Source organism: Flavobacterium hibernum, from assembly GCF_000832125.1.
Lineage (GTDB): Bacteria > Bacteroidota > Bacteroidia > Flavobacteriales > Flavobacteriaceae > Flavobacterium > Flavobacterium hibernum.
The window spans coordinates 1-57,671 of sequence record NZ_JPRK01000005.1 but is presented as its reverse complement, the minus strand read 5'-3'; the positions used below and the strand labels follow the sequence as shown (position 1 = coordinate 57,671).

The 57,671-nt window shown below is 34.2% G+C and carries 48 protein-coding genes, 2 tRNA genes, 1 pseudogene and 1 riboswitch (1 of these 52 running past the window's edge); of the genes and pseudogenes, 29 read left to right on the top strand and 22 right to left on the bottom strand.

Annotated features, from left to right (window positions below; all coding sequences use genetic code 11):
* From thiH to IW18_RS04580, 10 genes and pseudogenes are all read right to left on the bottom strand, one after another.
* Positions 1-771, bottom strand: the 5' portion of a protein-coding gene (gene thiH / locus IW18_RS04625; RefSeq protein ID WP_041516412.1) for a 2-iminoacetate synthase ThiH. The gene continues 342 nt to the left of window position 1, outside the view; 771 of the gene's 1,113 nt are visible here — the first part of the coding sequence; the start codon lies at positions 769-771; its stop codon lies off the left edge, out of view.
* Positions 772-865: 94 nt separating this feature from the next.
* Positions 866-1,242, bottom strand: a pseudogene (locus IW18_RS04620) (GxxExxY protein).
* 131 nt (positions 1,243-1,373) lie between these two features.
* Positions 1,374-2,150, bottom strand: coding sequence for a thiazole synthase (locus IW18_RS04615; RefSeq protein ID WP_041516411.1), 777 nt, complete (start codon positions 2,148-2,150; stop codon positions 1,374-1,376).
* Positions 2,131-2,769 carry a thiamine phosphate synthase gene (locus IW18_RS04610; protein ID WP_041516410.1) on the bottom strand — a complete coding sequence of 213 codons (639 nt, stop codon included), beginning with the start codon at positions 2,767-2,769 and terminating at the stop codon, positions 2,131-2,133. The genes IW18_RS04615 and IW18_RS04610 overlap by 20 nt, the downstream gene beginning before the upstream one ends.
* Complete coding sequence (locus IW18_RS04605) at positions 2,759-3,514, bottom strand: hydroxymethylpyrimidine/phosphomethylpyrimidine kinase (protein WP_041516409.1); 756 nt, start codon at positions 3,512-3,514, stop codon at positions 2,759-2,761. The genes IW18_RS04610 and IW18_RS04605 overlap by 11 nt, the downstream gene beginning before the upstream one ends.
* A complete protein-coding gene (locus IW18_RS04600) occupies positions 3,481-4,083 on the bottom strand; it encodes a thiamine phosphate synthase (RefSeq protein WP_041516408.1) in 603 nt (200 codons plus the stop codon). The genes IW18_RS04605 and IW18_RS04600 overlap by 34 nt, the downstream gene beginning before the upstream one ends.
* Before the next feature lie 74 nt (positions 4,084-4,157).
* A complete protein-coding gene (gene thiC, locus IW18_RS04595; protein WP_041516407.1) occupies positions 4,158-5,981 on the bottom strand; it encodes a phosphomethylpyrimidine synthase ThiC in 1,824 nt (607 codons plus the stop codon).
* A 120-nt stretch (positions 5,982-6,101) separates the two neighbouring features.
* Entirely contained in the window at positions 6,102-6,308 is a 207-nt protein-coding gene (gene thiS, locus IW18_RS04590) for a sulfur carrier protein ThiS (protein ID WP_041516406.1), read from the bottom strand.
* Between the two features lie 65 nt (positions 6,309-6,373).
* A riboswitch (TPP riboswitch) is annotated at positions 6,374-6,471 on the bottom strand.
* Between the two features lie 99 nt (positions 6,472-6,570).
* A complete protein-coding gene (locus tag IW18_RS04585; RefSeq protein ID WP_041516405.1) occupies positions 6,571-7,140 on the bottom strand; it encodes a DNA-3-methyladenine glycosylase I in 570 nt (189 codons plus the stop codon).
* A gap of 14 nt (positions 7,141-7,154) precedes the next feature.
* Positions 7,155-7,820, bottom strand: a complete 666-nt coding sequence (locus IW18_RS04580; RefSeq protein ID WP_041516404.1) for a queuosine precursor transporter — start codon at positions 7,818-7,820, stop codon at positions 7,155-7,157.
* Positions 7,821-8,013: 193 nt separating this feature from the next.
* Between IW18_RS04580 and IW18_RS04575 the strand changes: the two genes are divergently transcribed.
* A complete protein-coding gene (locus IW18_RS04575; RefSeq protein WP_240475531.1) occupies positions 8,014-10,119 on the top strand; it encodes a M3 family metallopeptidase in 2,106 nt (701 codons plus the stop codon).
* Positions 10,120-10,330: 211 nt separating this feature from the next.
* Here the strand turns inward: IW18_RS04575 and tsf are convergent, their stop codons facing one another.
* From tsf to IW18_RS04545, 6 genes are all read right to left on the bottom strand, one after another.
* A complete protein-coding gene (gene tsf, locus IW18_RS04570) occupies positions 10,331-11,293 on the bottom strand; it encodes a translation elongation factor Ts (RefSeq protein ID WP_041516402.1) in 963 nt (320 codons plus the stop codon).
* A gap of 136 nt (positions 11,294-11,429) precedes the next feature.
* Complete coding sequence (rpsB, locus tag IW18_RS04565) at positions 11,430-12,215, bottom strand: 30S ribosomal protein S2 (protein WP_041516401.1); 786 nt, start codon at positions 12,213-12,215, stop codon at positions 11,430-11,432.
* A 176-nt stretch (positions 12,216-12,391) separates the two neighbouring features.
* On the bottom strand, positions 12,392-12,778 hold the full coding sequence (rpsI, locus tag IW18_RS04560) for a 30S ribosomal protein S9 (protein ID WP_041516400.1): 387 nt from the start codon (positions 12,776-12,778) through the stop codon (positions 12,392-12,394).
* A complete protein-coding gene (rplM, locus tag IW18_RS04555; protein WP_041516399.1) occupies positions 12,778-13,233 on the bottom strand; it encodes a 50S ribosomal protein L13 in 456 nt (151 codons plus the stop codon). Before rplM ends, rpsI begins: the two co-directional genes overlap by 1 nt.
* Before the next feature lie 192 nt (positions 13,234-13,425).
* Positions 13,426-14,238 (bottom strand): ferritin-like domain-containing protein, encoded by an 813-nt coding sequence (locus IW18_RS04550; RefSeq protein WP_041516398.1) that lies wholly within the window; start codon positions 14,236-14,238, stop codon positions 13,426-13,428.
* Between the two features lie 26 nt (positions 14,239-14,264).
* Positions 14,265-15,011, bottom strand: coding sequence for a ferritin-like domain-containing protein (locus IW18_RS04545; protein ID WP_041516397.1), 747 nt, complete (start codon positions 15,009-15,011; stop codon positions 14,265-14,267).
* Positions 15,012-15,206: 195 nt separating this feature from the next.
* Here IW18_RS04545 and IW18_RS04540 point away from each other — a divergent pair, with 195 nt between their 5' ends.
* A complete protein-coding gene (locus IW18_RS04540; RefSeq protein WP_041516396.1) occupies positions 15,207-16,232 on the top strand; it encodes a LacI family DNA-binding transcriptional regulator in 1,026 nt (341 codons plus the stop codon).
* Between the two features lie 40 nt (positions 16,233-16,272).
* Here the strand turns inward: IW18_RS04540 and IW18_RS04535 are convergent, their stop codons facing one another.
* Together IW18_RS04535 and polA are read right to left on the bottom strand one after the other, a co-directional pair.
* A complete protein-coding gene (locus IW18_RS04535; protein WP_041516395.1) occupies positions 16,273-16,662 on the bottom strand; it encodes a hypothetical protein in 390 nt (129 codons plus the stop codon).
* A 15-nt stretch (positions 16,663-16,677) separates the two neighbouring features.
* Positions 16,678-19,524, bottom strand: a complete 2,847-nt coding sequence (gene polA, locus IW18_RS04530; protein WP_041516394.1) for a DNA polymerase I — start codon at positions 19,522-19,524, stop codon at positions 16,678-16,680.
* A 384-nt stretch (positions 19,525-19,908) separates the two neighbouring features.
* Between polA and IW18_RS04525 the strand changes: the two genes are divergently transcribed.
* From IW18_RS04525 to IW18_RS04490, 8 genes are all read left to right on the top strand, one after another.
* On the top strand, positions 19,909-20,127 hold the full coding sequence (locus IW18_RS04525) for a hypothetical protein (protein WP_041516393.1): 219 nt from the start codon (positions 19,909-19,911) through the stop codon (positions 20,125-20,127).
* A gap of 55 nt (positions 20,128-20,182) precedes the next feature.
* Entirely contained in the window at positions 20,183-20,365 is a 183-nt protein-coding gene (locus tag IW18_RS04520; RefSeq protein ID WP_041516392.1) for a hypothetical protein, read from the top strand.
* Between the two features lie 51 nt (positions 20,366-20,416).
* The gene (locus tag IW18_RS04515) at positions 20,417-20,608 is read left to right on the top strand and encodes a hypothetical protein (RefSeq protein WP_041516391.1); all 192 of its coding nucleotides are present in this window, start codon (positions 20,417-20,419) and stop codon (positions 20,606-20,608) included.
* 187 nt (positions 20,609-20,795) lie between these two features.
* Complete coding sequence (locus tag IW18_RS04510) at positions 20,796-21,470, top strand: response regulator transcription factor (RefSeq protein ID WP_041516390.1); 675 nt, start codon at positions 20,796-20,798, stop codon at positions 21,468-21,470.
* A gap of 10 nt (positions 21,471-21,480) precedes the next feature.
* The gene (locus tag IW18_RS04505; protein WP_240475530.1) at positions 21,481-22,818 is read left to right on the top strand and encodes a sensor histidine kinase; all 1,338 of its coding nucleotides are present in this window, start codon (positions 21,481-21,483) and stop codon (positions 22,816-22,818) included.
* Positions 22,819-22,923: 105 nt separating this feature from the next.
* The gene (locus IW18_RS04500; protein ID WP_041516388.1) at positions 22,924-23,109 is read left to right on the top strand and encodes a hypothetical protein; all 186 of its coding nucleotides are present in this window, start codon (positions 22,924-22,926) and stop codon (positions 23,107-23,109) included.
* A 176-nt stretch (positions 23,110-23,285) separates the two neighbouring features.
* Entirely contained in the window at positions 23,286-24,521 is a 1,236-nt protein-coding gene (locus tag IW18_RS04495; RefSeq protein ID WP_041516387.1) for a metallophosphoesterase, read from the top strand.
* Positions 24,522-24,593: 72 nt separating this feature from the next.
* Entirely contained in the window at positions 24,594-24,899 is a 306-nt protein-coding gene (locus IW18_RS04490) for a thioredoxin family protein (RefSeq protein ID WP_041516386.1), read from the top strand.
* A 23-nt stretch (positions 24,900-24,922) separates the two neighbouring features.
* Here the strand turns inward: IW18_RS04490 and IW18_RS04485 are convergent, their stop codons facing one another.
* Positions 24,923-25,558, bottom strand: coding sequence for a polysaccharide deacetylase family protein (locus IW18_RS04485; RefSeq protein WP_041516385.1), 636 nt, complete (start codon positions 25,556-25,558; stop codon positions 24,923-24,925).
* A 95-nt stretch (positions 25,559-25,653) separates the two neighbouring features.
* Complete coding sequence (locus IW18_RS04480) at positions 25,654-28,935, bottom strand: protein O-mannosyl-transferase family (protein WP_041516384.1); 3,282 nt, start codon at positions 28,933-28,935, stop codon at positions 25,654-25,656.
* Positions 28,936-29,180: 245 nt separating this feature from the next.
* Between IW18_RS04480 and IW18_RS04475 the strand changes: the two genes are divergently transcribed.
* The 3 genes from IW18_RS04475 to IW18_RS23170 all read left to right on the top strand — a co-directional run bounded on the left by IW18_RS04475 (position 29,181) and on the right by IW18_RS23170 (position 29,881).
* Positions 29,181-29,251, top strand: a tRNA-Gln gene (locus IW18_RS04475).
* 100 nt (positions 29,252-29,351) lie between these two features.
* Positions 29,352-29,422, top strand: a tRNA-Gln gene (locus tag IW18_RS04470).
* Positions 29,423-29,704: 282 nt separating this feature from the next.
* Entirely contained in the window at positions 29,705-29,881 is a 177-nt protein-coding gene (locus IW18_RS23170) for a hypothetical protein (protein ID WP_160113215.1), read from the top strand.
* Positions 29,882-29,979: 98 nt separating this feature from the next.
* On the opposite strand, the gene IW18_RS04465 is transcribed toward IW18_RS23170, so the two are convergent.
* Positions 29,980-30,804, bottom strand: a complete 825-nt coding sequence (locus tag IW18_RS04465; protein WP_041516383.1) for a universal stress protein — start codon at positions 30,802-30,804, stop codon at positions 29,980-29,982.
* A gap of 175 nt (positions 30,805-30,979) precedes the next feature.
* Between IW18_RS04465 and rimP the strand changes: the two genes are divergently transcribed.
* The 4 genes from rimP to IW18_RS04445 are packed head-to-tail and all read left to right on the top strand — an operon-like array spanning position 30,980 to position 36,849.
* The gene (gene rimP / locus IW18_RS04460) at positions 30,980-31,444 is read left to right on the top strand and encodes a ribosome assembly cofactor RimP (protein ID WP_041516784.1); all 465 of its coding nucleotides are present in this window, start codon (positions 30,980-30,982) and stop codon (positions 31,442-31,444) included.
* A 13-nt stretch (positions 31,445-31,457) separates the two neighbouring features.
* Positions 31,458-32,705, top strand: a complete 1,248-nt coding sequence (gene nusA / locus IW18_RS04455) for a transcription termination factor NusA (RefSeq protein ID WP_041516381.1) — start codon at positions 31,458-31,460, stop codon at positions 32,703-32,705.
* Between the two features lie 48 nt (positions 32,706-32,753).
* Positions 32,754-35,681 carry a translation initiation factor IF-2 gene (gene infB / locus IW18_RS04450; RefSeq protein WP_041516379.1) on the top strand — a complete coding sequence of 976 codons (2,928 nt, stop codon included), beginning with the start codon at positions 32,754-32,756 and terminating at the stop codon, positions 35,679-35,681.
* 28 nt (positions 35,682-35,709) lie between these two features.
* On the top strand, positions 35,710-36,849 hold the full coding sequence (locus tag IW18_RS04445; protein ID WP_123902502.1) for a hypothetical protein: 1,140 nt from the start codon (positions 35,710-35,712) through the stop codon (positions 36,847-36,849).
* Positions 36,850-36,918: 69 nt separating this feature from the next.
* On the opposite strand, the gene IW18_RS04440 is transcribed toward IW18_RS04445, so the two are convergent.
* Positions 36,919-37,308, bottom strand: coding sequence for an SPOR domain-containing protein (locus IW18_RS04440; RefSeq protein ID WP_041516377.1), 390 nt, complete (start codon positions 37,306-37,308; stop codon positions 36,919-36,921).
* A gap of 219 nt (positions 37,309-37,527) precedes the next feature.
* On the opposite strand from IW18_RS04440, the gene IW18_RS04435 reads away from it, so the two are divergent.
* From IW18_RS04435 to IW18_RS23400, 12 genes are all read left to right on the top strand, one after another.
* Positions 37,528-38,859, top strand: a complete 1,332-nt coding sequence (locus IW18_RS04435; RefSeq protein WP_041516376.1) for a c-type cytochrome — start codon at positions 37,528-37,530, stop codon at positions 38,857-38,859.
* 32 nt (positions 38,860-38,891) lie between these two features.
* Entirely contained in the window at positions 38,892-41,957 is a 3,066-nt protein-coding gene (locus tag IW18_RS04430; RefSeq protein ID WP_041516375.1) for a TAT-variant-translocated molybdopterin oxidoreductase, read from the top strand.
* 34 nt (positions 41,958-41,991) lie between these two features.
* Entirely contained in the window at positions 41,992-43,392 is a 1,401-nt protein-coding gene (gene nrfD, locus IW18_RS04425; RefSeq protein WP_041516374.1) for an NrfD/PsrC family molybdoenzyme membrane anchor subunit, read from the top strand.
* Positions 43,385-43,909, top strand: coding sequence for a DUF3341 domain-containing protein (locus IW18_RS04420; RefSeq protein ID WP_041516373.1), 525 nt, complete (start codon positions 43,385-43,387; stop codon positions 43,907-43,909). Before nrfD ends, IW18_RS04420 begins: the two co-directional genes overlap by 8 nt.
* Positions 43,910-43,917: 8 nt before the next feature.
* Positions 43,918-44,463: a c-type cytochrome gene (locus IW18_RS04415; protein ID WP_041516372.1), complete on the top strand. Its 546-nt coding sequence runs from the start codon at positions 43,918-43,920 to the stop codon at positions 44,461-44,463.
* A 27-nt stretch (positions 44,464-44,490) separates the two neighbouring features.
* Positions 44,491-45,885 carry a cation-translocating P-type ATPase gene (locus IW18_RS04410; protein ID WP_041516371.1) on the top strand — a complete coding sequence of 465 codons (1,395 nt, stop codon included), beginning with the start codon at positions 44,491-44,493 and terminating at the stop codon, positions 45,883-45,885.
* Positions 45,886-45,904: 19 nt separating this feature from the next.
* Complete coding sequence (locus IW18_RS04405) at positions 45,905-47,089, top strand: cytochrome c oxidase subunit II (protein WP_041516370.1); 1,185 nt, start codon at positions 45,905-45,907, stop codon at positions 47,087-47,089.
* A 31-nt stretch (positions 47,090-47,120) separates the two neighbouring features.
* On the top strand, positions 47,121-48,923 hold the full coding sequence (locus tag IW18_RS04400; protein WP_041516369.1) for a cytochrome c oxidase subunit I: 1,803 nt from the start codon (positions 47,121-47,123) through the stop codon (positions 48,921-48,923).
* A gap of 176 nt (positions 48,924-49,099) precedes the next feature.
* Positions 49,100-50,122 (top strand): Holliday junction branch migration DNA helicase RuvB, encoded by a 1,023-nt coding sequence (gene ruvB / locus IW18_RS04395; RefSeq protein ID WP_041516368.1) that lies wholly within the window; start codon positions 49,100-49,102, stop codon positions 50,120-50,122.
* 11 nt (positions 50,123-50,133) lie between these two features.
* Positions 50,134-51,480, top strand: coding sequence for a cytochrome P450 (locus IW18_RS04390; RefSeq protein WP_041516367.1), 1,347 nt, complete (start codon positions 50,134-50,136; stop codon positions 51,478-51,480).
* On the top strand, positions 51,477-52,403 hold the full coding sequence (gene queG / locus IW18_RS04385) for a tRNA epoxyqueuosine(34) reductase QueG (protein WP_041516366.1): 927 nt from the start codon (positions 51,477-51,479) through the stop codon (positions 52,401-52,403). The genes IW18_RS04390 and queG overlap by 4 nt, the downstream gene beginning before the upstream one ends.
* Positions 52,404-53,118: 715 nt before the next feature.
* Positions 53,119-57,671: beta strand repeat-containing protein (locus tag IW18_RS23400; protein WP_052480082.1), on the top strand; the 4,553-nt coding region annotated here is incomplete at its 3' end.

The following is a 57,671-nucleotide window of genomic DNA, read 5'->3' as shown; positions in this document are numbered from 1 at the left end:
TGAAACGGAGTATTTTGTTTGCCAATATTTTTTTTGAAGATAATCTAAATGCAAAGCATTAAAGAAACTATCGGTTCGCCAATCTTCTAAACCCAATAAAACACCTAAACCTATTTTGTGAATTCCAGCAGTTCCAATTCTATCTGGAGTTTCAAGTCTAAAATCAAAATTTGATTTTTTGCCTTTCGTGTGATACTTTTTGTAAACTTCCTGATGATACGTTTCCTGATATACCAAAACAGAATATACTCCGGCTTCATGCAAACGCTCGTATTCTTCTGTAGAAAGTGGCTGAACTTCGACTGAAATAATTGAAAACTGTTCTCGTATTAAAGTAATTGCATTTAGAAAATAATTAATATTTACGGTATAATTTGCTTCACCTGTAACCAATAAAACATGGTCGAATCCTGTGTTTTTTAGCGCTTCAACTTCGAGTTTAATCTCAGCATCAGAAAGTGTTTTTCGTTTGATTTTATTGTCTAAACTAAAACCACAATAAGTACAAATGTTTTGACATTCGTTACTTAAGTAAAGTGGAGCATACATTTGAATAGTTTTACCAAAACGCTTTTTCGTTATTTCATGGCATTGTTGTGCCATTTGCTCCAAATAATCTTGAGCAGCAGGCGAAATCAAAACTAAAAAATCGTCGAGATTTCGTTTGGTTTTAGCCAAGGAATATTCTACATCTTGTGATGTTGTTTGGTATATTTTAGATTGAATAGTATCCCAATCATAGTTCTCAAAAATAGATTTGAATGTTTTCATTTTATTTTTTGTTTCACGCAGATTTTACGGATTTAAGCAGATAAAAAGTGATTTATTTTTTAATTTACCTGAATTTTATATCTGTCGATGTTTTTTATATTTTATTAGCTATTCTTTTGATATCATTTAGAATGTTTAAAGTGTTGAAATTTACCAGTAATCCTAGTTTCTTATTTGTTAATCTTAGATAAGTAGTAAGTTGCTTATGATGTATTGGCGTTAAATTTTCAACTGATTTTAATTCTATAATTACTTTATCTTCAACTAACAAATCAATTCTAAAGGCGGGATCTAATGTTATTTCCTCATAAGGAATTGTTACTTCAACTTGTTTCTGAACTTTTAGATCTAATTTTACTAATTCATAAAATAGGCACTTTCATAGATAGACTCAAATAATCCAGGTCCCAAATTATTATATACTTTAAAAATTGCTCCTCGTACTACATATGATATTTCATTTTCTGTCATTTTTCTTTAATTTAAGCTTGATGCAAAATTAAAGAATTTTCTTTCTTTTTATCCTTTTGGATTTTATACGTTTAAAATAATTAATCTGTTTTAAATCAGCTTAAATCCCCGATAATCTGCGTGAAATAACTTTAGTCATATAAAAATGAAGTCAAAGGACTAGAAGCCACAGCATAATTTTGTTGATTAGCAATTCTAGCCTCAAATGCTTTTCTTCCTGCGATTACAGCTTCTCTAAAAGCCTCTGCCATTAATTTTGGATTTCCAGCAACTGCAATTGCTGTGTTAACTAAAATAGCATCGGCACCAATTTCCATTGCTTTAGCAGCATCAGATGGAGCACCAATTCCGGCATCGACAATTACCGGAACCTTACTTTGTTCGATAATAATTTCTAGAAAATCTATTGTTTTTAGGCCTTTATTACTGCCAATGGGTGAGCCTAATGGCATAACCGCGGTTGTTCCGGCATTTTCCAGATGTTTGCACAAAACAGGATCTGCATGAATATAAGGCAAAACAAAAAAGCCAAGTTTAGCTAATTCCTCTGTAGCTTTTAAAGTCTCAACAGGATCGGGCATTAAATATTTTGGATCTGGATGAATCTCTAGTTTTATCCAATTTGTCTCCAATGCTTCGCGAGCCAATTGAGCCGCAAAAATAGCTTCTTTGGCGTTTCTTGCTCCCGATGTATTGGGCAATAAATTGATATTTGGATGTTTTAAATGCGATAAAATAGCATCTGTTTCTGTTTCAAGATCGATGCGTTTTAAAGCAACAGTCACTAATTCGCTTTCAGAAGCCAGAATCGCTTCTTCCATTTCTTGGTTCGAACCAAATTTTCCGGTTCCTAAAAACAAACGCGATTTAAAGCTTTTGTCGCCGATATTAAACAATGACGTTTGCATATAATTTTTCGTTTAATTGTTGAATTAATTTTTCTTTTTCCTCGCTTTTTGTGACCATTCCAGAAATGGCAATTCCGTGAATTCCAGTTTCCATTAAAGGGCTTATATCTTTTAGAGTAATTCCGCCAATGGCATAAACCGGAATCTGAATATTGTGTTTTTTTAGCTCTTCAATGATTCTAAAATATCCTGATAAACCCAAAATAGGACTTAATTTTTCTTTTGTTTCAGTAAATCTAAAAGGTCCTAAACCAATGTAATCACAGCCATTTTTTGCATGATTTTTAATATCTTCAAAAGTATTGGCTGTACCGCCAATGATTTTTGTATTGCCCAAAATGGCTCTTGCCTGATCAATTTTCATATCTGTAAGCCCAAGATGCACTCCATCGGCAGCAATTTGTTGGGCGAGATATAAATTGTCGTTTACAATAAAATTGGCCAAATATTCTTCGCATAAAAACTTTACGGCTTCGGCCAAAGCAAACGTGTTTTTTGCGGTTTGGTTTTTAAAACGCATTTGTATCCAATCACATCCAGCGTCTAATGCCTGATGAATATTATACAATTGCTCCTCGATTGTTTTTCCTTGCGAAATGTATTGTAGTTTATTGTACATAATGATATCCGATTAATGTTGAAGTTGAACTCAGGTATTTTTCTATGTAGGTTTTTCCATTTTTGCAAGCTTCTTGCAAAGTCTGTTTTAATGCGAGATTTGAGGCTATTGCGGCTGATAAAACACACCCGGAGCCGTGTTTTTCGGAACATTTTTTTTGAGCAGGAAGCATTTCAATAATCTCATTTTTAAGGAATAATCGATCAATGCCAATTTCAGATTTGCTATGTCCTCCTTTCAATAAAATATTGGTTGGAAGTTCTTTTTCGAGCCAAAGTTTATTCAAAAGAAAACCAGGAAACAAAACGTTTATCTCATTTTGATTTGGTGTAATTAAATCTGTTTTTGCTAGTATTTGGTTCAAGTCTACATCGTCTTCAAGTTTCATGAATTCATGTTCTGTAGTCGATTTTAAAACAGGATCCCAAACAATTTTTGTTGTTGGTGACAATAGTTTTATAGTCGAAAGAATTCCGTTCAAGTAATGTAAAGAGGGAACAACACCAATTTTTACGACGCTGATTTCATAGCTCAGAAATAAAGTTTCAATTGAACGCGTAACAAAGCTCAGATCTGTCCACTGAATTTCATGAAACTTATTTTCAGTTTGTATGGTATTGGCAGTTATAATTGCAAATCCCGTAACTTTATGTTGTTCGAATGTTTTAACATCAGCTAAAACACCCGCGCCGGCAGAAGGATCAAAACCTGCTACTGAAAGTACGAACGGACGATTTTCTGACATAATTTGAATTGTTTTATTGGGTTTTCATTCTTCCAAATACTTCCTAAAAGCGCAACATCATCAAAACCATTTTGAATTGTTTTGTCTAGATTTTCAGGAGAAATTCCGCCTAAAGCGATAACTTTTGTTTTAATGTTTGTTCGAGATTTTAAAGCTTCAAATAGATCTGTTTTTGGACTATAATCATCTTTGGAAATGCTTTTATAAACAGGACTCAGGAATGCGTAATCAAAATCATTTTCTAAAGCATTAAAATCTTCAATAGCATGCGTTGATGTTGATTTATGCCTGCAAGATTTTGAAAATCTTACAGGATTATCAAATTGAGATTTTCTTTCCTTTTCAGAAAAATGAATTCGATTAATTCCAAAATCTTCGGCTAATTCATGATGACTGTGCAAAACCAAATTAGATCGATATTCCGGTTTTATTTGATGAATAAATTGCGCCATTTCCATCTCTGAAAAATCTGGTTTCCGAATATGAAGCATCGATAATCCTTCTTCAAATAAAGAATGAATTATTCTGATTTCATCTGCGATAGTAAAAGGATTAGAGATTACGATCATAGTGGAAAAATGTTTTTTGTGAAATGTAAAATGTAAAAGTGAACTGCATTTCACATTTTACAGAAAACTTCTCACTAGATATAGATTTCTTTCCCTTGCTCAATAAACTCTTCTGATTTCTCCTGCATTCCTTTTTCTGCGGCAGCAACATCTCTAATTTCCTGAGATATTTTCATTGAACAGAATTTTGGTCCACACATCGAACAGAAATGAGCTACTTTTGCGCCATCTGCAGGAAGTGTTTCATCATGAAATTCTCTTGCTGTATCTGGATCTAATGATAAATTGAATTGATCTTCCCAACGGAATTCAAAACGGGCTTTACTTAATGCATTATCTCGATATTGCGCGCCTGGATGTCCTTTGGCTAAATCTGCGGCATGAGCAGAAATTTTATAAGTTATCACACCATCTTTCACATCTTTTTTGTTTGGTAAGCCAAGATGTTCTTTTGGAGTTACATAACACAGCATTGCACAACCGTACCAGCCAATCATTGCTGCACCAATGGCAGATGTAATATGATCGTAACCTGGGGCAATATCTGTAGTTAATGGGCCAAGTGTATAAAATGGAGCTTCGTTGCAATGTTCTAATTGCTTGTCCATATTTTCTTTAATCATATGCATTGGTACGTGACCTGGACCTTCAATAAAAACCTGAACATCATGTTTCCACGCGATTTTTGTCAACTCGCCTAAAGTTTCTAGTTCTGCAAATTGAGCCGCATCATTAGCATCGGCAATAGAGCCGGGACGCAAACCATCGCCTAGGGAAAAAGCAACATCATATTGTTTCATGATTTCGCATATTTCCTCAAAATGGGTGTACAAAAAGTTCTCTTTATGATGAAATAAACACCATTTTGCCATAATAGATCCACCACGCGAAACAATTCCGGTAACACGATCAGCGGTTAAATGAATGTAGCGCAATAAAACTCCGGCGTGAATAGTGAAATAGGAAACGCCTTGTTCTGCCTGTTCGATTAAAGTATCGCGAAAAACTTCCCAAGTTAGATCTTCGGCAATTCCTTTTACTTTTTCTAAAGCCTGATAAATAGGAACGGTACCAATTGGAACCGGAGAATTTCTAATAATCCATTCTCTGGTTTCGTGAATGTTTTTTCCTGTAGATAAATCCATAATCGTGTCTGCTCCCCAACGACAAGCCCAAACGGCTTTTTCAACTTCTTCTTCGATGCTCGAAGTCACGGCACTGTTACCAATGTTGGCATTTATTTTCACTAGAAAATTACGTCCCACAATCATAGGTTCACTTTCGGGATGGTTGATGTTGTTTGGGATAATGGCTCTTCCGCAAGCCACTTCGCTACGAACAAATTCGGGAGTTATCTTGCTTTTTGGAGTGTTGGCGCCAAAGCTATGTCCGTCGTGTTGGCATCGCATTGCTTTGGTTTGCTCATTTAGAAGCTCAATACGCTGATTTTCGCGAATCGCTATATATTCCATTTCCGGAGTAATAATTCCTTGTTTTGCGTAATATAATTGCGTTACGTTAGCACCTTTTTTAGCTCGTTTTGGTTGATGTAAATATTCAAAACGAAGATGGTTTAGACTTTCATCTTTTAATCGGGTTTGTCCGTAATCAGATGTAATTTCGTCTAGAATTTCAACGTCTTTTCGGTTTAAAATCCAGCTTTCGCGTAAGCGAGGTAATCCTTTTCGAATGTCTATTTCTACGTTTGGATCTGTGTAAGCTCCAGAAGTATCATAAATTGTTACGGCTGGATTTTTTTCGATTCCGCCGTTTGAAAGTTTTGTGTCGCTAAGAACAACTTCTCTCATTGCAACTTTTATAGGATGAATTTCTCCGTTTACATATACTTTTTTAGAATTCGGAAATGGGGTTCTGGAAATTTGTTCTTCTGTAGTCATAGATTGTGAGTTGTATATTGTAAAATGTTAGATGTAATTGTAAATTGTAGAGGTGCACAGCAGTGCGTCTACATCCAGTATTTTATTGGAATTTGAAATTTATTTTTTGGAATTTAAATTTCACCCACCTTGTGTAGCAGAAATAATTAGAATTTCGTCGGTTTCGTGTACGAAATGTTGGTTCCAATTAGATTTAGGAACAACGGTATTATTAATAGCAACGGCAATTCCGTTTTGTTTGTTGGGAATTTCGAGATCAAGCAATGATTGAACGCTTAGCGATTCAACATTGAATTTTTTGATTTGTTGGTTGATTTTTAGTTCCATTCCTTTTGAATTTAGTATATAGTTATACTTTAGGAATGGCTACAATTGCACATAAAAATGCGCGCAGAAGTCATCTTACTTTTCCCTACGCTAGTATGAACTAGATCAGGTTCAGAGGGTAAAATCTCAGCCTACTTATTAGTAGACACCCCTAAAGTGTGAAGCAAATATAGATAATTTTTGTTTAAAAGTTTCAAGTTTCAGGTTTCAAGTTTTTGAAAAGCTGAAAATTGCGACTAAAAACCCGTGAACGAAGAGTGGTTTACTTCGTTTTTGTCCAACAATCTTCAATGTGATCATTGACCATTCCGGTGGCTTGCATGTGTGCATAAATCACGGTTGAACCGACAAACTTAAAACCTCTTTTTTTTAAATCTTTGCTGATCTCATCTGAAAGTGGAGTAGTGGCAGGAACGTCTTTTAACGTTTTTGGATTATTATTGATAGGTTTTCCGTTGGTGAATTTCCAGATATAATTAGAAAAACTTCCAAATTCTTCCTGTACTTTCATAAATGCCTGCGCGTTTGTAACTGCAGAACGTACCTTTAGTTTGTTGCGGACAATTCCGGTATCTTGTAGTAATCCTTCTATTTTATCTTCGGAATAATTGGCTATTTTTTTATAGTCAAAATGGTCAAATGCGTTTCTGAAATTCTCTCTTTTGTTTAAAATCGTAATCCAACTTAATCCAGCCTGAAAGGTTTCTAAAATCAAAAATTCGAATAAAGTAGGGTCGTCATAAACGGGAACGCCCCATTCTTCGTCATGGTATTTTTTGTATAAATCACTTGCTGAACACCAGCCACATCTTACTAAATTTTCGTCTTTCATGATTGTAAATTACCTTAATCTTCTTTGTGAGAATGATCCCCTTTTAAATAGTTCTTTATCCAATGGTGTCCGGCGTAGATTAATGGAGTAAGTAAAACGGCAACCGTTAGTTTAAAAATATATCCTGTTAAAGCTGACGAAATAAAAGTATCAAAGTTTATTTTTCCGGGTAGCCAAAAAGCGATTCCAAGAACAATAAAAGAATCAAATAATTGCGAAATTACGGTTGAACCTGTTGTTCTTAACCATATTTTTCGTTCTCCCGTTCTTCTTTTAAAAAACCAAAATATCCAAACATCGATTAATTGAGAAACCATAAAAGCAATTAAACTACCTATAATTATCCACATACTTTGTCCAAAAACAGCGCTGAATTGCTCATCATTTACAGGACTAATTCCTTTGGCAGCTGGAATTACAATTGCCATAAATAGTATTAAAAAGGCATAAGCGATTAGGCAGGCAGTTATAAAAGACAATTTTTTCACACCTTTTTCTCCAAAATACTCATTTATCAAATCTGTGGTTAAAAAAACAACTGGCCAAGGCAAAATTCCAATACTCATTACAAATGGTCCCACTTGAATTAATTTTCCTCCAATAAGTTCAGCCACAACAGCATTTGTGATAAAGATGCCGGCTAGAATTACAAAAACAATTTCTTTTCTGGTTTTAAACATGTTATTTGGTAAATGATGTTCCAAATTTAAACTATTTCTCTATAAGTTGGATTGGATTAATTTTAAATTAAAGTGTTGTTTTAATGGAATCTGAAAGTTAAAAATTTCTTTTGATTGGCGATTTTTAGTTACATTTGGAACAATAACCTGTTTTATTTTATATTAAATCAATTTAATGATAATGAAAAAATTAATGACAATTTTTCTCATGGGAACAACTTTATTTGCGGCTAACGCACAAACTAATTCTGATAATCCGTTGCTTAAAAAATGGACTGGCCCTTACGGCGGAGTTCCAGCTTTTAATGAGTATAAGGTTTCGGATTTTAAACCTGCTATTCAATTTGCGATTCAGGAAAAACTAAGTGAAATTGATGCTATTACCAGTAATCCTAAACCAGCAACTTTTGATAATACCATTGCAGCTTTAGAACGTTCTGGAAAAGCAATTTCGAGAATTTATGCTGTTTACGGAATTTATGGTTCTACATTAAGTACTCCGGAATTTGATAATGTTGAAACAGAAATGTCTCCAAAGCTTTCTGAATTTAATGACAAAATTTATCAAAACAAAAAGCTATTTACAAGAATAGAAGCTTTATATAATTCAAAAGAAAAGAAAAAATTAACGAGTGAACAACAACGTTTAGTTTGGTTGTATTATACAGATTTTGTTCGTGAAGGAGCCAAATTAAATGATAAGGATAAAGAAAAAGTTGCGAAAATTAATCAAGAATTAGCGAGTCTTTTTACAAAGTTCAGTCAAAATTTATTGGCAGAAGAGCACAATCAATATGTTGCATTGAAAACAGAAAGCGATTTTGATGGTTTGCCTACCGAGGTAAAAAATGCCGCTATTGCCGAAGCTAAAGATAGAAAACTTGATGTTATGGGCTGTATTGCAAATACACGTTCGTCTATTGAACCGTTTTTGACTTTTTCAACTCGTAGAGATTTAAGAGAAAAGGCTTTTGATATTTTTGTAAAGCGTGGTGATAATGGCAATGCAAATGATAATAATGCAACGCTTGTTTCTATTTTGCAGTTAAGAACTAAAAAAGCTAAATTATTAGGATTTCCTACTTTTGCTGATTGGAGTTTGTCTAATAAAATGGCAAAAGATCCTAAAAAGACCTTAGATTTAATGATGTCAGTTTGGGAGCCAGCGGTAGAAAAAGTACATCAGGATGTTGCTGAAATGCAGAAAATTGTGGATGCTGAGGGTGGTAAATTTAAAATTAAACCTTGGGATTATCGTTACTATGCAGAAAAAGTTAGAAAAGCAAAATATGATTTAGATCAAAATGAGGTTAAACCTTATTTACAATTAGAAAACCTGCGTGAAGGTATGTTTTGGGTTGCTGGCGAATTATTTAATTTAAGTTTCAAACAAATTACAAATGTTCCTGTTTATCATCCGGATGTACGTGTTTGGGAAGTTAGTAACAAGTTAACTGGTAAAGTTGTTGGATTGTGGTATTTTGATCCATATGCACGTGCAGGAAAACGTTCTGGAGCTTGGATGAATGCTTACCGCGATCAGCAAAGAATGGATGGTGAGGTTTTAACCATTGTGTCTAATAACTGTAACTTTATTAAAGGTAGTGCAAACGAGCCTGTTTTAATTTCTTGGGAAGATGCTACAACTTTATTTCATGAATTTGGACATGCGCTGCACGGATTATGCTCTAATGTAACTTATCCAACTTTATCTGGAACAAATGTCGCAAGAGATTATGTTGAGTTTCCTTCGCAATTATTAGAGCACTGGCTGGCTACTCCTGAGGTTTTGAATAAATTTGCTTTGCATTATAAAACCAATCAGCCTTTACCACAATCGTTAGTAGATAGAATTGAAAAGGCTGCTAATTTCAATGAGGGTTTCGCAACAGTGGAAACAATTTCAAGTTCTTTGATTGATATGAAACTTCATTTGACTACTACAACTATTGATCCTCATAAATTTGAAAAAGAAACATTAGACGCGCTTCATATGCCGTCAGAAATTGTAATGCGTCATAGAATTCCACAATTCGGGCATATTTTTTCTGATGATGGATATGCAGCCGGATATTATAGTTATTTGTGGGCCGATGTAATTAATGCAGATGCTTGGGAAGCTTTTACAGAAGGAAAAGGTCCATATGATAAAGAAGTAGCAAAACGTCTTTATGATAATGTTTTTAGTGTAGGAAACACTATTGATCAGGAAAAAGCCTATGAAAACTTTAGAGGTAGAGCCCCTAAATCTGATGCTTTAATGCGTGCTAGAAATTTCCCGATTAAGGATAAAAAATAATAGATTAAATTTTTAAGGAAGTCCCTGTATAATTATTATGCAGGGATTTTTTTGTTTAAAATGAAGATGTTTTGTTTTTTTTATCCACAGATTTTAATGGCTAATTTGCTAGATTTAATATAAACTTTGACAAAGCTATTTTAAGAGCTAGTAAAACAAAAAAAGCCCGAATAAATTAATATTCGGGCTTTTTAAATATTGAAATAATATATTAACCTAAAGAAACTCTTTTGAAACCTGTGATTTCAACGTTGAATCCTTTAACGTAATCGCCAACTTTTTTACTATCGTCTTTGATGAAGTTTTGATCTAATAAAGCTTTCTCTTGATCTAAAGTAGTATTATCAGAGATGAAACGTTGAATTTTTCCAGGAATAATTTTATCCCAAATTTGTTCTGGTTTACCTTCAGCTTTTAATTCAGCTTTAGCATCTTCTTCAGCTTGTTTTAAAACTTCTTCAGTTAATTGAGAGAAAGAAATATATTTAGGAACATTTTTTAAAGTTTTTCCTAAACGTTTAGCTTCTTCATTGTCTTTTTCGATTACAGCAATACGAGCAGCAAGTTCAGATTCAACGAAAGCAGGATCAAAATCTTTGTAAGATAATGTATCAGCTCCCATAGAAGCAACTTGCATAGAAACATCTTTAGTTAAAACGTCAGCGTTAGGAACTGCAGCAGAAATTGCAGTTAATGCAGCAATTTTGTTAACGTGAACATAAGATCCAACGAAAGCACCTTCTAAAATTTCAAAACCACCGATTTCGATTTTTTCTCCGATAACTCCAGTTTGCTCAATTAATTTTTCAGCAACAGTAATTCCATTGAAATCTGAAGCTAAGAATTCTTCTTTAGAAGAGAAGTTAATAGCTCTTTCTACTAATTCTTTAGCCAAAGTTACGAAAGCTTCATTTTTACCTACGAAATCTGTTTCGCAGTTTAAAGTGATAATAGCTCCTCTAGTATTGTCAGCATTGATAAAAGAAACAGCAGCTCCTTCAGAAGACTCACGGTCAGAACGGTTAGCAGCAACTTTTTGTCCTTTTTCTCTTAGGACTTGAATAGCTTTATCGAAATCTCCATCAGCCTCAACTAAAGCTTTTTTACAGTCCATCATTCCGGCACCTGTAGATTGTCTTAATTTATTTACGTCTGCAGCAGTAATTGTTGCCATAATATTTTGAATTTTAATGTTAAAAGTAAAAATTCCATCTTTTAAATTCTAAATTCCAATTTTATTAAATTATCAACATAACGTTTTTAATTTGTGTTTGGATTTTAGAATTTAAAATTTGGAATTTAAATTTGATTTATTCTTCAGTTGCAGGAGCAGCTTCAGCAGCCGGTGCAGCTTCAACAGCAGGAGCCGCAGCTTCTTCTGTGAAAACTTCAGTTTCTTTTTCAGAACCTCTGTCAGAAAGACCGTCGATTACAGCAGCAGTAACTAAAGATAAAATTTTGTCAATTGATTTAGAAGCATCATCATTTGCAGGAATAACGTAATCAACCTCTCTTGGGTCAGAATTCGTATCAACCATTGCGAAAACTGGAATGTTTAATTTTTGTGCTTCTTTTATTGCGATATGTTCAGCTTTGATATCTACTACGAACAATGCAGCTGGTAGTCTAGACATGTCAGCGATTGAACCTAAGTTTTTCTCTAATTTAGCACGTAGACGATCAACTTGCAAACGCTCTTTTTTAGATAACGTCATGAAAGTACCATCTTTCTTCATTTTGTCAATAGAAGACATTTTTTTAACTGCCTTTCTAATAGTTACAAAGTTAGTTAGCATTCCACCAGGCCATCTTTCAGTGATGTAAGGCATGTTTGCAGCTTTTGCTTTTTCAGCAACGATGTCTTTTGCTTGTTTTTTGGTAGCTACGAATAAAATTTTTCTACCTGATGCAGCGATTTTTTTCAAAGCTTCGTTAGCTTCTTCAATTTTTGCTGCAGTTTTATATAGATTGATAATGTGAATACCATTACGCTCCATATAAATGTAAGGGGCCATATTTGGATCCCATTTTCTAGTCATGTGTCCAAAGTGAACACCTGCTTCTAGTAAGTCTTTAACTTCTATTTTGTTTGCCATTTTTGTACTAGTTTACGTTCTGTTGATTAGCAATGCATAAATGGCGGTTTCCCAGGCTTTATACATTTAGATGCTAAACTATTTCCTACCTCGATAGGAGAGCAACAACAACTGTGTTTTTTAATTTCAATAAATAATTGATAGTGTCTTGCACCATTTGTACAAGACAGGTAATATTAACGTTTAGAGAATTGGAATCTCTTACGAGCTTTCTTCTGACCGAATTTCTTACGTTCAACCATTCTTGGATCTCTTGTTAATAAACCTTCTGGTTTTAAGATAGCTCTGTTTTCAGCATTTACTTCACACATAACGCGTGCTAATGCCATTCTTACAGCTTCTGCTTGACCAGTTGAACCACCTCCGTAAACGTTTACTTTTACATCAAAGTTACTAGCATTTTCTGTCATAGATAATGGTTGTAAAACTTTGTATTGTAAAGTTGCAGTTGGAAAGTAAGTTGCGAATTCTTTTTTGTTTACAGTGATTTTTCCTGTTCCTTCAGAAACATATACACGTGCAACAGCGGTTTTTCTTCTACCGATTTTGTGAATAACTCCCATTACTTAAGATCGTTTAGGTTAACAGTTCTAGGTTTTTGAGCTCCTTGTTTGTGCTCAGATCCTACAACAACATTTAGATTTCTAAAAAGTTCAGCTCCTAATTTGTTTTTAGGTAACATTCCTTTTACAGCTTTTTCTACTAGTAATGCAGGGTTTTTAGATTGCAATACTTTAGCAGTTAAAGTTCTTTGTCCTCCTGGGTAACCTGTATGACGCATGTAAATTTTGTCATTCATTTTTGTACCTGTAAGGTTAATTTTTTCTGAGTTGATAACAATTACGTTATCTCCACAATCAACGTGCGGTGTGTAACTAGGCTTGTACTTACCTCTTAAGATCATTGCAACCTTTGAAGCAAGACGTCCTAAGTTATGACCTTCAGCGTCAACAACAATCCACTCTTTAGTTACAGTGGCTTTGCTAGCTGAAACTGTTTTGTAGCTTAATGCGTCCATAATATTATTTTAATTAAACATTCCATCCCCAATAAAGGGGATGCAAAAGTACAATTAATTATTTTAAAACCAAATAGCTGAAAAGAATATTTTATCTGCTGAAAATCAGCGTGTCAGTTTTATATTTAAAACAATAAAAAAAAACCACCTTCACAATAACGCGAAGGTGGTTCAAAATTTGGGATTATTTTGTTAAACAATGAATAAATTTGCAATGTCTACAACTTGTTGTGTGGTAAGCGGCTCATCGTAAGCCTCTGATCCTGCTGCGGCTCCAAATGCGGCTGCAGTATTAAACCCTGCTTGCACAGTAACTCCTTCGCCTGCATATACGGCTTGTGTTGCGGCTGGCATTCCAGCGCCTCTTTCGTCATTAGAAATCCATCCTTTTAATTTTCGTAAGCGTCGAACTTCAGATGCATGACGGGCTTCTACAGAGTGAATTTGTAATGCTGCGGTCAATAAATCAGGTGTAGTAATTAAATTTCCAGCCTGACCTTTATATGCTCTTACGCCTGTGTCTTCAAAAGCTTGTGCCAATGCCAAAAAGGTTGGATAATCGTGAAATGGATCGAAAGCTCCTCCAACAGTAAAATCAAAAGTTGGTTTAGGTACAAAGTTAGCACTCATTGTGCCTCCTAATCCTGCTATCAAAAATTTAACATGACTTGACTCGTGTGCTGCAATTTGTTGAAAAACTTTTAAATCCCGGCCTCCGTTTTCTGATGCTGGAATTACTCCAGAATCTAAAGCCATTGCATAAAATTCGTTTTCAAGATATTCTAATGTTAGCGCAAATTGCAAAGCGCCAATTGGTGTTGCGGGTGTTGCGGTGATATCTTTTGCAAATGCTTTATTGGCCATAGCTGATAATCCGAATGGGATTGATGCATATGCCAATGTTTTTCCTATGTTTCCAAACTGATTAAAACTGTCTCTTCTAGAACCAGTGCTTCTCATTAAGCTGTCATCAGTAAATGTTTCTATAAATTTTAAAATATTCATAATTTCTAAGTTTTAGCTAGTTAAGATTAAGGTAAGTATTTGGCAGTAAATTTTGTAGTAATAAATCCTCCGGCAATTGGTAAAATTTTGGATGGATCTTTTGCAACATCTAAACCAGTTGATACGCTAACAACATCATCGCCAGCAAAATCTTTAGAATTAGGATTGATTAAACTTCTAATAGCTGATGCGTGTCTTGCTTCGACTGAAACAATTTTTCCAGCTAGTAGTAAATAGTCGGCACTTTTAATTAGTTTTCCAGCTCCATTATAAGCAGCAACACCTGTGTCTTCAAGTGCTTTTGCTGTAGCTAAAACTTCGTTACGACTGTTAAAATTCATAGCGCCATAATTGAATGCTAAGGAGGGAAGCAGTTGAGTGCTTGGGTCAGGAAGTGCTCCGGTTAAAGCAGCTTTAAAAAAATCTCTGTGAATTACTTCATGGTGATATAAATCAGTTAATACCTGACGTTCAATATCGTTAAAAGTTGAATTGAAACTTGTAGCATTTACAACTTTGGTATAAAAATCAGCTTCTAGTTGTTCTAGAGCATAAGCGTACGTTAATACACCAAAGTCTCCAGATCCTAAATCAAATACTCCATTTTTTATTCCGGGCAGGGTATTGTCCTGCATGTCATTGTCATCATTATTGTCGCTGCAGCCAGCCAAAACCAAACCTGCACTAACTAGTGTTAAGCCGCTGAGCTTAAGAAAGCTCCTTCTGTTATTCAATGAAGGGTCAACTTCATGAATTTTAACTTCGTTTTTCATAATCAAGGTCTTTTAAAAGGTTAATAACATGTATTAAGGTATTAACGAAATTTTATGACATGCGGTTTTAGAAAAAGGATGTTTTTTGAATTTATTTTAAAAAAGGCTTTAGAATTTTAAATAGGAATGTGCGTTTTTTGTTTTATTATCGGTAATTCTACTATATTTGTATTAATTACACAAAATTATTTTTAAATGAAAGCTAAAGCAACTCTAAAACAAATTGCGAAAGAACTTGGTGTTTCTGTATCTACGGTGTCTAAGGCGTTAAATGATAGCCCGGAAATTAGTGAGCAAACGAAGGTGAAGATTAAGGAGTATGCCAAACTCAAAAATTATAAGCCGAATGTTATTGGTCTGAATTTGAAGAATCGTAAAACCAAAACAATTGGTGTAATTATACCTAATATATTGAACTCCTTTTTTGCTAAGGTTTTTAGTGGTATCGAAAAAGTAGCCGATAAAAAAGGATATAATGTAATTACGTGCATTTCGAATGAATCTTTAGAAAAAGAAATTCATACGCTGGAAATGTTGAGCAACGGAACAATCGATGGATTTATTCTTTCGGTTTCTGAGGAAGCTCAGAAATTACAAGATTATAGTCATTTCTCTGCTATTATTAACGATGGTACACCAATCGTTATGTTTGATCGTATTGCAGATGAAGTAGAATGTGACAAAGTTGTAGTAGATGATTTTGATTCGGCTTTAAACTCGACTCAGCATTTAATCAATTTAGGATGTAAAAATATTGCCTTAATTTCTTCGGTAGATAATTTAAGTGTTGGAAAATTGAGAGCTGATGGATATTTGAAAGCTTTAGCAGATAATAATATTCCGGTAAACGAAAAGATCATTCTTCGTACCGATTCTGAAGAAGACATGAAAGCTAAAATTGATGCCATTTTTGACAATAAAATTGATGCCATTTTTGCTTTAGACGAAAATGATTCGGTTGCGGCTTTAAGAGTAAGTTTGAAAAAAGGATACAAAGTTCCTGAAGATATTTCGATAATAGGTTTTGCTGACGGAATTTTGGCTTCAAGACGTTTGTCGCCAAGTTTAACAACGGTAAGTCAACACGGAATTGAAATTGGAGAAGTTGCTGCCAGACAATTAATAAAACGTCTGGAAGAATCGGAAGAAGAAACTTCGGATTATGAAACGATCGTCATTAAAACGAAGTTGAAAGAACGAGAATCGACAAGAAAGAAATAAGTATAAAAAAAACCATCAGTTGAAACTGATGGTTTTTTTATTAATTTTCCTGAATAAACTTAATTAGATAAACAAAAAGAATAATAATAATAAGAGTGATTCTAAAGGTTTTCTGTTGCTTTGCTTTTAGAATGTACCCATCTTTTTTTAATTCCCAAGTAAATAATAATTCAAATAAAGTTCCTTTTGGTTTTAAAATAAAATCTGAAATCTGATAACTTTTATTTACCTTTCTTAATATTTCCTCTTCTTCTTTTTCATTAGCTAATTTAATTGCATTTTCTATTTCCGAAGTATCAACATTTCTATTTGATAATTCATATTTGGCTAGATAAAGCGCATCTCGGTTCCATTTCTTTGGAGAGCCAACAATATTTAAAAGTTCTTGAGTTGTTCTGCTTTTTATAGGAGGTTTAAAATTATCTATCATTCTATCAAAAATTTATTAATGCGCTTCCAGCCAATCTTTACCCATACCCAATTCAACATCTAGAGGAACGCTCATTATAAAAGCATTTTCCATTTCGTGTTTGATCATAGGTTGAATTTTTTCTAATTCGTCTTTGTGTACATCAAACACAAGCTCATCATGAACCTGAAGCAACATTTTAGATTTCCAGTTTTCTTCTTTTAGCTTTTTATGAATGTTGATCATCGCGATTTTAATCACATCGGCAGCACTTCCTTGAATTGGTGCATTTACAGCATTTCGTTCGGCAGCACTTCTAACAACGGCATTTGCTGAGTTAATGTCTTTTAAATAACGACGACGACCTAATATAGTTTGTACGTATCCTTTTTCGCGTGCAAATTCTATTTGCTCCTGAATATATGATTTTAATCTTGGGTAAGTTTTATAATAAGCTTCGATCAACGCAGCACTTTCGCTACGTGATAACGAAGTTTGATTGCTTAATCCGAACGCAGAAACACCGTATATAATTCCGAAGTTTACCGTTTTGGCATTGCTTCTTTGTTCACGCGAAACTTCTTCCAAAGGAACGTCAAAAACTTTGGCTGCGGTTGCTTTATGGATATCTTCTCCGTTTTTGAAAGCCGCAATCATATTTTCTTCTCCGCTTAAAGCGGCAATAATTCTTAATTCAATTTGCGAGTAATCGGCAGAAATTAAAGTATGGTTTTCGTCGCGCGCAACAAAAGCTTTACGAATCTGACGACCTCTTTCGGTACGAATTGGGATATTCTGCAAGTTCGGGTTGTTAGAACTTAAACGACCTGTTGCAGCAACAGTTTGCATATAATCAGTATGAACGCGTTGTGTTTTTTTGTCTACTTGTTCCGGTAAAGCTAAGATGTAAGTAGATTGTAATTTTACCATTTGACGCCAATCCAGAATTTGTTTTACAATTGGGTTGTCATTGGCCAAATAAGTCAAAACTTCTTCGCCAGTCGCATATTGACCTGTTTTGGTTTTCTTTTGTTTTGCTCCGCCAATTTTCATTTTATCAAATAAAACATCTCCCAATTGTTTTGGAGAAGCTAGATTGAATTTCTCACCAGCGGTTTCATAAATTTGCTGTTCTAAAGATTTAATTTCAACATCCATTTCTTTAGACATTGCATTCAGGAATTCAACATCCAAACGAATACCTTCTGTTTCCATAGCGGCTAAAACGCTCACTAACGGAATTTCGATTTCGTCGAATAACTTTTTAGTTTCTGTTTTGTCTAATTCTGTTGTAAAAATTTCTTTTAGTTGTAAAGTAATATCGGCATCTTCGGCAGCATATTCTTTAATTTCTTCAAGCGCAACTTCGCGCATCGAAATTTGATTTTTTCCCTTTTTACCAATCAATTCGTCAATTGGTTTTGGAGCATATTTTAAATATGTTTCAGATAAAATATCCATATTATGACGCATATCCGGATTTATCAAATAATGCGCAATCATGGTGTCAAAAAGTTTTCCTTTTACAGTAATACCATAATTAGAAAGTATTTTTAAATCGTATTTTAAATTCTGACCTATTTTTTCGATGTTTTCATTCTCAAAAAACGGTCTAAATTTCTCTATTAAAACATGAGCTTCTTCTTGGCTTTCCGGAAACGGAACGTAAAATGCTTTTCCTTTTTCATAAGAGAATGCAATCCCTACTAATTCGGCATGCAAAGCATCTAAACCAGTAGTTTCGGTATCAAAACATACAGAAGTTTGGTTTTGTAAATTTTGTAAAAGCAATTTTATTCCTAAATCTCCTTGAATAGCCTGGTAGGAGTGAGGTGTGTTTTCTAAAGTATTATAGAAAGAAGTTCTTGGTGTTTCTGAATCTTCTTCTGTAGAACCACCTCCAAAAAGATCAAATTGATCTTCGTTTTTGGCTTGTGGTTTTTTGTATAATTTCGCGTCAGAAGCTTGCTGTTCGCTTGTTGCTTCACTTGTGTTTCCTGCTTTAAACAGATTGTCAAACTGCTCAGCCATTCTTCTGAATTCTAATTCATTAAAAATAGCATCGGTTTTCTCGATATCAGGACGTGTTAATTCGTAATCGCTTTCATTAAAGTTAACAGGACAATCTAATAATATTGTTGCTAATGTTTTAGAAAGTAATCCTTTCTCTTTGTTAGCTTCAATATTCTCTTTCATTTTTCCTTTTAGCTTATCGGTATTAGCCAAAAGATTTTCCATAGTTCCAAATTCTTTCAAAAGTTTTTTGGCAGTTACTTCTCCAACACCTGGAAGTCCAGGAATATTATCGGCAGCATCGCCCATCATTCCAAGAAAATCGATTACTTGTTCAGGTCTTTCAATTTCAAATTTTGCCAGAACTTCAGGAACTCCCCAAATTTCAATTCCGTTCCCCATACGAGCGGGTTTATACATGAAGATGTTTTCTGAAACCAATTGGGCGAAATCCTTATCAGGAGTTACCATAAAAACTTTGTAGTTTTCTTTTTCGGCCTGTTTTGCAATAGTTCCAATTAAATCATCGGCTTCAAAGCCTGACACTTCAATAATAGGAATGTGCATGGCTTTTAAAAGTTCTTGTATATAAGGTACAGCAATTTTTATTGCATCTGGCGTTACATCACGATTTGCTTTATATTCTGGGAATATTTCGTTACGCATTTGGCTTCCGCCTTTATCAAATGCTACTGCTAAATGATCTGGTTTTTCTCGTTTAATAACATCTAAAAGCGAATTCATGAATCCCATGATTGCCGATGTATCCATTCCTTTTGAGTTAATTCGAGGGTTTTTTATAAAGGCATAATATCCACGAAAAATTAATGCATAAGCATCGAGAAGAAAAAGACGTTTTTGAGTTGACATAAAAAAAATATTAGTCTGTAAAAATAAACAATTGGGTACTCAAAAATTAGACTAATAAGATTTTTTTTCCACCATATAAGTTATATAAGTACATTTTAGTAGAGGCACATCGTTGAGTTGCTAAATCAAGAAGTGTACGCAGGTATTAAAACGTGTTTATGTGACTTCATATAATAAAGAATGTTATTGATTTTTGTAAAGACGCGTTTAAGCGATTCTAATTGTTTAAATGAACTTATATAGCTTATATGATGCAAAAAAAAGGCAAAAAGTTAATGTCTAGTTAAAATATTTAGGTTAGGGGATTTCTTCATTTTGTCTTCATATTACAGGGGTAAATTTGATCTATAAAATAAAAGGTATTAATATTAAAACATAGAAATCATGAGAAATTTATTGATGTTGCTAGTAGCAGTTTTAGGAACAAGTGCCATGGTAAGTGCATTTCCTGCAAAAGGAGTTAAACAAGCTCAGGCTAAAGAGGTAAAAGCAACTCCTGCAAAAGAAGTTAAGGATACAAAACATCCAGAAAAATCTGACAAAAAAGCAAAATCAGAAAAAACTGTAGCTCCAAAAACAGAAGCTCCAAAAGCTAAAAAATAGAACAATACAGTATTAAAAAAATATAAAAAACAAAATTAATTTAAATTTTAAAGTTATGAAAAATCTAGTAATGTTATTAGTAGCAGTTTTAGGAACAAGTGCAATGGTAAGTGCTCAAACAACTCCAGCTCAGGCAACTCCTGCAAAAGAGGTTAAAGCAACTAAACATCATAAAAACAAAGCTGATAAAAAAATGAAGTCAGAAGCTCCAAAAGCAGAAACTCCAAAAGCAAAATAAGAAAAAGGTTATTATAAAGTAAAAAGTTAGATCATTTAAAAATTAGAAATCATGAGAAATTTATTTATAGTATTAGCAGCGGTTTTAGGAACAAGCGCAATGGTAAGTGCTCAAACAACTCCAGCTCAGGCAGCACCTGCAAAAGAAGTTAAAGCAACTAAACACCATAAAAACAAAGCTGACAAAAAAACAAAATCAGAAAAAAGTGAAGCTCCAAAAGCAGAAACAACTAAAATGAAATAAGAATTGTTTTTGTTTTGCTTTCGAAGAATTGTAAAGGAAGTAAAACTGAAGTAATGGTTATGGAGAATGCGGTTGAAGAAAGCTGGTAAAGAAATTTATCAGCTTTTTTTGTTTCGTTAATTTTTTAATAATAAGCAACAAGATTTTTTATAATTGTTTAAATTTAGTTGCGCTTAAACATTGTGTTATGAATATTTTGATTGTTGAAGATAATAAGGAACTTGCTGTAGAAGTTTATGATTTTTTGTGTAATACGGGATATGTTTGCAAAATTGCCCATAATTGCAGCGACGCTTTGGAGGAGGTGAGTAGTAATGATTATGATGCGATGTTGCTTGATCTTGGTTTGCCTGACGGAGATGGTTTTGAGGTTTTGAAAACGGTTCGAAAAACCAAATCAAAAATGGCGGTTATTGTATTAACGGCACGTGGTGAATTAGACGATAGAATAAACGGACTGCATCTGGGTGCCGATGATTATTTGACAAAACCTTTTGCTTTAACAGAACTTAGTGCACGATTGTTTGCTGTTATACGCAGAATTCATGGTTTTACTTTGAATAATTTGAGTATACACGGATTTTTGCTACAACTTCAGGATTATAAAGTTAGTTATAGTGAAACTCCTATTAGTTTGACTAAAAAAGAATTTGATATCTTTCAATATTTGGTTTTGAATAAAAATCGAGTAATTACCAGATTACAATTGACGGAACATATTTGGGGAGATATTCTGGAGGTTAATTCAGATTCTAATTTTATAGATGTTCACGTTCGAAATCTTCGAAAAAAACTGGACAAACATACTGCTATCGATTGGTTCGAAACGGTGAGAAATGTTGGTTATCGTATAAATGAATAAATAGATTATTGTGAAGATAAAACATCAGCTGGCTATTTTTAATGCATTGACACGTTTGTTAGTCATTGTGGTTTTATGGTTAATGCTTCCAATATTGGTCGAAAATGTTGTTTATCGCCACATTAATAATGGATTGCTAGAGAAGAAACAAAAATTTATTGATCATTTAGACCGAAATGAAATTAATGATTTTATCGAAAATTCAGATGATTCGACTGAAACCTATTCGCAATTTTCGACCTTACATAGCGAGTTTTTAGTGCTTTCTAAATCACCCGTAAAATCCAATCAAAAGAAAGCTGTTTTTACAAACGAATATCGAATTATTGAAGGTGAAGAGAATGAATATAGAATTCTTCAATATCATTTTGTGTTCGATAATCAGGGTTATCAGTTAGAAATAGGAAGTAGTCTTGAAGAAGTAAAAGATCTTGTTTTTATTATTAAGTTCTTTATTTTAATTGTTTTTGTCGTTATATTATTCATTACTTTTTTGGCAGATACTTTTTATATAGAGTATTTACTCAAGCCTTTTTACAAAATTATCGATACCAAAATAAGGCGAGTCAACGAACCTGAGGCTTTTGATCATACACCCATAAAAGCAAGATCAAGAGATTTTAGAGAGCTAGATTCTGTTTTAAATCAAATGATGGATCGTATCTCGGAGCTTTTCAAAAAAGAAAAACAATTTATTTCTAATGTTTCTCATGAGTTGCTTACGCCTATTGCTTTGCTTAAAAATAAGTTCGAGAATTTACTTCAAAATGATTCTTTAGATGATAATGCTTTCGATAAAATTGCAGGATCTCTGAGAACATTAGATATGCTCAAGAAAATCATCAATAATTTATTGTTGATTTCAAGAATCGAAAATAATCAGTACGAGGCAAATGAAAGTGTAAATTTTCATGAGCTTATTACAGATCTGGTGGAAGATTTACAAGATCGAATTGAAGATCGTGAGATTCAGCTTTTCAACAAAATGGAACATGATTATGTTTTTACAGGAAATAAAACTTTAATTCATATTCTGATTTACAATTTGGTAACGAACGCCATAAAATACAATAAACCTAACGGACATATTATAATTGAAGATGGTTTTTTAGACGATCGTTATTTTATTTCTATTACAGATTCTGGAATTGGAATGAATGCTTCTCAGATCGAAAGTATATTTAATCGCTTTGCACGAATAAGTTCAGAGCAAGATGGTCAGGGTTTAGGTCTTGCTATTGCTGATAGTATTGCTTCATTTCATCATATCGAAATTAAGGTGACTTCCCAAATGAATGAGGGAACAATATTTACGCTTTTATTCCCGGAAGCCATAAAACATAATTAAAAGTTAATTTTTCAGGACTAGGCTAATCTTCATTTGATCTTCATTTAGTGAATATATCTTTGAGGTATAATAAATGAAAATAATAATAATCATAAATCTACAATCATGAAAAAATTAGTAATGTTAGCAGTGGCTATTTTAGGAACAACTGCAATGGTAAGCGCTCAAACAACTCCAGCTCAAACAACTCCAGTAAAAGAAGCTAAAGCTCCTAAAAAAGACAAAAAAGCGGATAAAAAAGCTAAAAAAGCAGAAGCAGCTAAACCTGAGGCAGCAAAAGCTCAAAAATAAAACGACATAGTTTACACCTGTAAACATTGTTGTGGATTAAAAGGTTTTAAAAAATTTGGTAGAGAAAAAGCTGGTAGAGAAATCTATCAGCTTTTTGTTCTTATTTGAGTTAAATTTTTGGTAATAAAAAGAAATAAAATTTTCATTCTTTGTTACTTTGCTTAAAACTATAACTAATGATCATTCGTTTTGTAATTCTATGTGCTCTTTTCTTATTTATTGAGTTCTATTCTTATCAAGCCTTTCGTACCTTAATTAAATTAAGATGGGTTTTGGTTAGCTATCAGGTTATAAGTTTGCTTATCTTGATTTTTATAATCTATTCTTTCTCGCAAGTAGATCGTTCTGTTGGACAAACGAAACAGTTTATGTTTACAACAGGATTAATGCTGCTGGTTTATGTTCCTAAAATTGTAATGACTCTTGTTTTATTTGGAGAAGATATTTTTAGAGTTGGAGCCAGTATCTTAAATTATTTTATTTATAATGCTCCTCGCAAAGAAATGATGCCAGAAAGACGAAAGTTTGTGAGTCAGATTGCTTTAGGTTTGGCGGCAGTTCCTTTTTTGTCATTGATTTACGGAATATTTGAAGGGAAGTATAATTTTAAAGTGATTAAACAAACTGTATTCTTCCCGGATTTACCTGATGCTTTTGACGGTTTTAAAATAACTCAAATTTCAGATGTTCATAGTGGGAGTTTTGACAATCCTGAGAAAATAAATTATGCGATCGATTTGATTAATGAGCAAGAGGCAGATTTGATTTTGTTTACAGGAGATATTGTAAATACACATGCTAAAGAAATGCATCCGTGGTTGGATACTTTTAATAGAATTAAGGAGTATAAATACGGAAAGTTCGCGGTTTTAGGAAACCATGATTATGGCGAATATGTTACTTGGCCTTCTGAAAAAGAGAAAGATGAGAACTTTGTGGCAATTAAAAATCTTTATGGTCAAATAGGGTTTGATCTTATGTTGAACGAACATACCTACATTCAAAAAGGCGATGATAAAATTGCATTAATTGGAGTGGAGAATTGGGGACAGAATTTTAAAAAAGCAGGAGATTTAAATAAAGCCTCTCAAAACGTGCATCAGGACGATTTTAAAGTATTAATGAGTCATGATCCAAGTCATTGGGAATATGAGATAAAAAATCATCCTAAAAACTTTCATTTAACATTATCAGGGCATACGCATGGTATGCAATTTGGAATTGAAATTCCAGGATATTTTAAATGGAGTTTAGCACAATATATTTACAAGCAATGGGCGGGACTATATGAGAATGTAGGGCGATATGTTTATGTTAACCGCGGATTTGGTTTTCATGCGTACCCAGGTAGAGTTGGTATTATGCCCGAAATAACAGTCATTGAACTAAAAAAAGGCAACAGTGTGGCTTAATTCGTTAAAAATGCTACATTTGTATATAATTATCTCTTTTTAAAAGATTAAAAGAATTAAATTTTTGGTTTTATGTCAAAATTTGGAGAACTTATAAATGCTCAAGTTCCAGTGTTAATTGATTTTTACACCGATTGGAACGAATCATCTGTATCAATGCATCCGGTAATTAAGGATGTTGCGGCGGCGCTAGGCGATAAAGCCAAAGTCATCAAAATTGATGTGGATAAAAATCAGGAATTGGCAGAAGCACTTCGTATTAAAGGGCTTCCTACTTTAATGATTTACAAGGAAGGACAAATGATCTGGAGGCAATCAGGAGAACTTGATGCCAATACAATTATAGGAATTGTCCAGGAGCAGTTTAGTAATTTATAGAATACTCTTCTTAAGGGCATTATTTAATGAATAATGTCGAATGTATACCCATTTTCTTTTAAAAAATGCAAGGTTTTAGGTAGTGCAAATTTTAAATTTGGCGACGCCTTTATGCTGTCATGAAATACAATTACACTTCCTGATTTTACATTTTTAGTCACATTTTCAAGACATTTTTCCGGAGTGATAGATTGGTCAAAATCTGCACTTAAAACATCCCACATAATAATCTTATAGCCTAGTTTTCTTAAGATTCTAGATTGGGCCTTTTTTATTTTGCCATAAGGTGGGCGAAATATAAGATTACATGTTTTTTCTTCTTCCAGAACTGCTGCGCAATTCTTTATGTTTTCAATATAATCATCATTGTTGCTTTTCCATCCATTAACATGATTCATGGTGTGGTTGCCAATAGAATGACCTTCGGTAATTAATTTTTCGAATAAAGCTAAGTTTGCTTTTATGTTTTTTCCAATACAAAAGAAAGTTGCCTTTGCATCAAACTTTTTCAATTCAGATAAGACCCAGTCTGTAATCTCTGGTGTAGGGCCATCATCAAACGTTAGGTATATTTTCTTTTCATTGTTCGGAATGTCCCAACAATATTTAGAAAACACCATTTTTATGAATGAATTTGTTTTTACCCAGTAAAAGCTCATTTTAATTTGATTTACAGATATGTAAAATTAAAAAATGCAGCGCTATAAATCAAATAGCGCTGCATTTTTTTAATCATTATATTTTTCGTATATTATTATTCTTTTTCTCTGCCAAAACGTTCGAAAACATTTACATAAGTATTAAAAGTTACTTTGTGTTTTTCGTAGAAAGCTGTGTCTTTGTTTTCTTGCATAACCTGCAACAAACTTCTGTATCGCTCAATATCAGTAATAATATCAATAGCCAGGTCAGTTTGATCGCTAGGACTCAATGTTGCGTAATAGTTTAATTCTTCTTTATATTTCTGAACTAATTTATTTAGCAAATCATGTGCTTTTGCGGTTTCTCCAACTTTATAGTATCCTCCCGCAAAAGGTTCAACTAAAGAATAGTATCCAAATTTGTCTAACGGCATTTTTGTCATGGCTAAATTGATAATATTCTTAGCCTTGTCAATTTTACCTTCGGCAATAAGTTGATTCATTAAACGCGATAAATTGGTGCGATATGTAATGCTATTTCTTCTCGTTTCAGGATCATGATAAATTTTATCACTTTCGCTATTACCCCAATCCCATTTCATTACAATATTGTACATTTTTTCGGAGTCAATTTGTCCCATGTCCATTGGTCCACCATCTTTTGAAGGTACGTTTTTAACAGGAACCAATTTGTAAACCATTCCGTCTAATTGCAGGTAATCTTTTAACCATAAATAATCTTCATCGTCAAAAGCTCCGCCACTAAAGTAAATTGGTCTTTTCCAATTGTTATTGGCTAAGATATCCAGCATTATTAAACGGTTTTTGTACAATGCACTTCCTTTAATGTCAATATCGATGTAAGGAACAATAGAATCGTAATATTTAGGATTTACAACTTTATTTTTAATGATTGTTTCTTTGTCAACATTAACCCTAATTTTATTAGTAGGATAAAAATGAATTGTTTGTCCGTTTTGTAATCCTACAGTTGATTTTGGGTTTTTAATAAAGTCAATTAAGTCTTTAATATTCCAACGTGTTTCAATTTTTTGAATATAAGCAACGTAGTCAAGATTATCTCCTACATATTGATCGTGCGTAAATGATATTGGCAACGGATCAGATTCGTATGCTTTAGCTTTCATTTGATCAATGTACCAGTCTGTATTAACTAAACTTGTATTTACGATTTTAACATCGGTTCTAATGTGCTCAATTTCCTGGGCGTACCATAATGGGAAAGTGTCATTATCTCCAATAGTAAATAAAATAGCGTTTTTATCGCAAGAGTTTAGGTAAGCTTTGGCCATTGCAACTGCAGTATATCTTCCTGATCTGTCATGATCATCCCAGTTTTGAGAAGCCATTAAAACAGGAGCGGCAAGTAAACTTGCGGCAATAATAACAGGTCCGGCAATTTTAGGAGCAATGTATTTCTGTATACTTTCGTAGAGAGAATAAACTCCAAAACCTATCCAGATTGCAAATACGTAAAAAGATCCTACAAGAGCATAATCTCTTTCACGAGGTTCAAAAGGTCGCTCGTTAAGGTAAATTTTTAATGCAATTCCCGTAAATAAAAATAATGCCAAGAGTACATAAAAACTCTTAAGGTCTTTATTTGCATGGTACATTATTCCAATAATTCCAAGAATAAACGGCAAGAAAAAGTAAACATTTCTACCTTTATTATTTAAAACATCAGATGGTAAGTTGTCCTGTGAGCCAAGATGTACAGAGTCAAGAATTTTGATTCCGCTAATCCAGTTTCCATCAAGATTGTCATATTTTCCTTGAATGTCACTTTGACGTCCAACAAAATTCCACATTAAATATCTCCAATACATATATCCAAATTGGTATTCGAACATAAAACTGAAATTATCTACAGTTGTTGGTTTCTCAATAATTAAATACTGACTGTAACTTCTTAAGAATTTTACATATCCTTCGTTGTCGATTTGTTTTTGAGCGTATGCTTTTTTGAATTCAGAAACGGTTTTTTCAACTTCATTTCTCAATTGAGCAGTAGCTTTGTTGTATTCATCTTCGCTTAATTGGCTCGCGTCAATTCCGTATTTAGCCAAATCATCTTCGTAATCATAGTTAGGATTTATCTTGAATTTAGGAGGATTTGTAAAGCTTATATAGTTTTGAATGTGTCCGGTTTCAGTACTCCACATTCTTGGCAGAATCGTTTTTTGATTGTCGTCGCTGTTCTGATTTGCGTTTTTATAGTTGTTGGTAATAATGTATTTACCAGTTTTATAATCTCTTTCGTAGTTCGGTTTTTTGTCTGAATACGGGTTTTTCGCATCAAGACCCGCAAAAACTTCTGTGTATTGAGGTCCGTAGAATAATGGGTTTACACCATATTGTTCACGATTATAGTAAGCTAGTACCTCGGCAGCATCAGAAGGTTTGTTCTCGTTGATAACTGTGTTAGCGTTAGCACGAACAGGTAGCATCATCCATGTTGAGAAACCAATAAATATAAATAATACACAAAGTATTATAGTGTTGTAGAAAATTAACCCTTTTTGCTTAGTGTATTTTAATCCAAAGTAAAAGAAAGCAATTAAAACTAATGCTACAAAAATAGTTCCTGAGTTAAATGGTAGTCCAAAACTATTTACCATGAAAACTTCGGTGTCTGCAAATGCTTCCATTGTTAATGGTAAAAGCAATTTGAAAATAAATAATAAAATTCCAATTACGACAACATTGGCAATAAGAAAGTTTTTAATTGTAACTTTTTCATAATGTTTAAAGTAGTAAAGAAATCCTATTGAAGGAATGGTTAATAAAGCCATAAAGTGAACTCCAAACGAAAGTCCTACAACTAGCGAAATAAGTAGTAACCATTTGTTTCCTTTAGGTTTGTCCATGTCTTGCTCCCAACGTAGACCAAGCCAGAAAAGTAATGCAATTAATAAAGATGCCATTGCATAAACCTCGGCTTCAACAGCGTTAAACCAAAAGCTATCAGAGAAAGTATAAGCAAGTGCTCCAACAAAAGAGCTTCCTAAAATAACAATAGAATTATTTTGATTAATTTCTGAGAATCGCTCTATAATTTTTTTCAAAATCATAGATGAAGACCAAAACATGAATAGAATTGTAAAGGCACTTGAGAAAACAGACATCATATTGACCATTAAAGCTACATGTTGATCATCTGTCGCAAACATGGCAAAAAATGCACCCATCATTTGGAATAAAGGAGCTCCGGGAGGATGTCCGACTTCTAGTTTGGCGGCTGTGGCAATGTATTCGCCACAATCCCAAAAGCTCATAGTTGGTTCAACTGTTAATGTATAGGTAATTAAAGCGATTGCAAATGCAAACCAACCAATAATTGTATTCCATTTATTGAAATTGAATTGTGCCATATTTAGGTGTTATAATTTTGTATGTTTTATATCCTACAAAGAAAATGTTTTTTTGTTTAAGGAGAAGTGCATTAACATAAAATTCTAAAAAAGTATTTGTTTGTTATAATATATTGTTTGTTAAATGGTTGCGTGGATATTATCGATTTTCAGGAAGAAAAATGAAAAAAAAATGAATTTTTTTGGCTAAAAAGTTTGTGCAAACTAAAAAAAGCTCTAAATTTGCACTCGCTTAACAGCAACGCTGGTCTATGGTGTAATGGTAACACAACTGTTTTTGGTGCAGTCTTTCAAGGTTCGAGTCCTTGTAGACCAACGAAAAAAGCCTCTCAAATGAGAGGCTTTTTTATTAATTGAAAAAAAATTTGCGTAAACTAAAAAAAGTTTTAATTTTGCGCTCGCTTAACCGCTTTTATTGGTCTATGGTGTAATGGTAACACAACTGTTTTTGGTGCAGTCTTTCAAGGTTCGAGTCCTTGTAGACCAACATAAAAAGCCTCTCATTTGAGAGGCTTTTTTTTATGGAATAAATTTTATGCAGAAATCTTAAATCTGTAAGCTCTTAAAATTCGGAAAACGGTAATCTTTTGCTTTGAGTTTTTTTATTGTTGAAAATGTTTCCAGTATTGAATAGTATGATTGTTGCTTAGAAGTGTTATTTTTTCGATCTTTAGTGTCTGTTTATCAGTATTTTGTATAAATTTGATAAGATAAAAATATAGCGCTAAATTTTTATTTTTACGGAATAATAATTTTAAAATTAACAATTATGAATAATTTAAAAAAAATGAATTTTACAGAGTTAAGTTCTTCTGAAATGAAACAAGTGCAAGGGGGCGACTTGAGTGACTTGTTGAAGGATTTGCTTAAGATAATTAGTATTGAAGATGCAGCTGCGTCTGTCGGTATGACTGTGCAACAAGTGCGTGATTTGCTAGGGTTGTAATAGAAATTGAAAGATGTTATCAATTTTCTTATGTCTAATTTATAAAAAAAAGCTTCTTTATTGAGAAGCTTTTGTGTTTATAGTTTTTCAAGAACTGTTTATATTTTAAATGTAATAACAGGTTTTATAGCATGATTTACTAATCCTTCGCTAATGCTTCCGTTAAAAAAGTGCGCGAAACCAGTTCGTCCATGCGTGCACATTCCGATAATATCAGTGTTTATACTATTAGAGAAATTGATAATTCCTTTTTCGATATTTGTGTCGTTGTAGATTTGAGTTGAGTAATTGGTTAGATTGAATTCGGATACAAAATTATTTATGGCTTTCTCGATTTCGTGTGTTGGTTTAAAGCTGTTTGGTGTGCAAATTGTTACTAAATGAATTTTTGAATCAAAGATTTTGGTGAAACTTAGAAATTTTTCAAAAGGTTTTTTTGCTTCTGCTGAAAAATCTGAAGCGAAAACAATGTTCTCGGCATTAAAATTTAAGATGTTTTTTTTGATTATTAAAACTGGACTTTCGGAATTGCGAACAACTTTTTCTGTGTTAGAGCCTATAAGTAATTCTTCGATTCCTGAAGATCCGTGTGATCCCATTACGATTAAATCTATATTGTAGTCTTTGCTAACTTGTGCGATGCCGTGAATTGGCTTGTCCATTTTTACGATTTCTGTAATTTGAATTCCGTCCAGATAAGATCTGGAGGCAACTTCATCCAGCATTTCGTTGGCTTTTTTCATGAAAAGCATGGTCTCTGGAATACTTGCGCCGCCAAGAACTGCATCGTTCATTTGGCTGGGAAGTTCTAACATGTGTAAGATGATAATTTCGGAGTTATTTTTCTTTGCAATTTGAGATGCAACTTTAAGGGCGTCTTCGGCATGTTCAGAGAAGTCGGTTGGTACTAAAATTCGTTTCATGATTTTTAAGGGGTTAAAATGTGAAAATCTGTAATTTTAATGCTCTCATAAAGATAAGAAATATTTTTAGAGCAATCTATTTATTTTGATTTATAAAAAAAACACTATATTTGCACCGTTATTTATTAAAATCTAAATAATGAGGGGACTAAGTGTCCCCTCTTTTTATAAAATTATGACATTTAAAGAAAAAGTAAACGGATTAATTACAGAAGCTCTTCTGGATAAGCCATCAATATTTTTGATTGATCTGGCGATATCAGATTCTTTTAAGATTAGTGTTGGTTTAGATGGTGATAATGGAGTGGCGTTGCAAGATTGTATTGATGTGAGTCGTGCAATTGAGAATAATCTGGATCGTGAAGAGCAAGATTTTTCGCTTGAAGTAGCATCGGTAGGAGTAGGATCACCTTTGAAAATGACAAGACAATACATCAAAAATATTGGTAGAACATTGATTGTTACTACAAATACTGAAAAAATTGAAGCAGAATTGGTGGAAGCTAACGATGTTTTTATAATTTTGTCTTGGAAAGCAAGAGAACCGAAAAAAGTAGGAAAAGGAAAAGAAACAGTTCAAAAAGAGCAACAAATACCTTATACAGAAATTAAAGAGGCAATTGTTACAGTAACATTTTAATTAAAGAATTCGCATGGAAAATTTAGCATTAATCGATTCATTCTCAGAGTTTAAAGATAATAAACTTATTGATCGTGTAACGCTTATGGCAATTTTAGAGGACGTGTTTAGAAATGCATTAAAGAAAAAATACGGTTCTGATGATAATTTCGATATCATTATAAATCCTGATAAAGGAGATATGGAGATATGGAGAAGAAGAGTAATTGTTGCTGACGAAGATCTTGATTTTGAAAATGAGGAGATTACTTTGACTGAGGCAAGAATGATTGAGGCGGATTTTGAAATCGGTGAAGAGGTTTCTGAAGAAGTTAAATTGATTGATCTTGGAAGAAGAGCTATTTTGGCTTTACGTCAAAACTTAATATCTAAAATTCACGAACACGATAATACAAATCTTTACAAGCAATTTAAAGATATTATTGGTGATATTTATACTGCCGAAGTGCATCACGTGCGTCCTAGAGTAGTTATCTTAGTTGATGACGAAGGAAACGAAATTGTACTTCCGAAAGAAAAACAAATTCCGTCTGACTTTTTCCGTAAAGGAGATAATGTTCGTGGAATTATTGAAAGCGTTGAATTAAAAGGAAATAAACCTCAGATTATTATGTCTAGAACTTCTGAGAAGTTTTTAGAAAAATTATTTGAACAAGAAATTCCTGAAGTTTTCGACGGATTGATTACGGTTAAAAATGTAGTGCGTATCCCTGGTGAAAAAGCAAAAGTAGCGGTAGACTCTTATGATGATAGAATCGATCCTGTTGGAGCTTGCGTAGGTATGAAAGGATCTCGTATTCACGGAATTGTTCGTGAATTAGGAAACGAAAATATCGATGTAATCAATTATACAAGCAATATTCAATTGTTTATTACAAGAGCATTAAGCCCTGCTAAAGTTTCTTCTATCAAAATTGATGAAGAAAACAAAAGAGCTGAAGTTTTCTTGAAATTAGAAGAAGTTTCTAAAGCAATTGGTAGAGGTGGTCATAATATTAAATTAGCGGGTCAGTTAACGGGTTACGAGTTAGATGTTATCAGAGAAGGTGATGTTGCTAGTGGCGAAGATGATGACGTTGAATTAACTGAGTTTTCAGATGAAATTGAAGGCTGGGTTATCGAAGAATTTGCAAAAATTGGTTTAGATACAGCTAGAAGTATCTTAAAGCAAGAAGTAGAAGATTTAGTAAGAAGAACAGATTTAGAAGAGGAAACGATTCTTGATGTTATGAAAATACTAAAAGAAGAGTTTGATAGCTAGTTATCTGCTCTAACAACACAACGAAAAAGGTAATAATAAAAAGGTTATATGTCTGAAGAGAGAGTAATAAGAATAAACAAGGTTTTAAGGGAATTAAATATTTCGTTAGAAAGAGCTGTTGATTATCTAAAAGATAAGGGAATTGCTATTGATGCAAATCCAAATGCGAAAATTTCTGATAGCGAATTTAATATCCTACAAAGCCAATTTGCGGGCGATAAGGGGAATAAGGAAGCTTCTAAAGAGGTAGGAGAGGAAAAGAGAAAAGAAAAAGAAGCATTACGTGTTGAACGTGAGAAAGAAATTGAAGACAAACGCAGACAAGACGAAGAGCGCCAAAAACAGCAGGAAATTATAAAAGCGAGAGCTGTTGTAACTGGACCTGTTCAAGTAGGTAAAATTGATTTAAATCCAAAGAAACCAGCAGTTGTTTCTACTCCTTCTGAGGAACCAGCTAAAGCTGTAGAACCTAAAGTAGTTGTTACTCCGTCTCAACCAGAAAAACCTGCTCAAAAAGAAATAGTGCAGACTGAACCAGTGGTTCCTGTTATTTCTGAAGAGAAAAAGGTTGAAAAACCTATTATTACAGAGAAAAAAGAAGTGAAAACAGAAGTTAAGGCTGAAGTGAAGACAGAAGTTAAGGCTGAAGCGAAAACAGAAGTTAAGGCTGCAAAAGTTGCACAAGAGCCAGTTGTTTCAACTGATCCTGCGACTGCAGAGGAGGCTATAACTACACAATATCAAAAATTATCTGGAACTACACTTACGGGACAAATAATTGATTTATCTCAATTTAATAAACCTAAGAAAAAGAAAGAAGATCCAAAGATAACGCCAAATAAACCGGGAGCTCCAGGGGCTGCAAATAACGCAAATAAAAATAAGCGTAAGAGAATTGCTCCTAAGCCAGGAACTCCAGGTGCGCCAAAACCGGCAACTCATGCGCCTGGAACACCTAATCCTAATAAAATCACACCAAATACTGGTGGAGGTGGTTTCAATGCAAATAGAAGTGCAAGACCTGGTTTTGTAAAAGGAAACCGTCCTGCTATTGTTGCTAAAGTGGAGCCTACTGAAGAGGAAGTAAAAAACCAAATTAGAGAAACTCTTGAAAAACTTCAAGGTAAAGGAGGGAAATCTAAAGCGGCTAAATACAGAAGAGATAAAAGAGATACGCACCGTCAGAAATCTGATGAAGAGCAAAGAGCAATCGACGAAGGAAGTAAAACTATTAAGGTTACTGAATTTGTTACTGTAGGTGAAATTGCAATTATGATGGATGTGCCGATTACTAAAGTAATTGGAACTTGTATGTCTCTTGGTATCATGGTTACCATGAACCAACGTTTAGATGCAGAAACGTTAACTATTGTAGCTGATGAATTTGGTTATGAAGTTGAGTTTATTACAGTTGATATTGAAGATGCTATTGAGGTAGTCGAAGATAAAGAAGAAGATTTAGTAGTTAGAGCACCGATCGTTACTGTAATGGGTCACGTCGATCACGGTAAAACATCTTTACTGGATTATATTCGTAAAGAAAATGTTATCGCTGGTGAGTCTGGAGGTATTACACAGCATATTGGAGCTTACGGAGTAACTTTAGATAATGGTCAAAAAATCGCATTCTTAGATACACCTGGTCACGAGGCGTTTACCGCGATGCGTGCACGTGGAGCTCAAGTTACTGATATCGCTATTATCGTTGTTGCGGCGGATGATGACATCATGCCACAAACAAAAGAAGCAATATCTCACGCACAAGCTGCGGGAGTACCAATTATATTTGCAATCAATAAAATCGATAAACCAAATGCTAATGTTGAAAAAATCAAAGAGCGTTTGGCTAGTATGAATTTACTTGTTGAAGATTGGGGTGGAAAAATTCAGTCACATGATATTTCTGCAAAAGTTGGAACAGGAGTAAAAGAATTATTAGAGAAAGTTTTATTAGAAGCGGAAATTTTAGACTTAAAAGCGAATCCAAATAAAGCAGCTCAGGGAACTGTAGTTGAAGCTTTCTTAGATAAAGGAAAAGGATATGTTTCTACAATTTTAGTTCAACAAGGAACGTTAAAAATTGGAGATTATATGTTGGCTGGTAAGCATCATGGTAAGATTAAAGCTATGCATGATGAAAGAGGGCATACTGTTCTTGAAGCAGGGCCGTCAACTCCAGTATCTGTATTAGGTTTAGATGGTGCGGCTACTGCAGGTGATAAGTTCAATGTATTCGAAGATGAAAAAGAAGCAAAACAAATTGCATCTAAGCGTTCTCAATTAATGCGTGAACAATCTGTACGTACACAACGTCATATTACACTTGATGAAATTGGTCGTCGTATTGCACTTGGTCAGTTTAAAGAATTAAACGTAATCCTTAAAGGAGATGTTGATGGATCTGTTGAAGCATTATCAGATTCGTTCTCTAAACTTTCTACTGAAGAGGTTCAAATTAATATTATTCATAAAGGTGTTGGAGCAATTACTGAAACTGACGTTATGTTGGCTTCTGCTTCTGATGCAATTATTATCGGATTTAACGTTCGTCCTGCTGGAAATGCGAGACAACTTGCTGATAAAGAGGAAATAGATATTCGTTACTACTCAATTATCTACGCAGCTATCGATGACTTGAAAGATGCAATGGAAGGAATGTTAGCTCCTGAGATGAAAGAGGAAATTTTAGGAACTGCTGAAATTCGCGAGATTTTCAAAATTTCTAAAGTTGGATCAATTGCTGGTTGTATGGTGATGGATGGTAAAATCATGAGAACTTCTAAAATTAGAGTTATTAGAGATGGTGTAGTGGTACATACAGGAGAGCTTGTGGCATTGAAACGTTTCAAAGATGATGTTAAAGAAGTTTCTAAAGGTTATGATTGTGGTATTCAAATTAAAGGTTACAATGATATCGAAGAAAGAGATGTTATTGAGGCATACCATGAAGTTGCAATTAAAAAGAAGTTGAAATAAAATTCAATAATTATATTTTAAAGTCCCAATGAAAATTGGGACTTTTTTTTGTTTATTTTTAGGTTTAATTTATTCCCTCTATCGTATGAAATTTTTACTTTTTACTTTATTATTTGCTTGCGCTTCCTACGCGCAAAAGGATTCAAAATTTCTTATTTCTCTCGAAAATGTGACTAACGTAGAGATTAAAAGTGATTTTTATATCAATAAAATTTATGACGGAAGGCAAATAAAAGATAATATAGGCACTGCACAAAAGAGTCTTTTTAATACAAAAGTTTTGACTGATTTTAAGAAGCCTTTTGTAGAGGAGTTGCAAAGTTTTTTATCGATTTGTTACCCTAAAAGAGAGGGGAAAAAAGGAATTGATATTAGGGTAGATGAATTATATATTTCTGAAATTACTCGTTCTAATAAAGAGACTGGTTATGCGACGGTAGTTTTTGATGTTATTGAAAAGAATGGAGGGAAGGATTTTATTGTAGGAAACTTTTCTGCAACTATTGAAAGTAGTGGGCTTGATGTGACAAGTAAGCATTCGGAAAGAATTATTGAGGCTTTAAGTACTAGTTTTGAATCTTATAAAGAATTGAAAAAAGGTGACAGATTGAATGTAGGATTTAGTATTGGAGATGGAAATTTGTTTGAGTCTCCTTCAAGTATTAAAGAAGGTGTTTATATTAATTATGCTGATTTATTTACTGGAGAAACCTTAGATTTGGATAATTTTTCGATAACAAATTATAATGGAATGAAGTGTTTATTGAATAATAAAACGGGTAGATTAGAGAATGGTTTCTATGGTTTTAGTGATGGGCTGAATTTTTATATTAATTTGTTTCGATTTTCAACTTTTAGATTATATGCGAAAACTGAGTTGTTGGGAGATTATTATTGTATTGATTCAGTCAAGGTTAATTCTGTTGATTTTTCTGCTTTAAAAGCGATGTATGGTGGTGGTATAGTTGGACTTCTGTTGTTTCCTGAGGCTTATGAAGCCGAGGTGCCTTTGTTACTTAATAAATTAAATGGTGTTCCTGTTTTTTTGACAGAGAAGTACATGGTTAACTTGTTGTCCGGTAATAAAGAGTTGTATAAGGATTATCGTAAAACTAAAAGGACAAGTAATGATAAAATAGCTTTTTATAAAAAGCATTTTAATCTTTAAATTAATTGGAAACATATTTTTGTGTTCAAAAAAAAGCGAGATTAATATCTCGCTTTTTTTTATTGTATTTTATTTACTAGGTTTTAATAGAAAAACACTCTTATATCTGTTTTTAATTTCAGCAAGATTGCGTTCTGCTTCTATTCTGGTTTTAAAATTACCAACAATCACTTTGTAGTTGGGAGTGTTGAAAATTATAGTTCCGTCAATATTGTTATATTCTCTTTTGAAATCTGCTAGCGTTTTTTTTGCTTCCTCGCTTTTGCCACTGAAAATTTGAATTTTATAAGTATCATTTGTACTTATTGATGTGTTAATTTTACGCTTATCATTCAATAATTGCTCAAATTTAGGATCTTGATTGAGTGTTAAATTTTGGTCTTGCGCATGAATGTTATATGCTAAAGTGAACATTGTTAATGTTAAGAAAACTCTGTTTGAGTGGGTTAAAATTCTCATAATGTGATGGTTTTTATGCAAAAATAGTATTTAAAGTTTGTATCGAAAATTTTAATATTATTTAGAATTGATATAAATTGATATTTAAGAGTATTTTAAGGTTTTGAGAATAGTTCATAAGTCGTATTTTTGTGCAAGTTTTAAAAGAAGGTATTAGTTTTTCGTTGATTTACTACAGAAAAAATCATACCAAAAATTAGTAGATAATTATTATACTATATGAAAAAGGTGGGTAACCATAATTCGATCTCAAGAAAATTGCTGCTTAGCTTATCGCTAACGCTTATTTTCTCCCTAACTTCATTTGCTCAAGATGCTGCTGCTCCTGCGGCGCCTGAAGCTGCTGCTCCGGCTGCAACTGCAGGAGGTGATCCAGTAAAAGGGAAAGAACTTTTTAATGCAAATTGCGCTGCATGTCACAAATTAGATGCCAAGTCAACAGGTCCTGCTTTAAGGGGAGTTGCTGCTAAGCACGAAATGGCTTGGATTTACAAGTGGGTGCACAACAGCTCTGAAATGATTAAATCAGGCGATGCTGTTGCAGTTAAGCTTTTTGAAGAAAATAATAAGTCAGTAATGACTTCTTTTCCTCAATTGTCTACAGGTGATATTGATAATATTATCGCTTATACTTCTGAAGTAAAAGCTGAGCCTGCAGCTGGTGCTCCTGGTTCTGCTGCGCCTCCTGGAACAAACGTTGAAGGTGGTGGAATTTCAAATAATATTATTTTAGGAGCTCTTGCTCTTGTAATGGCTATTTTAGTGGTAATGTTGTTCATGGTGAACAAAGTATTAACTAAAGTTGCTAGTAATAATGGTATTGAAGTAACTCCTAGAGAAGCTAGAACTCCAATTTGGAAAGCTTTCGCTAGAAATCAATTTTTAGTATTAGTTACTTCTATATTTTTGCTTTTGGCAAGTGGTTATTTTGTATATGGTTACTTAATGCAAGTAGGTGTTGATCAAAATTATGAGCCAATTCAGCCAATTCACTATTCTCATAAAATTCACGCTGGTGATAATGAGATCAATTGTAAATATTGTCACTCTGCGGCTCGTGTGAGTAAAACTGCTGGTATTCCTTCTTTAAATGTTTGTATGAACTGTCATAAAAATATTTCTGAAGTTGCTGAGACTACAGCTACTCCTGAGTACAGTAAAGCGTTTTATGATGCTCAAATTCAAAAGCTATATGATGCTGTTGGTTGGGATAAAGCAAAACAAGCTTATACCGGAAAAACGCAACCAGTTAAATGGGTTCGTATTCATAATCTTCCTGATTTTGTATATTTCAATCACTCACAGCACGTTAATGTTGCAGGAGTTGAATGTCAGACTTGTCACGGTCCAGTACAGGAGTTTGAAATCATGAAGCAATATTCTAAATTAACAATGGGATGGTGTGTTGATTGCCATAGAAAAACTGATGTTAAGATGGAAGGAAATGCATATTATGATAAAATTCATGCTGAACTTTCTAAAAAATACGGTGTAGAAAAATTGACTGCAGCGCAAATGGGAGGTTTAGAATGCGGTAAATGCCACTATTAATCGAATTATTAAGATTTTAATATTTATATACAATGTCATCAAACAAAAAATACTGGAAAAGTGTTGAAGAACTAGAAAATAGTTCTATTGTTGAGGCGCTTAGAAATAACGAATTTGTTGAAGAGATTCCTACAGAAGAATTCTTAGGGAATGCAGATGCTTTAGCGACATCTGGAACTTCACGTCGTGACTTTTTAAAGTACGTAGGGTTTAGTACAGCAGCTGTTACACTTGCTGCTTGCGAAGGTCCTGTTCACAAGTCTATACCTTACGTTTTACAACCAGAACAGATCATTCCTGGTGTTGCAGATTATTATGCAACTACTGTTTTTGATGGTTTTGATTTTGCTAACTTATTGGTAAAAACTCGTGAGGGGCGTCCAATTAAAATTGATAACAATACTATTTCTGGAGCTAAGTTTTCAGCCAATGCAAGAATTCATGCATCTATCTTATCTTTATATGATAGCATGCGTTTGAAAGAGCCTAAGTTGGATGGAAAAAATAGTAGCTGGTCTGCTGTTGATTTGAAACTTAAGTCAAGTATTGCTGATGCAAAAGCAAAAGGTGGACAAGTAGTATTGTTGACTAATACTTTGGCAAGTCCATCTACTGAAAAATTAATTAGCGAATTTATTGCTAAAAATCCAAATGCTAAGCATGTTGTTTATGATGCAGTTTCTTCATCTGAGGCTTTAGATGCTTTTGAAACTGTTTATGGAGAAAGAGCTTTAGTTGATTATGATTTTTCAAAAGCCGCATTAATCGTTTCTGTTGGTGCTGATTTCTTAGGAGACTGGCAAGGTGGAGGATATGATGCAGGTTATGCGCAAGGTAGAATTCCTGCGGGACCTACTGGAGCTAAAAAAATGTCTCGTCATTTTCAGCTAGAATCAAATATGACTTTGTCTGGAGCTGCGGCTGACAAGCGTATTCCTATGAATACTGCAAATCAAAATCAAGCTTTAGTAGAGATTTATAATATAATTACTGGGTCTTCTGTTTCTAATTCTTTAGATGCTAAGTTTAAACCAGAAGTAGTGAAAGCTGCTCAACAGTTAAAACTTGCTGGTGCTAAAGGAGTATTAGTTTCAGGACTTGAAGATAAAAATGCTCAATTATTAGTTTTAGCGATCAATCAAGTATTGGCGAGTGAAGCTTTTAGTACTGCAGGTACAAGACAAATTAGAAAAGGATCTAACGCGGTTGTATCTCAATTGGTAAAAGATATGAACGCTGGAAGTGTTCATACTTTAATAATGAGTGGAATTAATCCAGTTTACACATTAGCAGATTCTGCTTCTTTTGTATCTGGATTGAAAAAGGTAAAAACATCAGTTTCTTTCTCTTTAAAAGAGGATGAGACTGCATCTGTAACTACAATTGCTGCTCCGGCTCCTCATTATTTAGAGGCTTGGGGAGATGTTGTGATTACCAAAGGAACTTATAGTTTAACTCAGCCAACTATTCGTCCTATCTTTAATACAAAACAATTTCAAGATGTTTTATTGTCCTTAAATGGAACTCCTGGGAATTTCTATGATTACATTAAAGCTAATTCAGCTTCAGTAATCGCAGGCTCTTCTTGGAATAAAGTTTTACATGATGGTGTCTTTGTAATTGGTTCATCTGCTCTATCTGCTGGATCTGCTGATTATAGTGCTGCTGCAAACGCTGTTGCTAAATCAAAATCAAGTGGAGAGTTTGAATTAGTATTGTATACTAAGACAGGTTTAGGTGACGGACAACAAGCAAACAATCCTTGGTTGCAAGAATTTCCAGATCCAATTACAAGAGTTTCTTGGGATAACTACGTTACGGTTTCGAATGCTGATGCTAAAAAATATAACTTAACAAATGAAATTGTTGCAAACGGAGGTTTAAACGGAAGTTATGCTACAATTACAACTGCTGATGGTTTAAAACTAGAAAACGTACCAGTAATTGTTCAACCAGGACAAGCTGTTGGAACGGTTGGTTTGGCATTAGGTTATGGTCGTAAGGCTGCTTTGAAAGAAGAAATGGTTGTAGGTTTAAATGCTTACACTTTATATAAAAACTTCAATAGTGTTCAATCTGTTACTATCGCGAAAGCAAATGGTGTTCACGAGTTCGCTTGTGTTCAAGGACAGAAAACATTAATGGGTAGAGGAGATATTATTAAAGAAACTTCTCTTCATACTTTTAATTCTGAAGATCCAGAACATTGGAACGAACAACCAATGGTATCTTTAGATCACGAAGAAGTAAAAGCTACAACTGTCGATTTATGGGAATCATTTGATCGTTCTACAGGACATCACTTTAACCTTTCTATTGACTTAAACGCTTGTACTGGTTGTGGAGCATGTGTTATTGCTTGTCACGCTGAAAACAACGTTCCTGTTGTAGGTAAAGCAGAGGTAAGAAGAAGTCGTGATATGCACTGGTTGCGTATTGATAGATATTATTCTTCTGAGAGTACTTTTGAAGGAGATAATGAAAGAAAAGAAAATATAGCTGGTTTATCTAGCTCATTGTCTACATTTAACGAAATGGAAAAACCAGGAGATAATCCTCAAGTTTCTTTCCAACCGGTAATGTGTCAACACTGTAATCACGCACCATGTGAAACTGTTTGTCCTGTTGCTGCAACATCTCACGGTCGTGAAGGTCAAAACCACATGGCATACAACAGATGTGTTGGTACGCGTTACTGTGCAAACAACTGTCCGTATAAAGTGCGTCGTTTTAACTGGTTCTTGTACAACAAAAACAGTGAATTCGATTACCACATGAATGATGATTTAGGTCGTATGGTATTAAACCCAGACGTAAACGTTCGTTCTCGTGGAGTTATGGAAAAATGTTCTATGTGTATTCAAATGACACAGGCGACTAAGCTTAAAGCTAAAAATGAAGGTCGTCCGGTTGCTGATGGTGAATTCCAGACAGCTTGTTCAAATGCTTGTTCTTCTGGAGCAATGATATTTGGTGATGTTAATGATGCTGAAAGTAAAGTTGCTAAATTAGCTGCTGATGATAGATCATACCACTTATTAGAGCATGTAGGAACAAAACCTAATGTGGTTTACCACGTTAAAGTTAGAAATACTTAGAATAAATTATTAATTAAGAAACATATAAAGGATTATGTCGTCTCACTACGAAGCACCCATTAGAAAACCTTTAGTTATAGGTGATAAATCTTATCACGATGTAACTGTAGATGTAGCTGCACCTGTTGAAGGTCCTGCAAACAAACATTGGTGGATTGTATTTTCAATCGCATTAATAGCCTTCCTTTGGGGGTTAGGTTGTATAATTTACACCGTATCTACCGGTATCGGAACATGGGGATTAAATAAAACAGTTGGTTGGGCTTGGGATATCACGAACTTCGTTTGGTGGGTTGGTATTGGTCACGCTGGAACATTAATTTCTGCGGTATTATTACTTTTCCGTCAACGTTGGAGAATGGCTATTAACCGTTCTGCGGAAGCAATGACTATTTTCTCAGTAGTTCAAGCAGGTTTATTTCCAATTATTCACATGGGGCGTCCATGGTTAGCATACTGGGTTTTACCTATTCCAAATCAATTTGGATCTTTATGGGTAAACTTTAACTCACCATTGCTATGGGACGTGTTCGCGATTTCAACTTATCTTTCAGTATCATTAGTTTTCTGGTGGACTGGTTTATTACCTGATTTCGCTATGCTACGTGATAGAGCGGTTACTCCTTTTACTAAGAGAGTTTATTCTATCCTAAGTTTTGGATGGAGCGGTAGAGCAAAAGATTGGCAGCGTTTTGAAGAAGTATCATTAGTATTAGCTGGTTTAGCTACTCCTCTTGTACTTTCTGTACACACGATTGTATCGATGGACTTTGCTACTTCTGTAATTCCTGGATGGCATACAACAATCTTCCCTCCATACTTCGTTGCTGGAGCGGTATTCTCAGGATTTGCAATGGTAAATACCTTGTTGATCGTTATGAGAAAAGTTTCTAACCTTGAAGCGTATATCACACTACAACATATAGAGTTAATGAACATTGTAATTATGATTACAGGTTCTATCGTTGGAGTGGCATATATCACTGAGTTATTCGTAGCTTGGTATTCAGGAGTAGAGTATGAGCAATATGCATTCTTAAATAGAGCTACTGGACCTTACTGGTGGGCATATTGGTCAATGATGACTTGTAACGTTTTCTCTCCACAATTTATGTGGTTTAAAAAATTAAGAACAAGTATCATGTTTTCATTTATTATTTCGATTGTTGTAAACATCGGAATGTGGTTTGAAAGATTCGTAATTATTGTTACTTCTTTACATAGAGATTACCTTCCATCTTCTTGGACAATGTTTTCACCAACATTTGTTGATATTGGAATTTTCATCGGAACAATTGGTTTCTTCTTCGTATTGTTTTTATTATACTCAAGAACATTCCCTGTAATTGCTCAGGCAGAGGTTAAAACAATTTTGAAAGGAACAGGAGATAATTACATTAGAGAAAGAGCAAATAAAGATTCACATCATGAGTAATAAAGTAATATACGCCATTTATAATGACGATGATATTTTGATGGATGCAGTAAAGAAAACCAGAGCTGCTCATCATCATATTGAAGAAGTTTTTACTCCATTCCCAGTTCACGGATTGGATAAAGCTATGGGTTTAGCACCAACAAGATTAGCAATTTGTGCATTTTTATATGGATGTGTTGGTATTTCTGTTGCTACAACCATGATGAGTTATATCATGATTCATGATTGGCCACAAGATATTGGTGGAAAACCAAGTTTTAGTTTCATTCAAAATATGCCTGCATTTGTGCCTATTATGTTTGAGATGACAGTATTTTTTGCTGCTCACTTAATGGTTATTACTTTTTATATGAGAAGTAGATTATGGCCATTTAAAGAAGCTGAAAATCCTGATGTAAGAACAACAGATGACCATTTTTTAATGGAAGTTGCTGTAAATGATAATGAAGCAGAATTGGTTTCTTTTTTCGAAGGAACAGGTGCTGTGGAAGTTAAAGTAATTGAAAAGAATTAATTGTAGCTATGAAAAGGATATATAAAATAACACTTTTAGTTGGTATAACTATTTTAGTTTCATCTTGCCACAATAATTCGGCACCAAACTATCAGTATTTTCCTAATATGTATGAGTCTTTGGCATATGAGCCATATTCAGAGGCGAAAATATTTAAAGGTGGAAAAGAAGGACAGCTTCCTGCAGAAGGAAGTATTAATAGAGGTTTTGAACCTTATGAATATGAGAATTCAACTGCAGGTTATGAATTGGCTAAAGCTAATTTAAAATCTCCTTTAGATTCTATTGAAAGAAATTCTGGTAAAGGAAAAGAACTTTTCGAAATTTACTGTATCAGTTGTCATGGTGCAACTGGAAACGGTAAAGGTAAATTGGTTGAAAGAGAAAAATTTCTTGGAGTACCTAGCTATAAAGACAGAGAAATCACTGAAGGAAGTATCTTTCACGTTGAAACTTATGGTTTAAATGCAATGGGTTCACATGCAAATCAATTAAGTGCCCACGAACGTTGGTTAGTTGCTGACTATGTTCTAAAACTAAGAAGCCAATTATAATTGTTGAACAAACTGATCGTAATAGATATGTATACATTTTCAAGTAAATTAAAAACTTTTTCTTTCATCCTAATGGCCGTTGGTATATTAGGAATTGGATATGGTTTTTTAACTGCTCCTAAAGATATTCAAGAAGTTGAGAAAATTCTAGCTTCAGATGAACATGGATCTCATGGTGCTGCGCATGAAGTAGCAGCAGAGGCATCACATGAAGAAGCTGGACATCATGAAGCTGTTGAAGCTTCACATGAGTCACACAAAGGCGGTGAGCATGCAAAAGTTAGTGCTGCTGATGAGCATGAAAAGCATTTAGAACACGTTTTACACCAATTACAAAACAAACCTTGGTCTGCTTTGTATGTTGCATGTATTTTCTTTTTACTGCTTTCTATGGGAGTTTTAGCATTTTATGCTATTCAATATGTGGCTCAGGCAGGATGGTCTCCTGTTTTATTTAGAGTTATGCAGGGAATCACGGCTTATTTGCCTTGGGGTTCTGTAATTTTCTTCATCATTTTGGTTCTTTGTGGATTACATTTTAATCATATTTTTGTATGGTTAGGTGACGGAGTTACTGATCCAAAAAGCCCAAATTATGATGCAATTATTGCTGGTAAAGCTGGATACTTAAACTTTCCATTTTGGATTGTTAGAGCTGCAATATTTTTAATTGGTTGGAACGTATATAATTTCTATACTAGAAAAAACTGTTTGGCACAAGACGAAGCTAACGATGATTTACATTACAAAAAGAACTTTAAAATATCTGCTGGATTTTTAGTGTTTTTTATTGTGTCTGAGTCTATTATGTCTTGGGATTGGATTATGTCATTTGATCCGCACTGGTTTAGTACATTATTCGGATGGTATGTTTTTGCTTCTTTCTTTGTAAGCGGTATTACTACTATAGCATTAGTTACTGTATATTTAAAATCTAAAGGATACTTAGAGTATGTAAATACAAGTCATATTCATGATTTAGCTAAATTTATGTTCGGTATTAGTATTTTCTGGACTTACTTATGGTTCTCTCAATTTATGTTGATTTGGTATGCTAACATTCCAGAAGAGGTAACTTATTTTGTAACAAGAATTCAATTATATAACTTACCTTTCTTTGGAGCTGTAGTTATGAACTTTGTTTTCCCATTATTAATATTAATCAATACAGACTTTAAACGTCTAAGCTGGGTTATTGTAATGGCCGGTGTTGTTATCTTACTAGGTCACTATGTTGATTTCTTTAATATGATTATGCCTGGTACAGTTGGAGATAAATGGTTTATTGGAGTTTCTGAAATTGCATCTATTCTTTTCTTCTTAGGGTTGTTTATTTTTGTTGTATTCACTGCATTAACAAAAGCTCCTCTGTTAGCAAAAAGAAATCCTTTCATTGAAGAAAGTAAACATTTTCATTATTAATATTTAAAGAAGTAAACAGATGACAAGTTTGTTGGTAATTATAGTTTTAGTTTTATTAGCAGTTGCATTGTGGCAATTGACCAAGATATTTGATCTTACTCAAGTGGGATCTTCTTCGGACGATTCTCAAGTTGCATCAGATAATGATAATAATATTCAAGGGTATATTATGTTTGGCTTCTTGGCATTCATATATATATTTACGATTTACGGTTTACTAAAATGGGGTGGTTTAGCACTTCATACTCCTGCTTCAGAGCACGGACTTTTAGTAGATAATTTGATGAACATTACTTGGGTTTTAATTTTTGTTGTTCAGTTTATTACACAAGGTTTATTATACTGGTTCTCTTTTAAAAATAGAGGTCATAAAGATAAAAAAGCGTTATTCTTTGCTGATAGTAATAAATTAGAGGCAATTTGGAGTATTATTCCATCTGTAGTTTTGGCTTGTTTGATTCTTTATGGATTGTATGCTTGGAACAACATTATGTTTGTGGATAAAGATGAAGATGTAATCGAAATTGAATTATATGCACAACAATTTAAATGGACAGCTAGATATGCTGGACAAGATAATGTTTTAGGAAAAGCTAATGTACGTTTAATCGAAGGTGTAAATACTTTAGGAGTTGATATGTCTGATCCTAATGCTCAGGATGATATTGTAGTTTCTGAGTTGCATATTCCAAAAGGTAAAAAAGTACATTTTAAAATGCGTTCTCAAGACGTATTGCACTCAGCTTACATGCCTCACTTTAGAGCGCAAATGAACTGTGTTCCAGGAATGGTTACTGAGTTTGCTTTTATTCCAACTTATACAACTTCTGAATACAGAGAGTTACCATTTATGGTGGAGAAAATTGCTAACATCAACAAACTTAGAGCTGAGAAAAGCGTTGAGTTGGTTGCTAAAGGTGGTACAGCTTTAGATCCTTATACATTTGATTATTTATTATTATGTAATAAAATCTGTGGAGCTTCTCACTACAACATGCAAATGAAAGTTGTTGTTGATACTCCAGAAGATTATAAAAAATGGTTAAGCGAAAAAACTACTTTAGCTCAGGATATTAAAGCGGCAGCAGCTGCTAAAGCACCAGCTGAAGGAGCAAAAACTACTACAGACAGTACTGCTAAAGATACTGTTAAAGCGGTAATTGATACTGTTAAAGCTGTTGTAGCTAAAGTTGCTATGAAATAATATTTATTAAGAAAATTTAAAGTACACATATATGTCAGCAGAAGCGCACGGTCACGATCACGGACACGATCACGAGCACGAACATCATCATAAAGACACGTTCATTACTAAATATATTTTTAGTATTGATCACAAAATGATTGCTAAGCAATACTTAATTACCGGTATTATCATGGGAATTATTGGTATTGCAATGTCTTTGCTTTTCAGAATGCAATTAGCATGGCCAGAAGAGTCTTTCAAAATCTTTAATGTTTTATTAGGAGATAAATTTGCACCAGATGGTGTAATGGCTAATGATATTTATTTGGCCTTAGTTACAATTCACGGTACCATCATGGTATTCTTTGTACTAACGGCTGGTTTAAGTGGGACCTTTAGTAACTTACTTATTCCGCTTCAAATTGGAGCAAGAGATATGGCTTCTGGATTCATGAACATGATTTCATACTGGTTATTTTTCTTGTCTGCTGTGATTATGTTGTCTTCTTTATTTGTTGAAGCTGGACCAGCTTCTGCAGGTTGGACAATTTATCCTCCATTAAGTGCTTTACCGCAAGCGATTCCAGGTTCTGGAACAGGTATGACTTTATGGTTAGTTTCTATGGCAATATTTATTGCATCTTCTTTAATGGGATCTTTAAATTATATCGTAACTGTTATCAATTTAAGAACTAAAGGAATGTCTATGACTAGGCTTCCACTTACAATCTGGACATTTTTCGTAACAGCTATTATTGGTGTTATTTCATTCCCAGTATTGTTATCAGCTGCTTTATTATTAATTTTTGATAGAAGTTTTGGTACTTCATTTTTCTTATCTGATATTTATATTGCAGGAGAGGTTTTACATTACCAAGGAGGTTCTCCAGTATTGTTCGAACACTTATTCTGGTTCTTAGGACACCCTGAGGTATATATTGTAATCTTGCCAGCAATGGGACTTGTTTCTGAAATTATGGCTACGAACTCTCGTAAACCAATTTTCGGATACAGAGCGATGATTATGTCAGTTCTTGCAATTGCATTTTTATCTACAATTGTTTGGGGTCACCACATGTTTATTTCAGGAATGAATCCTTTCTTAGGATCTGTATTTACCTTTACTACTTTGTTGATTGCAATTCCGTCTGCTGTAAAAGCGTTTAACTGGATTACAACTTTATGGAAAGGTAACCTACAATTTAACCCTGCAATGTTATTCTCTATCGGAATGGTTTCTACTTTCATCACTGGAGGTTTAACGGGAATTATTTTAGGAGATAGTACTTTAGATATTAACGTTCACGATACTTACTTTGTAATTGCTCACTTTCACTTAGTAATGGGTATCTCTGCACTTTACGGAATGTTTGCTGGTATTTACCACTGGTTCCCTAAAATGTACGGAAGAATGTTGAATAAAAACTTAGGTTATATTCACTTTTGGGTAACAGCAGTTTGTGCTTACGGAGTTTTCTTCCCAATGCACTTTATTGGATTAGCTGGTTTACCAAGACGTTATTATACAAATACAAACTTCCCATTATTTGATGATTTACAAAATGTGAATGTTTTAATTACAACATTTGCTCTTGTAGGAGGTGCGTTCCAATTAGTATTCTTGTACAACTTCTTTAGTAGTATTTTCTACGGTAAGAAAGCGACTCAGAATCCATGGAAATCTACAACATTAGAGTGGACTACTCCAGTAGAACATATTCACGGTAACTGGCCAGGAGAAATTCCTCATGTGTACCGTTGGCCTTATGACTACAGTAACCCAAATCACGATGTAGATTTTGTTCCTCAAAATGTACCAATGAAAGAAGGTGAAGAAGTTTTACACCACTAAAAATATTTAAAAAAGACCATCTGAAAAGATGGTCTTTTTTGTTTTTATAAATTCCAAATTCCAGTTAAGTTTAACCTCGTATTGTAATTTGTAATTTTAAAAAATTGAAAATTTGGTTTCCTTTTATTTAAAATTTATCTATTTTACAAACTGATTACTTTGTCTATCTTTGTAAAATGAATGAAAACCTAGATCCCACAACAAATGGGTACAATCCAGAAGAATTAGATCTTGAAAAAAGATTGCGTCCGCTGTCATTTGATGATTTTGCCGGACAAGATCAAGTTTTAGAGAATTTAAAAGTTTTTGTTGCTGCAGCCAATCAACGTGGTGAAGCACTTGATCATACACTTTTTCACGGACCTCCCGGATTAGGTAAAACTACTTTGGCTAATATCTTGGCGAATGAACTAGAAGTGGGTATCAAAATTACTTCAGGACCTGTTTTAGACAAACCTGGAGATTTAGCGGGTCTTTTGACTAATCTCGATGAAAGAGATGTTTTATTCATTGACGAAATTCATCGTTTAAGCCCAATTGTCGAAGAGTATTTGTACTCGGCAATGGAAGATTTTAAAATTGATATTATGATCGAGTCTGGACCAAATGCCAGAACGGTACAAATTAATTTAAATCCTTTTACTTTAATTGGGGCAACAACTCGTTCCGGATTACTGACAGCGCCAATGCGTGCCCGTTTCGGAATTTCGTCACGTTTACAATATTATACTACTGAACTTTTAACAACTATTGTCGAAAGAAGTTCGTCAATTCTTAAAATGCCAATTTCATTAGATGCTGCTATCGAAATAGCCGGTAGAAGTCGTGGAACTCCTCGTATAGCCAATGCATTATTACGAAGAGTGCGAGATTTTGCGCAGATAAAAGGTAACGGAACCATCGATCTTGAAATTGCACGTTATGCGTTAAGAGCCCTTAATGTTGATGCGCATGGATTGGATGAAATGGATAATAAAATCTTGTTGACCATCATTAATAAATTTAAAGGAGGGCCTGTTGGACTTTCAACTTTGGCAACTGCAGTTTCTGAAAGTAGCGAAACGATCGAAGAAGTTTATGAACCATTTTTAATTCAGGAAGGTTTTATTATGCGTACGCCACGCGGACGTGAAGTAACGGATAAAGCATATAAGCACTTAGGCAAACTAAATACTAATATTCAGGGCGGATTGTTTTAATTGTAATCAAAATGTCTGAAAATAGAAAATATAATTACCCAAACAGGCTTTCGATATTGCGATTCTTTCTGGATGCAGAAGGAGTGCGTAGAAACCCGATTCCTTTTCATAAAAGATATTTTGAGCAATTTGGAGACTCTTTTTCTCTTAAAATTGGAGTTTCTAAACATATAATCTTATCAAGAGATAATGAAATTGCTCAATATATTTTACAAAAGAATCAAAAGAATTATCATAAATCTAAATTTCAATCCGTATACCTTTCTAAGTATTTAGGAAAAGGGCTTTTGACAGTTGATGGTGACTTTTGGTTAAAACAAAGAAGATTAATTCAACCTGCATTTCATAAACAAAAGATGAATCAGTTGGTCGAAAATATGAATTTGACTATTACTTCAGAATTAGATAATCTAGCAGAGGGAGAATCTATTGATGTTTTTCCTGTAATGAGCCAGTTAGCGTTTAATGTCGTTGCGAAGTCATTGTTTCAACTTTCAATTTCTGACGAAAAACTAAACCGAATTAAATTTATTATTGAAGAAGTTCAGAATTTCTTAATCAAAGAAATTAGACTTCCACATAAAGCATGGTGGTTCTCTTTAAGCGGACAAGTAAAGAAACATCTAGAACTTGCTGAAGAAAATAATAGTATTATTCAGGAAATTATTGAACAAAGAATGACTTCGAAAGAAGAAATTAATGACTTGCTCAATATGCTTTTGGAAACCCGATATGAAGATACGGGAGAGGGTATGTCCGTTAAACAATTAGTAGATGAAATCAAAGTGCTCTTTATCGCAGGACATGAAACTACGGCAAATGCTTTGACTTTTACTTTACATCTTTTAGGAAGAAATCCCGATGTACAACAAAGAGTTTTGGATGAGATTTTAGAGATAGAATCTCAAACTGAGAATATTGTGGAACAGCTTCAAAAAATGACTTTTACTAATGCAGTATTAAGTGAATCTATGCGTTTGTATCCGCCAGCATGGATTACAGACAGACAAAATGTTACAGATGATACGCTTGCTGGTTTTCATATAAAAAAGGAAACTCTTATCGGGGTTTCTTTCTACGAATTACATAGAAATCCTAAATATTGGCAAAATCCGGGTGAATTTGTTCCGGAACGATTCTTAGGCGAGCAGAAAAAACAGTCTATGCAATATTTTTACCCGTTTGGTGCGGGGCCAAGAATGTGCATAGGAACTGGATTTGCTATTTATGAAATGTGTTTGACCATTGCTCAAATTGTAAAAAAATATGAGATTAAATCCGGCACTGATGCAGTTCAGTTTAATCCTTTAATTACATTAAAACCGGTTGGTGTAGAAGTGTCATTTTCGAAAAGATGAGCATTAATGCAAAAGAAACATATTCGGAATTTATAAAATCAGAAGCAAAACGCCTCGGTTTTCTTTCTTGCGGAATATCTAAAGCTGGATTTCTGGAAGAGGAAGCACCACGTCTTGAAAAATGGCTCAATAACAACCATCATGGCCAAATGGCGTATATGGAGAATTATTTTGACAAACGTTTAGATCCCACTTTGTTGGTAGATGATGCTAAAAGTGTGGTGTCGCTTTTATTAAATTATTATCCTGAAGAAACCCAAAGTCAGGACAGTTTTAAAATTTCTAAATATGCTTATGGCCAGGATTATCATTTTGTAATCAAAGAAAAACTAAAGGAATTTTTACATTCTATTCAGGAAAATATAGGCGATGTTTCCGGTCGCGCTTTTGTTGATTCGGCGCCAGTTTTAGATCGCGCCTGGGCAGCAAAAAGCGGTTTGGGCTGGATTGGTAAAAGTGGTAATCTGCTAACTCAAAAGGTAGGTTCTTTTTATTTTATTGCTGAGCTAATACTTGATCTCGAATTAGAATATGATCATGCGACTACAGATCATTGTGGTTCTTGTACAGCATGTATTGATGCTTGCCCGACACAAGCAATTGTAGCGCCTCATGTCGTTGACGGAAGCAAATGTATTTCTTACTATACAATTGAACTCAAAGAGAATATTCCTCAAGAAATGAAAGGAAAATTTGATGAATGGATGTTTGGTTGTGATACTTGCCAGGATGTTTGTCCTTGGAATAGATTCTCAAAACCACATTCAGAACCGTTATTTAATCCCAATCCGGATTTACTTTCCTTTAGTAAAAAAGATTGGATAGAAATTACAGAAGAAACTTTTCGTGCGGTCTTTAAAAATTCCCCTATTAAAAGAACCAAGTTCGATGGTTTAAAACGTAATATAACTTTTTTGGAATAATTTAGAGATTAAGTTTTCCTTATTACTTTTTAGTAAATTTTTTTGTATTTGTTTTTGATCTGCGATTTTATACTTTCATTTTCTATATTTTCTGAAATTGTTCTTTAAACGGAAATATATAAAAAATAATCCTTCCAATGAATACTTCTATTTGTGCTCTACTTGCAAAAAATTATTACGAAAATTAATTAGTTTAATAAATCATTTTTATTTGTTTTGAATAATTGTAATTGTTTGATTTTTAATCTTTTGATTGTTGTTTAAGAAGGTGTTTTAAAACTTCTATTGTTTTAATTTATTGCGTTTTTGTCGCTTTATTCTTAAATATTAGAATATATCAATAATATTTCGATTGCTTTCTACTGTTTGTTTATCAAATAGTCATGTTTTTTGTCAGCAAAAGTGTTTTTTTGTCGGCAAAATATGCACTTCAACGTTAATCTTGGTAGTTTATCGACGAATGTAGTTAGTATACAGCTCTTTGTATATTTTCGCGACTCCAAAACTACAATTTTAACCTATAAGACATTTTTATGTCTTGAATGTATGCTATTTATGGTGCGAAAACTACTTTATTGTTATGAGAATCGGCGGGTCATTTTTTTAAGATTTTCAAAAACTATTCCCTTCATTTTATCGTATTTATCTTATATGCTGAAAACCACATTTGGTTCTTCGGCTTTCAATACTTCTATTCCTAATACCACAATTGTCTATGCGTAACTTTACTTTTAGAAAGTTTAATTCATTTAAGCTAATCTCACTTGTTTTATTGCTCACAGTAACTTCTATCTCTTCATTTGCACAAGTTTGTGGAACACCCGGAGGTGATGGCCCTATAGCGATAACAGGTTCTATAAACACTTATTTCCCAGTTAGTGGTGATACTAATTTAAATGCTGGGGCCCAGGCAATTTTATTGGCGGCATCTCCAGGAACAGATAGTAAACTGAACAATTTTGGGACTACTCCTATTTCAGTTGGAGATCTGATTTTGATTATCCAGATGCAAGATGCAACAATTGATTACAGTAACAATCAAGCATATGGATCTGGAACAACAAATAGTGGTAAAGACGGTTTAGGGGGTACTGGGCTTCTAAATATTAATAATACGGGGATTTTTGAGTACGTTATTGCTACAAATAATGTTCCACTGGCAGGAGGAAATCTGACTTTTAAAGGAACAGGTCCTACTGGCGGTGTTCGAAATAGTTTTTTTAATGCAAAAGCAACGCCAACCAGAGGACAGAGAACATTTCAAATCGTTAGAGTACCGCAATATTCTAATCTAACGTTAAATTCTACTATTACAACTCCGCCTTTTAATGGTGTTGCAGGAGGGGTAATTGCTTTTAATGTTTCTGGGACTTTTAATTTTAACGGCAATACAATTGATGGGTCAGCAAGAGGATTTAGGGGGGGCTACAGCCCAGTAGCAGCAACTAATGCAAATGATTCTAAAACTTATGTAGGTGCCTCAAATAATACTGCAATTTCAGGAAAAGGAGAAGGTATTGCGGGAACACCAAGATACATGTGGGATGGTTTTAATCAAGTTGATAATGGAGCAGCAAATGAAGGATTACCGGGAGGATCGTCAGGTAGAGGAGCTCCTGCAAACGCAGGTGGTGGAGGAAATGATCATAACTCCGGCGGTGGCGGTGGAGGAAATGGAGGATATGGAGGTTTAGGTGGTGCAGGATGGCAAGGCGGCGGCGGCGATCTTCTCTCAGCTAAACCGCCTTTGACAGGTGGAGGAAGACCAGGATTTACTTCTTTTAATACAGCAGAACCAGAACTGACTCGATTAATTATGGGAGGTGGCGGTGGAGCTGGTGATGCCAATAACGCTATAAATGGTGTTAAAGGAGGAGTTGGTGGAGCTATAATCCTTATTAATGCAGGTAATATTCAAGGATCTGGAACAATTAAAGCAAATGGGGGCGCTGGTGCCCCAGGTTCTTACGCAGGATCTCCAGATGGAGCTGGTGGTGGTGGAGCTGGAGGAAGCGTTTTTTTAAATATTTCGAATAATAATACTATAGCTACAAATGTTACTATTGAGGCGAATGGAGGAAGGGGAGGTAACACACTTAATGACTTAGGAAATTCACATGGACCAGGTGGAGGTGGTGGTGGTGGAATTATTAGATATAATGTTCCAGGAACAGGAGTAACGATAAATCCTTTTGTTACTGCTGGTGCCCCTGGTGGAACAGATAATGGTAGTGCTAGTGGAGAAAGTCATGGTGCACAACCAGGTGAAGCTGGATCTGTAAAATCATTTATTTCTTCTGATATACCTACTAATTTGCAAGTAAATGCAAGTTGTTTTCCTGTTTTGGAGACAACAGTAAAGGCATTAACAACAAGTGAAGTATGTGGTTCGATTGGTGAGAAAGTTACATATGAGATTCAAATAAAAAATACAGGAGCAGGAAATGCGGCTGGAGTTTTATTAGATTTCACTTTTCCAACAAATATTGAATTTGATGCTGCAACAGCCTCCTATTCAACGGAGGCTTCTGGTCCTTCTGGGGCTTTGTCCAGTACAGGTACAGCTAATAATCCTTTAATTGGAAATTTTAATATTGCACAAAACGGAATAGTTACCATAATCTTGGTTGGAAAAGTAGCAGGTGCAATTGCTGGAGGAACTTATAGTTCTAATGCACAAGCTCAGTACTTAGATCCAACTCGAAGTCTAGATGCAACTAGAAAAATAACTGCAGCTACAAATGGATATGGTACAGTATTTAAAAATTATGAAGGAGCAAACCAAGCAGTTGTTCCGGGGGTGAATTTTAAAGGTGATAATCCAATAAAAGTAGATGATATTACGATTTTGGCCTTACCAGCAGCTCCAACTGCTAGTGTAACAATACAGACAAGTTGTACTACTCCAACAGGAACCATAACTGTAAGCAGTCCAGCTAATGGTCCAAATGTGAGTTTTACTTTGACAGGTATAAATCCGGTAAGTGGACCAGTTAAAAATCAGACAGGAGTTTTTTCTACCTTGGTACCTGGAACTTATCAGGTAACTACAACCAATGCACAAGGTTGTACTTCATTTCCTAGTACGAGTTTAGTAATCAATACAGTTACTAATGCGCCAACAACTACGGGAGTGTCAATGTGTCCAAGTGGGACGGATACATTAAAGGCTACGTCAGCATGCTCAATATCTGATACTACCGGAGAAACAAATGCAGGAACAGGAAATAATATAAATCCTGGTTCAGGAACGGGATGGTCAAGTTCAGGAAATATTACTGCCGAAGATAATAACTATGCAACTGTAAGTTTAAGTTCAGGAAGTACGAGTCAGTATCTTAGAGGGACTAATTATGGCTTTGCAATTCCTTCAAATGCTACGATAAATGGGATTACGGTAATAATCAATAGAAGATCAGTTAATAATACTGGTATTCGTGATAACAGAGTGAGTCTAGTTAAAGGAGGGATAGTTCAGACTTTAAATAAAGCTGTTACAGGTACTAATTGGACTACTAGTTTTAGTACAAATTCTTATGGAGGAGAAGCTGATCTATGGGGATCGACATGGACAGCTGCTGATATTAATGCTGCGAATTTTGGTGTTGTTTTGTCAAGTTACAATAATAATAATAGTAGTAGAACAGCATCAGTTGACTATATTCAAATTACTGTAGCTTATACAATAAATGGAACTATAAATTGGTATACATTGCCATCTGGAGGTACATCAATAGGTTCAGGTAATTCTTTTGATCCTGTAGGAGTACTAAATTCAGGTGTAGCAAATAGAACAACACCTATATCAACTATTTTTTATGCGGAATGTTCTAATAACACAGGCTGTAGAACAGCGACTAATTATGTTATTAATGCACAGCCTACTATAACATCCGTGGATCCTAAATCAATATGTGATTCAGGATCGGTAATTTTGGGAGCAACAGCCTCAGCAGGAACAATCAATTGGTATACTGCAGCGACAGGTGGAACGTTAGTAGCTACCGGAACAAGTTATACTACACCAAATTTATCTGCAACTACAGATTATTATGTAGAGGCAGTTGCTAATGGATGTAAGTCTGCAACTAGAACTAAAGTTACAGCGACAGTAAATACGACGCCAACAATTACTAACACAACTTCAGGATCTCGATGTGGTGCGGGAACAGTGTCTTTATCTGCTTCGGCATCGGCAGGAACAATTAGCTGGTATAGTAATGTTACAGGAGGTACTCCGTTAACGACAGGAACAATTTATGAACCAAACGTTTCTGCAACTACAACTTACTATGTAGATGCTACTAATAATGGCTGTACCACAGGATCTAGAATTGCAGTTGCAGCTGTTGTAAATCCGCTTCCAATAGCATATACGGTTACGGGCAGTGGAACATATTGTGCAGGAGGAACAGGACTTGTAGTTGGATTAGACAATTCAGAAATTGGAGTAAGTTATCAATTACGATTAGGAGGATCTAATAATGGAAACGCTGTTACTGGAACGGGTAATGCGATCAGTTTTGGAACAAAAACAACGGCAGGAACTTATACTGTGATTGCTACTAATACAGGAACATCTTGTACGGCAACAATGACAGGAAGTGCTGTTATTAGTATAAGCGCAATCCCAACAGCACCAACAGTTGGAACCCTAACACATCCAACCTGTACAGTTGCTACTGGAAGTGTTGTTTTGAATGGTTTACCATCAGGAAATTGGACCATCAACCCAGGAAATATTACAGGAAGTACTGCTTCTACGACAATTTCAGGATTAACGGCAGGAACTACATATAACTTTACGGTAACAAATGCTGTTGGGTGTATTTCTCCTGCATCAGGTAATGTTGTATTCAATGCACAACCTGCGACACCATCAGCACCAACAGCTCCGGCTAATGTAACAGTATGTGAGACAGGTTCATCACAAACTCTAACAGCTAGCGCTACCGTACCATCAGGTTCAAGCATTGTTTGGTATGATGCTGCCACAGGAGGAAGCATAGTAAGCCCTGCAACTTTAGTAAGTACAGTTGCTGCTACAAGAACACTATACGGTCAGACTTCAAACGGAACTTGTTCAAGTTTAACAAGAACCGCTGTTGTTTTAACCATCAATGGCGCACCATCAGCACCAACAGCTCCGGCTAATGTAACAGTATGTGAGACAGGTTCATCACAAACTCTAACAGCTAGCGCTACCGTACCATCAGGTTCAAGCATTGTTTGGTATGATGCTGCCACAGGAGGAAACATAGTAAGCCT

Bases quoted from the DNA above. Each gene is read 5' to 3' on its own strand.
- IW18_RS04615 (WP_041516411.1), bottom strand. From the start codon at position 2,150: ATGCAAACGTCATTGTTTAATATCGGCGACAAAAGCTTTAAATCGCGT.
- IW18_RS04610 (WP_041516410.1), bottom strand. From the start codon at position 2,769: ATGTACAATAAACTACAATACATTTCGCAAGGAAAAACAATCGAGGAG.
- IW18_RS04605 (WP_041516409.1), bottom strand. From the start codon at position 3,514: ATGTCAGAAAATCGTCCGTTCGTACTTTCAGTAGCAGGTTTTGATCCT.
- IW18_RS04600 (WP_041516408.1), bottom strand. From the start codon at position 4,083: ATGATCGTAATCTCTAATCCTTTTACTATCGCAGATGAAATCAGAATA.
- thiC (WP_041516407.1), bottom strand. From the start codon at position 5,981: ATGACTACAGAAGAACAAATTTCCAGAACCCCATTTCCGAATTCTAAA.
- thiS (WP_041516406.1), bottom strand. From the start codon at position 6,308: ATGGAACTAAAAATCAACCAACAAATCAAAAAATTCAATGTTGAATCG.
- IW18_RS04585 (WP_041516405.1), bottom strand. From the start codon at position 7,140: ATGAAAGACGAAAATTTAGTAAGATGTGGCTGGTGTTCAGCAAGTGAT.
- IW18_RS04580 (WP_041516404.1), bottom strand. From the start codon at position 7,820: ATGTTTAAAACCAGAAAAGAAATTGTTTTTGTAATTCTAGCCGGCATC.
- IW18_RS04575 (WP_240475531.1), top strand. From the start codon at position 8,014: ATGACAATTTTTCTCATGGGAACAACTTTATTTGCGGCTAACGCACAA.
- tsf (WP_041516402.1), bottom strand. From the start codon at position 11,293: ATGGCAACAATTACTGCTGCAGACGTAAATAAATTAAGACAATCTACA.
- rpsB (WP_041516401.1), bottom strand. From the start codon at position 12,215: ATGGCAAACAAAATAGAAGTTAAAGACTTACTAGAAGCAGGTGTTCAC.
- rpsI (WP_041516400.1), bottom strand. From the start codon at position 12,778: ATGGGAGTTATTCACAAAATCGGTAGAAGAAAAACCGCTGTTGCACGT.
- rplM (WP_041516399.1), bottom strand. From the start codon at position 13,233: ATGGACGCATTAAGCTACAAAACAGTTTCAGCTAGCAAAGCCACTGTA.
- IW18_RS04550 (WP_041516398.1), bottom strand. From the start codon at position 14,238: ATGAATATTTTAAAATTTATAGAAACATTTACTGATGACAGCTTAATG.
- IW18_RS04545 (WP_041516397.1), bottom strand. From the start codon at position 15,011: ATGAAAAACGAAGTTAAAATTCATGAAGTTGACCCTTCATTGAATAAC.
- IW18_RS04540 (WP_041516396.1), top strand. From the start codon at position 15,207: ATGAAAGCTAAAGCAACTCTAAAACAAATTGCGAAAGAACTTGGTGTT.
- IW18_RS04535 (WP_041516395.1), bottom strand. From the start codon at position 16,662: ATGATAGATAATTTTAAACCTCCTATAAAAAGCAGAACAACTCAAGAA.
- polA (WP_041516394.1), bottom strand. From the start codon at position 19,524: ATGTCAACTCAAAAACGTCTTTTTCTTCTCGATGCTTATGCATTAATT.
- IW18_RS04525 (WP_041516393.1), top strand. From the start codon at position 19,909: ATGAGAAATTTATTGATGTTGCTAGTAGCAGTTTTAGGAACAAGTGCC.
- IW18_RS04520 (WP_041516392.1), top strand. From the start codon at position 20,183: ATGAAAAATCTAGTAATGTTATTAGTAGCAGTTTTAGGAACAAGTGCA.
- IW18_RS04515 (WP_041516391.1), top strand. From the start codon at position 20,417: ATGAGAAATTTATTTATAGTATTAGCAGCGGTTTTAGGAACAAGCGCA.
- IW18_RS04510 (WP_041516390.1), top strand. From the start codon at position 20,796: ATGAATATTTTGATTGTTGAAGATAATAAGGAACTTGCTGTAGAAGTT.
- IW18_RS04500 (WP_041516388.1), top strand. From the start codon at position 22,924: ATGAAAAAATTAGTAATGTTAGCAGTGGCTATTTTAGGAACAACTGCA.
- IW18_RS04495 (WP_041516387.1), top strand. From the start codon at position 23,286: ATGATCATTCGTTTTGTAATTCTATGTGCTCTTTTCTTATTTATTGAG.
- IW18_RS04490 (WP_041516386.1), top strand. From the start codon at position 24,594: ATGTCAAAATTTGGAGAACTTATAAATGCTCAAGTTCCAGTGTTAATT.
- IW18_RS04485 (WP_041516385.1), bottom strand. From the start codon at position 25,558: ATGAGCTTTTACTGGGTAAAAACAAATTCATTCATAAAAATGGTGTTT.
- IW18_RS04480 (WP_041516384.1), bottom strand. From the start codon at position 28,935: ATGGCACAATTCAATTTCAATAAATGGAATACAATTATTGGTTGGTTT.
- IW18_RS23170 (WP_160113215.1), top strand. From the start codon at position 29,705: ATGAATAATTTAAAAAAAATGAATTTTACAGAGTTAAGTTCTTCTGAA.
- IW18_RS04465 (WP_041516383.1), bottom strand. From the start codon at position 30,804: ATGAAACGAATTTTAGTACCAACCGACTTCTCTGAACATGCCGAAGAC.
- rimP (WP_041516784.1), top strand. From the start codon at position 30,980: ATGACATTTAAAGAAAAAGTAAACGGATTAATTACAGAAGCTCTTCTG.
- nusA (WP_041516381.1), top strand. From the start codon at position 31,458: ATGGAAAATTTAGCATTAATCGATTCATTCTCAGAGTTTAAAGATAAT.
- infB (WP_041516379.1), top strand. From the start codon at position 32,754: ATGTCTGAAGAGAGAGTAATAAGAATAAACAAGGTTTTAAGGGAATTA.
- IW18_RS04445 (WP_123902502.1), top strand. From the start codon at position 35,710: ATGAAAATTGGGACTTTTTTTTGTTTATTTTTAGGTTTAATTTATTCC.
- IW18_RS04440 (WP_041516377.1), bottom strand. From the start codon at position 37,308: ATGAGAATTTTAACCCACTCAAACAGAGTTTTCTTAACATTAACAATG.
- IW18_RS04435 (WP_041516376.1), top strand. From the start codon at position 37,528: ATGAAAAAGGTGGGTAACCATAATTCGATCTCAAGAAAATTGCTGCTT.
- IW18_RS04430 (WP_041516375.1), top strand. From the start codon at position 38,892: ATGTCATCAAACAAAAAATACTGGAAAAGTGTTGAAGAACTAGAAAAT.
- nrfD (WP_041516374.1), top strand. From the start codon at position 41,992: ATGTCGTCTCACTACGAAGCACCCATTAGAAAACCTTTAGTTATAGGT.
- IW18_RS04420 (WP_041516373.1), top strand. From the start codon at position 43,385: ATGAGTAATAAAGTAATATACGCCATTTATAATGACGATGATATTTTG.
- IW18_RS04415 (WP_041516372.1), top strand. From the start codon at position 43,918: ATGAAAAGGATATATAAAATAACACTTTTAGTTGGTATAACTATTTTA.
- IW18_RS04410 (WP_041516371.1), top strand. From the start codon at position 44,491: ATGTATACATTTTCAAGTAAATTAAAAACTTTTTCTTTCATCCTAATG.
- IW18_RS04405 (WP_041516370.1), top strand. From the start codon at position 45,905: ATGACAAGTTTGTTGGTAATTATAGTTTTAGTTTTATTAGCAGTTGCA.
- IW18_RS04400 (WP_041516369.1), top strand. From the start codon at position 47,121: ATGTCAGCAGAAGCGCACGGTCACGATCACGGACACGATCACGAGCAC.
- ruvB (WP_041516368.1), top strand. From the start codon at position 49,100: ATGAATGAAAACCTAGATCCCACAACAAATGGGTACAATCCAGAAGAA.
- IW18_RS04390 (WP_041516367.1), top strand. From the start codon at position 50,134: ATGTCTGAAAATAGAAAATATAATTACCCAAACAGGCTTTCGATATTG.
- queG (WP_041516366.1), top strand. From the start codon at position 51,477: ATGAGCATTAATGCAAAAGAAACATATTCGGAATTTATAAAATCAGAA.